Source organism: Pseudomonas sp. JDS08PS003 (assembly GCF_045013505.1).
GTDB lineage: Bacteria > Pseudomonadota > Gammaproteobacteria > Pseudomonadales > Pseudomonadaceae > Aquipseudomonas > Aquipseudomonas protegens_B.
The window spans coordinates 4,848,865-4,905,674 of record NZ_CP120724.1; the positions used below are offsets into that span (position 1 = coordinate 4,848,865).

General features: G+C 61.5%; 49 protein-coding genes, 3 tRNA genes and 2 pseudogenes (1 of these 54 running past the window's edge). 24 read left to right on the plus strand and 30 right to left on the minus strand.

From position 1 onward, the window contains the following. Positions 1-24: 24 nt before the first annotated feature. Positions 25-525: a spore coat U domain-containing protein gene (locus P7C00_RS21485; protein ID WP_346635128.1), complete on the minus strand. Its 501-nt coding sequence runs from the start codon at positions 523-525 to the stop codon at positions 25-27. Between the two features lie 240 nt (positions 526-765). On the opposite strand from P7C00_RS21485, the gene zapE reads away from it, so the two are divergent. The 4 genes from zapE to P7C00_RS21505 all read left to right on the plus strand — a co-directional run bounded on the left by zapE (position 766) and on the right by P7C00_RS21505 (position 4,265). Further along, the gene (gene zapE, locus P7C00_RS21490; RefSeq protein WP_404937322.1) at positions 766-1,896 is read left to right on the plus strand and encodes a cell division protein ZapE; all 1,131 of its coding nucleotides are present in this window, start codon (positions 766-768) and stop codon (positions 1,894-1,896) included. Beyond that, on the plus strand, positions 1,893-2,507 hold the full coding sequence (locus P7C00_RS21495; RefSeq protein ID WP_404937323.1) for a hypothetical protein: 615 nt from the start codon (positions 1,893-1,895) through the stop codon (positions 2,505-2,507). The genes zapE and P7C00_RS21495 overlap by 4 nt, the downstream gene beginning before the upstream one ends. Then, entirely contained in the window at positions 2,494-2,862 is a 369-nt protein-coding gene (locus tag P7C00_RS21500) for a hypothetical protein (protein ID WP_207166242.1), read from the plus strand. The genes P7C00_RS21495 and P7C00_RS21500 overlap by 14 nt, the downstream gene beginning before the upstream one ends. 89 nt (positions 2,863-2,951) lie before the next feature. Continuing rightward, positions 2,952-4,265, plus strand: coding sequence for a leucine-rich repeat-containing protein kinase family protein (locus P7C00_RS21505; protein WP_404937324.1), 1,314 nt, complete (start codon positions 2,952-2,954; stop codon positions 4,263-4,265). A 66-nt stretch (positions 4,266-4,331) separates the two neighbouring features. Here the strand turns inward: P7C00_RS21505 and P7C00_RS21510 are convergent, their stop codons facing one another. The 3 genes from P7C00_RS21510 to P7C00_RS21520 form a co-directional block, all read right to left on the minus strand. Further along, a complete protein-coding gene (locus P7C00_RS21510; RefSeq protein WP_011062247.1) occupies positions 4,332-5,036 on the minus strand; it encodes a YebC/PmpR family DNA-binding transcriptional regulator in 705 nt (234 codons plus the stop codon). A gap of 118 nt (positions 5,037-5,154) precedes the next feature. Next, positions 5,155-6,546 (minus strand): FAD-dependent oxidoreductase, encoded by a 1,392-nt coding sequence (locus P7C00_RS21515; protein ID WP_404937325.1) that lies wholly within the window; start codon positions 6,544-6,546, stop codon positions 5,155-5,157. Positions 6,547-6,645: 99 nt separating this feature from the next. Further along, entirely contained in the window at positions 6,646-7,971 is a 1,326-nt protein-coding gene (locus P7C00_RS21520) for an MFS transporter (protein WP_404937326.1), read from the minus strand. A 281-nt stretch (positions 7,972-8,252) separates the two neighbouring features. Between P7C00_RS21520 and P7C00_RS21525 the strand changes: the two genes are divergently transcribed. Next, on the plus strand, positions 8,253-9,140 hold the full coding sequence (locus P7C00_RS21525) for a LysR substrate-binding domain-containing protein (protein WP_404937327.1): 888 nt from the start codon (positions 8,253-8,255) through the stop codon (positions 9,138-9,140). A gap of 160 nt (positions 9,141-9,300) precedes the next feature. On the opposite strand, the gene P7C00_RS21530 is transcribed toward P7C00_RS21525, so the two are convergent. Further along, positions 9,301-10,158 (minus strand): LysR substrate-binding domain-containing protein, encoded by an 858-nt coding sequence (locus P7C00_RS21530; RefSeq protein WP_404937328.1) that lies wholly within the window; start codon positions 10,156-10,158, stop codon positions 9,301-9,303. Between the two features lie 110 nt (positions 10,159-10,268). On the opposite strand from P7C00_RS21530, the gene P7C00_RS21535 reads away from it, so the two are divergent. The 3 genes from P7C00_RS21535 to P7C00_RS21545 all read left to right on the plus strand — a co-directional run bounded on the left by P7C00_RS21535 (position 10,269) and on the right by P7C00_RS21545 (position 13,061). Next, a complete protein-coding gene (locus tag P7C00_RS21535; RefSeq protein WP_346635136.1) occupies positions 10,269-11,378 on the plus strand; it encodes a 2-aminoethylphosphonate--pyruvate transaminase in 1,110 nt (369 codons plus the stop codon). Between the two features lie 103 nt (positions 11,379-11,481). Then, positions 11,482-12,309: a phosphonoacetaldehyde hydrolase gene (phnX, locus tag P7C00_RS21540; protein ID WP_404937329.1), complete on the plus strand. Its 828-nt coding sequence runs from the start codon at positions 11,482-11,484 to the stop codon at positions 12,307-12,309. Between the two features lie 197 nt (positions 12,310-12,506). Next, positions 12,507-13,061 (plus strand): cytochrome b, encoded by a 555-nt coding sequence (locus tag P7C00_RS21545; RefSeq protein WP_346635138.1) that lies wholly within the window; start codon positions 12,507-12,509, stop codon positions 13,059-13,061. On the opposite strand, the gene P7C00_RS21550 is transcribed toward P7C00_RS21545, so the two are convergent. Together P7C00_RS21550 and P7C00_RS21555 are read right to left on the minus strand one after the other, a co-directional pair. Further along, the gene (locus P7C00_RS21550; protein WP_404937330.1) at positions 13,052-13,981 is read right to left on the minus strand and encodes a 1-aminocyclopropane-1-carboxylate deaminase/D-cysteine desulfhydrase; all 930 of its coding nucleotides are present in this window, start codon (positions 13,979-13,981) and stop codon (positions 13,052-13,054) included. The genes P7C00_RS21545 and P7C00_RS21550 overlap by 10 nt on opposite strands. Positions 13,982-14,056: 75 nt before the next feature. Next, entirely contained in the window at positions 14,057-16,096 is a 2,040-nt protein-coding gene (locus P7C00_RS21555) for an NADPH-dependent 2,4-dienoyl-CoA reductase (RefSeq protein WP_346635140.1), read from the minus strand. 209 nt (positions 16,097-16,305) lie between these two features. Between P7C00_RS21555 and P7C00_RS21560 the strand changes: the two genes are divergently transcribed. Beyond that, on the plus strand, positions 16,306-17,436 hold the full coding sequence (locus P7C00_RS21560; RefSeq protein ID WP_346635141.1) for a carbon-nitrogen hydrolase family protein: 1,131 nt from the start codon (positions 16,306-16,308) through the stop codon (positions 17,434-17,436). Between the two features lie 3 nt (positions 17,437-17,439). Next, positions 17,440-18,480 carry an AraC family transcriptional regulator gene (locus P7C00_RS21565; RefSeq protein ID WP_404937331.1) on the plus strand — a complete coding sequence of 347 codons (1,041 nt, stop codon included), beginning with the start codon at positions 17,440-17,442 and terminating at the stop codon, positions 18,478-18,480. A 351-nt stretch (positions 18,481-18,831) separates the two neighbouring features. On the opposite strand, the gene P7C00_RS21570 is transcribed toward P7C00_RS21565, so the two are convergent. Further along, positions 18,832-19,683 carry a DUF2242 domain-containing protein gene (locus tag P7C00_RS21570; protein ID WP_404937332.1) on the minus strand — a complete coding sequence of 284 codons (852 nt, stop codon included), beginning with the start codon at positions 19,681-19,683 and terminating at the stop codon, positions 18,832-18,834. Between the two features lie 92 nt (positions 19,684-19,775). Beyond that, positions 19,776-20,675 (minus strand): LysR family transcriptional regulator, encoded by a 900-nt coding sequence (locus tag P7C00_RS21575; RefSeq protein ID WP_346635144.1) that lies wholly within the window; start codon positions 20,673-20,675, stop codon positions 19,776-19,778. Positions 20,676-20,799: 124 nt separating this feature from the next. Between P7C00_RS21575 and P7C00_RS21580 the strand changes: the two genes are divergently transcribed. Further along, on the plus strand, positions 20,800-22,005 hold the full coding sequence (locus tag P7C00_RS21580) for an MFS transporter (protein WP_404937333.1): 1,206 nt from the start codon (positions 20,800-20,802) through the stop codon (positions 22,003-22,005). A gap of 113 nt (positions 22,006-22,118) precedes the next feature. Here the strand turns inward: P7C00_RS21580 and P7C00_RS21585 are convergent, their stop codons facing one another. The 9 genes from P7C00_RS21585 to P7C00_RS21625 form a co-directional block, all read right to left on the minus strand. Continuing rightward, positions 22,119-23,990 carry a SurA N-terminal domain-containing protein gene (locus P7C00_RS21585; protein ID WP_346635146.1) on the minus strand — a complete coding sequence of 624 codons (1,872 nt, stop codon included), beginning with the start codon at positions 23,988-23,990 and terminating at the stop codon, positions 22,119-22,121. Between the two features lie 226 nt (positions 23,991-24,216). Further along, complete coding sequence (locus tag P7C00_RS21590; RefSeq protein ID WP_011062271.1) at positions 24,217-24,489, minus strand: HU family DNA-binding protein; 273 nt, start codon at positions 24,487-24,489, stop codon at positions 24,217-24,219. Positions 24,490-24,637: 148 nt separating this feature from the next. Further along, complete coding sequence (gene lon, locus P7C00_RS21595) at positions 24,638-27,034, minus strand: endopeptidase La (protein ID WP_102864652.1); 2,397 nt, start codon at positions 27,032-27,034, stop codon at positions 24,638-24,640. A 162-nt stretch (positions 27,035-27,196) separates the two neighbouring features. Further along, positions 27,197-28,480, minus strand: a complete 1,284-nt coding sequence (gene clpX, locus P7C00_RS21600) for an ATP-dependent Clp protease ATP-binding subunit ClpX (protein ID WP_102864651.1) — start codon at positions 28,478-28,480, stop codon at positions 27,197-27,199. 112 nt (positions 28,481-28,592) lie between these two features. Continuing rightward, the gene (gene clpP, locus P7C00_RS21605) at positions 28,593-29,228 is read right to left on the minus strand and encodes an ATP-dependent Clp endopeptidase proteolytic subunit ClpP (RefSeq protein WP_011062274.1); all 636 of its coding nucleotides are present in this window, start codon (positions 29,226-29,228) and stop codon (positions 28,593-28,595) included. Positions 29,229-29,320: 92 nt separating this feature from the next. Then, a complete protein-coding gene (gene tig / locus P7C00_RS21610; RefSeq protein ID WP_346635147.1) occupies positions 29,321-30,631 on the minus strand; it encodes a trigger factor in 1,311 nt (436 codons plus the stop codon). Between the two features lie 412 nt (positions 30,632-31,043). Next, positions 31,044-31,128, minus strand: a tRNA-Leu gene (locus P7C00_RS21615). Positions 31,129-31,185: 57 nt separating this feature from the next. Next, positions 31,186-31,261, minus strand: a tRNA-His gene (locus P7C00_RS21620). 32 nt (positions 31,262-31,293) lie between these two features. Next, positions 31,294-31,370 (minus strand) — tRNA-Arg (locus P7C00_RS21625). Between the two features lie 280 nt (positions 31,371-31,650). Here P7C00_RS21625 and folD point away from each other — a divergent pair. Both folD and pbpG read left to right on the plus strand, forming a co-directional pair. Beyond that, positions 31,651-32,505 (plus strand): bifunctional methylenetetrahydrofolate dehydrogenase/methenyltetrahydrofolate cyclohydrolase FolD, encoded by an 855-nt coding sequence (folD, locus tag P7C00_RS21630; protein ID WP_102864649.1) that lies wholly within the window; start codon positions 31,651-31,653, stop codon positions 32,503-32,505. 293 nt (positions 32,506-32,798) lie between these two features. Next, the gene (gene pbpG / locus P7C00_RS21635) at positions 32,799-33,737 is read left to right on the plus strand and encodes a D-alanyl-D-alanine endopeptidase (protein ID WP_346635148.1); all 939 of its coding nucleotides are present in this window, start codon (positions 32,799-32,801) and stop codon (positions 33,735-33,737) included. Between the two features lie 50 nt (positions 33,738-33,787). Here pbpG and P7C00_RS21640 read toward each other — a convergent pair whose 3' ends face one another. Continuing rightward, positions 33,788-34,462, minus strand: coding sequence for a PA2778 family cysteine peptidase (locus P7C00_RS21640; RefSeq protein ID WP_404937334.1), 675 nt, complete (start codon positions 34,460-34,462; stop codon positions 33,788-33,790). A 224-nt stretch (positions 34,463-34,686) separates the two neighbouring features. Here P7C00_RS21640 and P7C00_RS21645 point away from each other — a divergent pair, with 224 nt between their 5' ends. Then, on the plus strand, positions 34,687-34,857 hold the full coding sequence (locus P7C00_RS21645) for a hypothetical protein (RefSeq protein WP_346635150.1): 171 nt from the start codon (positions 34,687-34,689) through the stop codon (positions 34,855-34,857). Between the two features lie 79 nt (positions 34,858-34,936). Here P7C00_RS21645 and P7C00_RS21650 read toward each other — a convergent pair whose 3' ends face one another. Both P7C00_RS21650 and P7C00_RS21655 read right to left on the minus strand, forming a co-directional pair. Then, on the minus strand, positions 34,937-35,692 hold the full coding sequence (locus P7C00_RS21650; RefSeq protein WP_404937335.1) for a TerC family protein: 756 nt from the start codon (positions 35,690-35,692) through the stop codon (positions 34,937-34,939). Positions 35,693-35,722: 30 nt separating this feature from the next. Next, positions 35,723-35,971 (minus strand): hypothetical protein, encoded by a 249-nt coding sequence (locus P7C00_RS21655; protein ID WP_123727868.1) that lies wholly within the window; start codon positions 35,969-35,971, stop codon positions 35,723-35,725. Positions 35,972-36,105: 134 nt separating this feature from the next. Between P7C00_RS21655 and nhaR the strand changes: the two genes are divergently transcribed. Beyond that, positions 36,106-37,011 carry a transcriptional activator NhaR gene (nhaR, locus tag P7C00_RS21660; RefSeq protein ID WP_346635152.1) on the plus strand — a complete coding sequence of 302 codons (906 nt, stop codon included), beginning with the start codon at positions 36,106-36,108 and terminating at the stop codon, positions 37,009-37,011. Here the strand turns inward: nhaR and P7C00_RS21665 are convergent, their stop codons facing one another. Beyond that, complete coding sequence (locus P7C00_RS21665; protein WP_346635153.1) at positions 37,012-38,169, minus strand: MFS transporter; 1,158 nt, start codon at positions 38,167-38,169, stop codon at positions 37,012-37,014. A 350-nt stretch (positions 38,170-38,519) separates the two neighbouring features. On the opposite strand from P7C00_RS21665, the gene sstT reads away from it, so the two are divergent. Then, positions 38,520-39,752: a serine/threonine transporter SstT gene (sstT, locus tag P7C00_RS21670; protein ID WP_346635154.1), complete on the plus strand. Its 1,233-nt coding sequence runs from the start codon at positions 38,520-38,522 to the stop codon at positions 39,750-39,752. Between the two features lie 91 nt (positions 39,753-39,843). Here sstT and P7C00_RS21675 read toward each other — a convergent pair whose 3' ends face one another. After that, positions 39,844-40,353 (minus strand): DUF1993 domain-containing protein, encoded by a 510-nt coding sequence (locus P7C00_RS21675; protein WP_346635155.1) that lies wholly within the window; start codon positions 40,351-40,353, stop codon positions 39,844-39,846. Between the two features lie 71 nt (positions 40,354-40,424). Next, the gene (locus P7C00_RS21680; protein WP_404937336.1) at positions 40,425-41,453 is read right to left on the minus strand and encodes an AraC family transcriptional regulator ligand-binding domain-containing protein; all 1,029 of its coding nucleotides are present in this window, start codon (positions 41,451-41,453) and stop codon (positions 40,425-40,427) included. Between the two features lie 177 nt (positions 41,454-41,630). Between P7C00_RS21680 and P7C00_RS21685 the strand changes: the two genes are divergently transcribed. Continuing rightward, positions 41,631-44,150, plus strand: coding sequence for a flavin-containing monooxygenase (locus P7C00_RS21685; RefSeq protein WP_404937337.1), 2,520 nt, complete (start codon positions 41,631-41,633; stop codon positions 44,148-44,150). 222 nt (positions 44,151-44,372) lie between these two features. Further along, the gene (locus tag P7C00_RS21690; RefSeq protein ID WP_346635158.1) at positions 44,373-45,023 is read left to right on the plus strand and encodes a DUF480 domain-containing protein; all 651 of its coding nucleotides are present in this window, start codon (positions 44,373-44,375) and stop codon (positions 45,021-45,023) included. 39 nt (positions 45,024-45,062) lie between these two features. Here the strand turns inward: P7C00_RS21690 and P7C00_RS21695 are convergent, their stop codons facing one another. Beyond that, positions 45,063-45,881 (minus strand): shikimate 5-dehydrogenase, encoded by an 819-nt coding sequence (locus P7C00_RS21695; RefSeq protein WP_346635159.1) that lies wholly within the window; start codon positions 45,879-45,881, stop codon positions 45,063-45,065. A gap of 255 nt (positions 45,882-46,136) precedes the next feature. On the opposite strand from P7C00_RS21695, the gene P7C00_RS21700 reads away from it, so the two are divergent. From P7C00_RS21700 to P7C00_RS21710, 3 genes are all read left to right on the plus strand, one after another. Further along, a complete protein-coding gene (locus P7C00_RS21700; protein WP_346635160.1) occupies positions 46,137-46,496 on the plus strand; it encodes a hypothetical protein in 360 nt (119 codons plus the stop codon). Between the two features lie 247 nt (positions 46,497-46,743). Continuing rightward, entirely contained in the window at positions 46,744-46,938 is a 195-nt protein-coding gene (locus P7C00_RS21705) for a hypothetical protein (RefSeq protein ID WP_123727999.1), read from the plus strand. Between the two features lie 108 nt (positions 46,939-47,046). Beyond that, positions 47,047-47,229, plus strand: a complete 183-nt coding sequence (locus P7C00_RS21710; protein ID WP_346635161.1) for a hypothetical protein — start codon at positions 47,047-47,049, stop codon at positions 47,227-47,229. Here the strand turns inward: P7C00_RS21710 and P7C00_RS21715 are convergent. Next, positions 47,226-48,287 carry an AI-2E family transporter gene (locus P7C00_RS21715; RefSeq protein ID WP_346635162.1) on the minus strand — a complete coding sequence of 354 codons (1,062 nt, stop codon included), beginning with the start codon at positions 48,285-48,287 and terminating at the stop codon, positions 47,226-47,228. The genes P7C00_RS21710 and P7C00_RS21715 overlap by 4 nt on opposite strands. A gap of 159 nt (positions 48,288-48,446) precedes the next feature. Between P7C00_RS21715 and yegQ the strand changes: the two genes are divergently transcribed. Continuing rightward, positions 48,447-49,772, plus strand: a complete 1,326-nt coding sequence (gene yegQ, locus P7C00_RS21720; RefSeq protein WP_346635163.1) for a tRNA 5-hydroxyuridine modification protein YegQ — start codon at positions 48,447-48,449, stop codon at positions 49,770-49,772. A 48-nt stretch (positions 49,773-49,820) separates the two neighbouring features. On the opposite strand, the gene P7C00_RS21725 is transcribed toward yegQ, so the two are convergent. The 3 genes and pseudogenes from P7C00_RS21725 to P7C00_RS21735 form a co-directional block, all read right to left on the minus strand. Further along, positions 49,821-50,642 carry a methyl-accepting chemotaxis protein gene (locus tag P7C00_RS21725; RefSeq protein WP_372242094.1) on the minus strand — a complete coding sequence of 274 codons (822 nt, stop codon included), beginning with the start codon at positions 50,640-50,642 and terminating at the stop codon, positions 49,821-49,823. 84 nt (positions 50,643-50,726) lie between these two features. After that, positions 50,727-51,500, minus strand: a pseudogene (locus P7C00_RS21730) (cache domain-containing protein); the annotation flags it as partial. 191 nt (positions 51,501-51,691) lie between these two features. Further along, positions 51,692-53,008 carry a Na+/H+ antiporter family protein gene (locus tag P7C00_RS21735; protein WP_346635205.1) on the minus strand — a complete coding sequence of 439 codons (1,317 nt, stop codon included), beginning with the start codon at positions 53,006-53,008 and terminating at the stop codon, positions 51,692-51,694. Positions 53,009-54,411: 1,403 nt separating this feature from the next. Here P7C00_RS21735 and P7C00_RS21740 point away from each other — a divergent pair. Together P7C00_RS21740 and P7C00_RS21745 are read left to right on the plus strand one after the other, a co-directional pair. Then, a pseudogene (locus tag P7C00_RS21740) lies at positions 54,412-54,558 on the plus strand (HAMP domain-containing protein); the annotation flags it as partial. A 102-nt stretch (positions 54,559-54,660) separates the two neighbouring features. After that, positions 54,661-55,416 carry a methyl-accepting chemotaxis protein gene (locus P7C00_RS21745; RefSeq protein ID WP_404940064.1) on the plus strand — a complete coding sequence of 252 codons (756 nt, stop codon included), beginning with the start codon at positions 54,661-54,663 and terminating at the stop codon, positions 55,414-55,416. Positions 55,417-55,537: 121 nt separating this feature from the next. Here P7C00_RS21745 and P7C00_RS21750 read toward each other — a convergent pair whose 3' ends face one another. Next, positions 55,538-56,810, minus strand: partial view of a sensor histidine kinase gene (locus tag P7C00_RS21750; RefSeq protein ID WP_404937338.1) — the 3' portion only. 41 nt of this gene lie beyond the right edge of the window; the window shows 1,273 of its 1,314 coding nt (coding positions 42-1,314); its start codon lies off the right edge, out of view; its stop codon occupies positions 55,538-55,540.

The following is a 56,810-nucleotide window of genomic DNA, read 5'->3' on the forward strand; positions in this document are numbered from 1 at the left end:
GTGGCAGCTGTCATGGCCCCGACCTCACCAGGTCAGGGTCACCTTCAATACATCGGAATAGCCCCCGGCCCGGGGAATCTCGGCCAGGGGTTCAATACGTCCGTACAAGGGCAGATCCACGGTGCCGGAGTTCGGCACCCGGCCACTGACCGGAACATTCACTGGCAGCGCAATGCGCCGGGCCGGGTCCTGGTAGAGGCGATAGGGAATAGGCTTGCCCAACGAGTTGTTGCTGGCCAGATAGCGCACTTCGCCGACACCGCCGTGCAGGCCGCCATCGATGCGCATCTGATAAGGGGTATCGGGATTGCACTCCAGGCGTGGCTGACGACCACTGACCAGTGCCGCAGCCAAAGGCCCGGCCGGATCATTCAGGCGCGCGGTACTGCCGAAGTCCAAAGTACCGAGTTGCTCGATACCTGCCTCCCGCTGCTGACCCACCAACTGGCAGCCGCGCTGCACATCGACCCGGACCTGCACCTGCAAATCCGCAGCCCCTGCCGTCGCACTGAGCAACGCGCTCATGACTGCCAAACCCTTATATCCATTCAAGGCCTCAATCCTTATGAGGAGCATTCGCTGAAATCAGGTTAGCAACCGCGGGCGAAACCGCCAGTTAGCGTATTAATCGGCCTGCCCGTTGTGAATGACCGTCCATCGCCGCCGCCATGCTTTTTCGAGATCACTGGTCGTTGGGTTTTCTATTGGTTAAATTGTCGCGCCGCTTTTAAGGTAGGCGGCCTGGAATCATCGGGGTAACCACCATTGGCCGCTTTACCGCCAACACCTGCACAGACTCGATCATCCTGGCGACGCCTGTTCGCCCGAGCCTTGCGCCGCCCGAACAGCGGCGCCGGCGTGATCCATGACTACTTTCGCCACAAGGCCCTGGAGCTGGGATACACCCTCAGCCACAGCCAATTGCGGGTGATCGACTGCATGGCCCGGCAGGCCGATGACCTGACGCAATCCCCCGGCAAGGCCCAGAGCCTGTACCTGCACGGCGCCGTCGGCCGGGGCAAGAGCTGGTTGCTGGACGGTTTCTTCCGCGCCTTGCCCATCGCCGAAAAACAGCGCCTGCACTTCCACGACTTCTTCGCCCAGTTGCACCAGGGCATGTTCCGCCATCAGCAGCAAGCCGACGCCCTGGAAGCCACCCTGGATGAACTGCTCAACCAGTGCCGGGTGCTGTGCTTCGATGAGTTCCATGTCCATGACATTGGCGATGCGATGCTGATCACCCGACTGTTCAAGGCCCTGTTCAAACGCGGCATCACGCTGTTGTTGACCTCCAACTACGCCCCCGAGGGCCTGCTGCCCAACCCGCTGTACCACGCCCGCTTCAAGCCGGTGATCGAACTGATCAACGGGCGCATGCAGGTGATGGAGGTGGGAGGCCCCCACGACTACCGGAGCCAGGCCCGCACCCACGATCAGCAGCTCTTCACCCAGGGTCACTATGTGTGGCCCGGTACCCAGGCCCAGCGCCACGCCCTGGAACTGCCCGAGCGCCATGCCGCGGCGGCGCAACTGACAGTGGGCGCCCGACAGTTGACCGTGCGGCAGATTCAGCAGCGCAGCATTCGTTTCGAATTCAGCGATGTGTGCGAACAGCCCACGGCGGTCATGGACTACCTGGAACTGAGTCGCCGCTTCGACACCTGGATCATCGACGAACTGCCGGAGCTGGGAGAGTGCTCGATTGCCGCCCAACAACGCTTCATCAACCTGATCGACGTGCTCTACGATCAGGACAAGCGCCTGCTGCTGATCGGCCAGCGCCCGCTGCACGAGTGCCTCGGCGGCCACGCCATCGACCTGGCCCGCACCCGCAGCCGCCTCGGGCAGTTACAGGAAATCGGCCCCGAGCACCCGCTTGAGCGAGTAGCCACATGAGTTCGATCAGCTTTTGCGAGCTGGTGTGCCTGCACCTGCAAGATTCAACCCTCAAGCACTCCCGGCTATTTGGCCTGGAGAGTTTCTCGGCAGCCGAACTGGCGGCCAAAGGCTATGAGCGGGTCGGCGAGCCCCAGGACTTTCACCAGTATGAAAAAAGCTGCACGACGCACTACCACCAGCGAACCCTGGAGGTGCTGTTCAAGTGCTACTTCCTTGACCGGCAACGGGTCGGCAGTGGCTTCAGCCTGGCCCCTGGGGCCCGCCTGACGTCCGTGCTCAAGTACAGGAAACGCCTTGCGGCCCAGCAAAACCTGCCCCCTTCGCAGTTGGCTTTCCATTTCTCGGATGACAAGCAGGAAGGCGCGGTGATTCTGGATGACCGCCACGTCATGCGTTTCAACCAATGGAGCCGCCAGGGCGCCTACTTGCTTGCAACCCTGGAGAGCGACTTCGACCTGGAAAACCCGCTGGGCAGAGCCGCCACCGGATCGGTAAAATACACCCTGGAGCACCACAGCCTGGAGTCGATGCTGGCTGAAGCCAGGAACCCCAGGCACCCCGCGGCATTTCGCCGGTTAGCTGAAGCACTGCAAGATGCAAGAATTTGACCGCAAAGAGATTTATCGACTGGCAGCGGCGCTCTTGCGCGCTATTGAAAATGCCCAGCCAACGGTATTGGCGGCATTTGGCGTAAGCCCGGCCATTTATGCAGAAATCCTCGAAGAGCTGGACAGCTCGGGAGAACAGGCCGTGGACCTGGCCCTTGCGCCCTATGATCGGGCATTCCAGCCGGACCGCAGCGGCCGGGTCGCCCTGGACCTTTACCCGCTGGACACCGAGCCATCCGTCATGAGAGTGGCCTGCCAGCTGTGGTCCAAAGGCCGCAAGACCGACCTTACCCTGATTGCCGACTACGTACAGGGAGCGGGCGCGTTGACCTTCAGGTTGCTGGAAACCCAATAGCACTCATCCCATGGCCGCTCAGGCAGCCAAAACCACCGAACTGCTTTATTCTGCCCGCCTTTTTCTTCTTTCGAGTACTGACGCTGTTCATGGATACCCTTGCCCAACTGCGGGCCGGCCAATTGGCCGGCATCAAGCGCCTGGACCTGTCCTGCGGGCTGACCGAGTTCCCCCGGGAGATCTTCGATCTGGCCGACTCGCTGGAAATCCTCAACCTCAGCGGCAATGCACTGAGCAGCCTGCCCGACGACCTGCACCGGCTCACCCACCTGCGCATCCTGTTCTGCTCGGACAACCAGTTCAGTGAACTACCGGCCTGCCTCGGCCATTGCGCGCAACTGAGCATGATCGGCTTCAAGGCCAACCGCATCGAACGGGTCCCGGCCGCCGCCCTGCCGCCGCAGTTGCGCTGGCTGATCCTCACCGACAACCGCATCAGTGAACTGCCCGAAGAGCTGGGCAAGCGCCCGCTCCTGCAAAAGCTCATGCTGGCCGGCAACCGCCTGACCGCCCTGCCCCAGAGCCTGGGCCAGTGCCAGCGCCTGGAGCTGCTGCGGGTCGCCGCCAACCGGCTGCGCGAACTGCCGCCGTTTCTCCTGGCCCTGCCACGCCTGACCTGGCTGGCCTATGCCGGCAATCCACTGGAATCCGAGGCCGACGCCCAGGCCCTGGAGTCCACCCGCACCATCCCCTGGCACGAACTGCGCCTGGAGCAACGCCTGGGCGAAGGCGCCTCCGGGGTGATTCACCAAGCGTGGTGGCAGCCGACGGGAGAACCCGCCCGCGCGGTGGCGGTCAAGCTGTACAAGGGCGAGATGACCAGCGACGGCTCGCCGCTGCATGAAATGAACGCCTGTATCAGTGCTGGGCTGCACCCGAACCTGATCCGGGTCGAGGGTCGCATTGTCGATCACCCCCAGGGCCAGAACGGACTGGTGATGCAACTGATCGACCCCAGCTACCGCAACCTCGCGGCGCTGCCGAGCCTGGACTCCTGCTCCCGGGATATCTACCCGGACCATGCGCACTACAGCGCCAACGTGACGCTGCGGATCGCCCGCGGCATCGCTGCGGTAGGCGCCCACCTGCATGCCCAGGGCATTACCCACGGCGACCTCTACGGCCACAACACCCTGTGGAATGAACAAGGCGACTGCCTGTTGGGGGATTTTGGCGCGGCGTCCTTCCATGCCAAGGACGACACCCTACAGAGCCGGGCGCTGCAACGCCTGGAAGTACGTGCTTTCGGTGTCTTATTGGAAGAATTGCTGGAGCGTGGGAATGGCTCGCTGAGCCCGGGGCAGCGGCAAAAACTGGCGGCGCTGGTGCAGCGCTGCTGCCAGCCGGAGGTGCTGGCGCGACCGGATTTTGTTCAGGTCTGCGAGGAATTGGCGGGGCTTTAAAACAGCTTCGCCGGCGAGTCGGCTCCTACAGAGGTATGCAGGAGCCGGCTGGCCGGCGAATCGCGCTTAGCCCGCCAGGCCGACGAACATGTCCTGCACGTCGTCATGGTTGTCCAGGCCTTCGAGGAAGGCCTCGACTTCAGCCATCTGCTCATCGCTCAGGCCGCTCACCGGGTTCTTCGGCTGATAGCCCAGCTTGGCCGACAACACAGTGAAACCTTGCTCGGGCAATGCCTTTTGTACTGCATCCAGGTCCGCAGGCTCGGTCAGGAACAGGGTCGCGCCCTCTTCGCCCGGCTCGAAATCCTGGGCACCGGCCTCGATGGCCGCCAGTTCCGGGTCGGCGTCCGGGCTGTCCGGCGAAGCTTCGATCATGCCCACGTGGTTGAAATCCCAGGACACCGAACCCGAAGCGCCCAGTTGGCCCTTGCGGAACGCCACGCGGATTTCCGCCACGGTGCGGTTGATGTTGTCGGTCACGCATTCAACGATCAGCGGTACCTGGTGCGGGGCAAAACCTTCGTAGGTCACGCGGTGGTACTGCACGGTCTCGCCCAGCTGACCCGAGCCTTTCTTGATGGCACGCTCAAGGGTCTCGCGAGGCATCGAAGCCTTTTTCGCCTGCTCCACCACCAGCCGCAGGTGGGCGTTGGTGGCGGTGTCAGCGCCGTTACGTGCGGCAATGGTGATCTCTTTCACCAGCTTGCCGAAAATCTTGCCCTTGGCGTTGGCTGCCGCTTCTTTGTGTTTAACCTTCCACTGTGCGCCCATTACTCACTCTCTTGATCTATGGCGTCGAGTTGGATTTGGCCGACGCGATGGGCAAGTTTATACGTCCTCAGGGCCCTGATCGACCAAAAAGTCAGCGACAGTCCTACCCCGCCAGGCTTCAGCCCTTGTCGGCCTTGCCAGCGGCCGCGGCGAACCGCGCCAGACGCACATCCAGATGCCGCGGCCGACGCCCATGATCCTCGGCCCGCTCCTTGCGGCGAATGGCGTTGCGCACCATCAACGAACCCAGGTAGCGGATCGGTTCCGGGGGGAAGTAACCCAAGGGACCGTTGACCAGGGGCGAGCGGGTCCAGGGGTTGTCCAGGCCCTGGACCAGGGAGGCGAGGATCTGCCCTCCCATGTGACAGGGGCCCACACCGCTGCCGGAATAGCCGAACCCGTAGAAGAGGTTGCCGGCGCGGCTCATCTGGCCGAAGAACGGCAACCCGGTGACCGAGCGATCCGACGGACCGTTCCAGGTCGCGGCCACCGGCACCTCGGCAAAGGCCGGGAAGAACTGCCCCAGGCTCTTGTGCAGCAACCCGGCATAGGGCGACGGTTGGTCGAACACCGGCAACATGCGCCCGCCGTAGGCAAAGGTGTTGCCGCCCTTGCCGAGCATGATCCGGCCGTCCGGAGTGTTGTGGTAGTAGTGCACGAAGATCCGCGAATCCAGCACCGTCACCCCGCTGGTCAAGCCGATCTGCTGTAGCAACTGCGGACGCGGCTCGGTGATCAGCATGTCACTGGACACAATCGCCACACTGCGTTCGAACTGCGGGAAGGCCCGGGCCATCCAGGCGTTCATCGCCAACACCACGCGCTGGGCACGAATCTGTCCCAAAGGTGTGCGCAACAACGCCGGGCGCCCCTCTTCCAGTCCGGTCATGGCGCTGTGCTCATGGATTCTGACCCCCAATTGCAAGGCCACCCGGCGCAAACCTCGCACCAGCAACCCCGGCTGTACACTGGCAGCGGCTGGCGAATACCAGCCTTCCAGGTGCTGGCTGGAACCGGCCATGCGCTGCACATCGGCCAAGGGGCGCTTCTCGAAGGAATTGATGCCCCGGCGTTCCAGGGCCGCGATCACTCCATCGGTGGAACCGACCTGGGCCTGGTTGGTGGCGGTGTACAAAGTGCCGTCGAGGCGGTACTGGGCATCCACGCCATAGCGCTCGCAGAAGGCGCCGATGGCATGGATGCTGCGCTCCGACTCCTTGACCAGGCGCACCGCCTCCTCGATGCCGAACAGACGCTCCAGGGTGAAGTACTTGGCCGACCAGGACAGCGCACAGCCGCCATTGCGCCCACTGGCACCGGCGCCGCAGATATCCGCCTCGATCAGCAGCACATCCAGCCCGGGGTTCTGTTCCTTGAGCATGATGGCCGTCCACAAACCGGTGTAGCCGCCGCCGACAATGGCCACCTCGCAGGTGGTATCGCCTTGCAGTGGCGGACAAGGATCCGGGGTTTCCTGTTGCAGGGCCTGTTCCAGCCAGAAAGGTCGCATGGGTGAGTCTCCAGGGAAAAAACGGCGAGTGGGTTTGCCGGCCAACCAGCGCCTACAACACTGCGTAGGAGCCGGCTGGCCGGCGAAGAGGCCGGACAGTCAGGAACGCAATGGCTTTATCAACAAAGGTCCATTGGGAACGAGCCCGCGCACCGGCTCGACCCCATGGGGCCGGCTGTTCCAGAACGGCATCAGCAACAGCGCCGAGACCAGAGCGCAGCCGGCAAACACGATGAACACCGTCACCGTGTCGAAATAGCCCGGCAACAAGCCCCCCAGTACCGCTCCCACCGAGCCGCAGCCATTGACGAATCCTGCCGCCGTGGCCCCGGCCTTGGCCGAACCGAAATCAATGGCCGCCGCGCCGCTGATCATCGAGTCAGGTCCGTACAAGGTCAGGCCCATGAAAAACAGCAGCAGCATCACCAGCAGCACGCTGCCGGTGTGCAGCGCCCCCATGAACAGCGCCAGGGACACTGTCAGCGCCAAGAGGCTGAGGACACAGGCCGGCATGCGCCGGGCACCGAACAGTTTGTCCGAGGCCAGGCCGATCATGATCGGCCCCAGCAGCCCGGCCAGCTCGAAGGTGGTGGGCACGATCGCCGCCCCCACCTTGCCCACCGACGGCATCTGTTCGTAGACGATCACCGGCCCCCACAGCAGGATCGCGTAGCGCGCCGGCTTGAGCAGGAAGTACGACAGCCCAAGGATCAGCACCGTGCGGTTGCGCAGGATCTCGCGCAGCGGCTCCCAGACGCTCATGCCCCGCTCGGCGGCGTCTTCTTCGGCGCTCTGCCGGGGCAACGGCTCCACAGCCGGCAGCCCCACGTCCTGCGGTGTGTTGCGCTGGAAGATGAAGAACAGCACCGCGGTCAAGCCCACCACCACCGCGCTGGAAATGAACGCCGCGTGCCAGGTGCCGATCAGCGTATAGGCCCACCAGCCGGCAAAGGGCGAAGCCACCAGGCCGCCGAAGGCGTAGCAGGAACTCCACAGCCCCAGCACCCTGCCGCGCTGCTCGGCGGGAAAGAAACTGCCGATGTTCTTGCACAACCCCGACCAACCCGTGGACTGCGCCAGCCCCTGGACCAGCATGCAGGTGGCGAACACCGGCAAGGTGGCGAAGCTGCCCATGACCAGCGCCGCGGCCGCGGAGATCAGCAGGCCGCCCAGCACGACCACCCGCGGGCCGAAACGGTCGGCGAAGATCCCCCAAGTGAACTGGCCCACGGCATAGGCCGCCAGATAGATGGCGTCGAGGTTGGCCATGGCCATCTTGTCGAGGGTGAAATCGGGATCGTCGGCGATCCCCAGTTTGGCCACGGAAAAGGCTTTGCGGGTGAAGTAGAACGCCGCGTAGGCGATCCAGGTGATGGCGAAAATCTGCACGCGCCAACGTTTGATGGTGCCGTTGTGCTTGTTCATTGTGGTTCTGACCTCAGGGTGAGTGTGCCGGCAGAATGAGGAGCAAACGCCTGTGTTTTTTATTGTTGAGCACTGCAGCAGAGCCCTTGAGGCAGGCACTGCTGGTCAGATGAGTCCTGTTGCTTTCCCTGTTTCGGGATTTGCAGGTGCACGCACAGGCATCAGGGCCAGGTCGACTGACGGGTCACCCGGCCTTGAAAGATGGAAGCAATTACCAACTAATAAATGAAATCGATTTATCGTATTTCAAATATAAGTTCAGCTTGTAAGAGGATCTGCCCATGTCGGTTTCCCACGCACAGTTGAAGGCCTTTCATGCGGTGGCCGTGCACGGCAACTTCACCAAGGCCGCCGAACGCCTGTTCCTCACCCAGCCGGCGATCTCCGATCAGGTGCGCAAGCTCGAAGAGCGCTTCGGCGTCATCCTGTTCCACCGCAACAAGCGCTCGGTACGCCTCACGGATCTGGGAGAGCGCCTGCTGGCCATCACCCAGCGCCTGTTCGTGGTGGAGGCCGAAGCCAAGGAACTGCTGCAGGATTCCCAGGCCTTGCAGACCGGCAGCCTGGTCCTGGCGGTGGATGCCCCGGTGCATGTGCTGCCGCAGATCGCCCGGTTCTGCGAGCTGTACCCCGGGATCAACGTGAAGATCGAGACCGGCAACACCGATGAATCCCTGCTACGTCTGTTCAACTACCAGGCCGACCTGGCCCTGCTGGGACGCGAGGTCGACGACGAGCGCCTGCTGTCCTTGACCCTGCGCAACGACCCGATGGTGGCCTTTGTCTCGCGCAATCATCCCTGGGCCGATCGCCAGTCCATCCGCCTGGCCGAACTGGATGACACGCCTCTGGTGCTGCGGGAAGTCGGCTCGGTGACCCGCCAGACCCTGGAAGAGGAAATGAATCGGGCAGGCCTGCGGATTCGCCCGACCATTCAGGTGGAGGGCCGGGAAGCGGCGCGCGAGGCGGTAGTGGTGGGGATTGGTGTGGGGGTGGTCTCGGCGGCGGAGTTCGGCGCCGACTCCCGGGTCTGCGCCCTGCCGATCATCGACTGTCAGCGGCGCATGACCGAAACCCTGGTGTGCCTGCGCGAACAGAGTTCACGACGTATCGTCGCCACCTTCCTCGAGCTGGTACGCGAAAGCCTGGCCTCCCCCACCGCCCCGTAGGAGCCGGCTTGCCGGCGAAAGCAACCTCCAGACACCACTACCGTAGGAGCCGGCTTGCCGGCGAAGGCAATCTCCCAGGCACCACTACCGTAGGAGCCGACTTACCGGCGAAGGCAATCTCTCGGGCCTCTTCGCTGGCAAGCCAGCTCCTACGGGGTGGTCAAGGAGCCAGGGCGAAAAACGCCTGGATCAGGCGCAGGTCACGACGCCGCTCCATGCACCCGATCATGTGCCGGTTGATCAGGCCAGCGCCACGAATCGGCACCGTGCACACCCGCGGGTCGTGCCCCACCTCCACCGAACTGACGATCCCGACGCCCAACTGCGCCGCCACCGCTTCGGTCACCGCCTCGCGACTGTCCAGTTCCAGCAGCACCCGGGGCTGGACCCTGGCCAGCACGCAAGCCTCATCGAAGGTGCTCCGAGTGATGGAACTGGGCTCGCGCAGCACCATGATCACCTGATCCAGTTGTTCGATGGCAATGCCTTCAGGCAGCTCCAGCCAGGGATGCCCCTGGGGCACCAGGGCACACATCCGCGACTCCCCCAGGCTTTGCAGGTGCAGACCCTTGCGCGGCTCGACTTCGGTCAGCACCGCCACGTCGGCGTGTTCCGACAGCAGCGCCGCCAGGGTTTCCTGGGCATTGCCCAGGCGCAGATTGACCGTCACCCCCGGATACTTCGCCCGCAGGCGGGCCAGCATCGGCATCACCATGTGCGGGCCGTCCGCCGCCACTTCCAGACGCCCGGTCAGCAATTGCCGGTTGGCCTCGAGCATGGCCTGGGCCTCTTCCGCCAGGCCGAACATGGCCCGGGTGATGGCCGCCAGCTTGATGCCTTCCTCGGTCAGCTCCACCCGGCGTGCGGTGCGCCGCAGCAGGGTGATCTGGTAATGCTCTTCCAGGGCCTTGATATGCCCGGTCACCGCCGGCTGGCTGATAAACAGCCGCCCGGCGGCCCGGGTGAAGCTGCCTTCACGGGCCACGGCGTCGAATGCGCGGAGTTGGAACAGGTTCATAGCTATCGGCCTCACTGATGGCTGGCATAACAACAAACAATTTGATTGATGACAAGGCAAACTGCAATTTAGTCCCCGTAGCTTCATCCCATCATTTTCGAGGACACAGCATGAGCATCGCCGAGCCAATCCTGCTTACCCCCGGGCCCCTGACCACGTCCGCCCGCACCCGCCAGGCGATGCTGGTGGACTGGGGTTCATGGGATGAGCGCTTCAACCAACTGACGGCCAGCCTGTGCCGGCAACTGCTGGCCATCGTCAACGGCGCCGACAGCCACCACTGCGTCCCCCTGCAAGGCAGCGGCACCTTCGCCGTGGAAGCCGCCATCGGCACCCTGGTGCCCCGCAACGGCAAGGTCCTGGTACTGATCAACGGTGCCTACGGCAAGCGCCTGGCGAAAATCTGCGAAGTGCTCGGCCGCGACTTCAGCACCTTTGAAACCGCCGAGGACCAACCCACCACCGCTGCCGATGTCGAGCGCCTGCTCCAGGCCGACCACCGCATCAGTCACGTGGCCCTGATTCACTGCGAGACCAGCACCGGCATCCTCAACCCGCTGCCGGACATCGCCCAGGTCATCGCCCGTCACGGCAAGCGCCTGATCATCGACGCCATGAGCTCCTTCGGCGCCCTGCCCATCGATGCCCGGGAAATCCCCTTCGAGGCGCTGATCGCCGCCTCCGGCAAATGCCTGGAAGGCGTGCCCGGCATGGGTTTTGTCTTCGCCCGCAAGCAATCCCTGGCCCAGGCTGCGGGCAACGCCCATTCCCTGGCCATGGACTTGCACGATCAGCACAGCTACATGGCCAAGACCGGCCAGTGGCGCTTCACCCCACCGACCCACGTGGTCGCCGCGCTGCATGAAGCCCTGCTGCAATACAACGAAGAAGGCGGCCTGCCGGCACGCCATGCGCGCTACGCCGACAACTGCCGGACACTGCTGGAAGGCATGGGGGAATTGGGCCTGCGCAGCTTCCTGCCGGAAGCGATCCAGGCGCCGATTATCGTCACCTTTCATGCCCCGCAGGACCCGCGTTACCAGTTCAAGGACTTCTACGAGCGGGTCAAGGCCAGGGGCTTCATCCTCTACCCCGGCAAGCTGACCCAAGTCGAAACCTTCCGCGTGGGCTGCATCGGCCACGTCGACCGCCGCGGCATGCAGGCCGCTGTCGCCGCCATCGCCGAAGTGCTGCAGGAAATGGAAGTCCTGAACCTCTGACGCCCCACCCTGCCTGTAGGAGCGAGCTTGCTCGCGAAACAGGCGACGCGACCCCCGAACCCTTTTTTGCGAGCAAGCTCGCTCTTACACAGGCATTGAAACCATGAACTACAACAACCCTACGCAGCTGCAAGCGGCGATCCTCGACTGGGCCGGCACCGTGGTGGACTTCGGCTCCTTCGCTCCGACGCAGATCTTTGTCGAAGCCTTTGCCGAGTTCGATGTCCAGGTGTCCATCGAAGAAGCCCGCGGCCCAATGGGCATGGGCAAGTGGGACCACATCCGCACCCTGTGCAACCTGCCGGAGGTGGCCGAGCGCTACCGCAAAGTCTTCGGCCGTACGCCCACCGACGCCGACGTCACAGCCATCTACGAGCGCTTCATGCCGTTGCAGATCGAGAAAATCGCCGAACACTCGGCACTGATTCCCGGTGCCCTGGAAGTGATTGCCAAGCTGCGCGGGCAGGGCATCAAGATCGGCTCCTGCTCCGGTTACCCCAAGCAAGTGATGGACAAGGTCGTGGCCTTGGCCGCCACCAACGGCTACGTCGCCGATCATGTGGTGGCCACCGACGAGGTGCCCAACGGTCGCCCCTGGCCGGCCCAGGCCCTGGCCAATGTGATCGCCCTGGGCATCGACGATGTCGCCGCCTGCGTGAAGATCGACGACACCGTGCCGGGGATTCTCGAAGGCCGGCGCGCCGGCATGTGGACCGTGGCCCTGATCTGCTCGGGCAACGCCCTGGGCCTGACCTATGACGGTTTCCGTGCTCTGGCCAGCGACACCCTGGCCAGCGAGCGCAAGCGCATCCACACACTGTTCGAGGCTTCGCGCCCGCACTACATGATCGACACCATTGCCGATCTGCCCCAGGTGATCGCCGACATCAACCAGCGCCTGGCCCGGGGAGACATGCCCCAGAGCCATTGATCAGGCCCCTGGCCGAAGAAAAACGGCGGTGCCACTGGCTCCGCCGTTTTTTTATCGAGCATTGGCCCACCAGGGCCCTGGCACGGGCGATAAAAGCCCCTGGCGGCTCAGGCAAACCCGAGGAAAGCGGATTACAGTTACAGCACTCCGTCATTCAAGAACGGAGGCTTCAGACCTGATGACCGAGGATGGCCCGTATGCCCTGGAAAAACACTGAGTCTCGCTACAGCACCATGACAATCACCCTGCACTGGTTAACGCTGGTGCTGCTGGCGGTGGTTTACGCCTGTATCGAATTTCGCGGCATCTTTCCCAAGGGCAGCGGCGGTCGCACCCTGATTGTCGAAGCCCACTTCATGCTCGGCCTGACAGTGTTCGTGCTGGTCTGGCTGCGCCTGTTCGCGCGCACCCAGGGCGTAGCACCGAAGATCGTGCCCAACCCGCCTCAGTGGCAAAGGCTGCTGGCGACGCTCATGCACTGGGCGCTCTACCTGTTCATGATCGCCATGCCGCTCCTCGGTTGGCTGACCACCAGCGCCAAGGGCCATCAAGTGATGTTCTACGGTTTCGACCTGCCGCTGTTGGTGGCAGAGGACAAAAGCCTGGCCAAGCAACTCCAGGGCTGGCACGAACTGCTGGGTACCTTCGGCTACTGGCTGATCGGTCTGCATGCCCTGGCCGGGCTCTATCACCACTACGTGATGCGCGATAACACCCTGCAACGCATGTGGCGCAAACCGGGTCAGGCCTGATCGGCGAATCCACGGCGGCCCTGCAAGCCGCCGGTATGCACGAAGATCAACCGTGTACCCGCGGCAAAACGCCCGGCCAGGACCTGCGCCTGCAACGCCAGCAGGGCCTTGCCGGTGTACAGGGGCTCCAATGGCAAGCCGCTGTGTCGCTCGCTCAGTTGGATGAACTCCCGCAGTCCTGCATCGACCTTGGCAAAACCGCCACGACTGCTGTCCAGCAGCTCATAACGGCCACTGTTCAGCCCGGCTTCCTGCAAAATATCCGCGACCTGCTGCGCCACCCCGTGATCCGTGGGCACCGCCAGTGCGCCATACACCGGGTGCGCGCCAGCCTCCGCCAGCACCAGTCCGGCCAAGGTGGTGCCGGTACCGGCGGCCAGCCACCAAGCGTGATAGTCGCTCCAGCCCAAGGCCGGCAATTGTTGCTGCACCTGCTGTAGCAACGGCCGGCAGCCTGACGCCCCCGCCAGGCCACCGCCCCCCTCGGGCACCGGATACAGCTCGGGGTACTGTGCTTGCCAAGGCGCCCAGAAGCCGGGGGCATGGCGCTCCCGGTAACCGGCGTAACCCAGCCAGTGCACCTGCATACCGAAACGCTGCAGGTCGAGCACGGTCGGGGTGTCTTGTGGATGGCCGCGCAACAGCCCGACCGTGGGGAAGGCAAAACGCCGACCGGCAGCGGCCAGGGCATGCAGATGATTGGAATGGGCACCGCCAAGGCTGATGATGCCCGCGGCGCCGCGCTGGCGTGCGGTTGCCAGGTGTTCGGTCAGCTTGAACCACTTGTTGCCGCTGATCAGCGGATCGATCAGGTCCAGGCGCAGCACCGCCACCTCGACCCCGGCTCGGGACAGCCAGTCCAGGTCCAGCCGTTGCAGCGGGGCCTGGGGCAGCCAATCAAAGGAATCGGGAAAGGACATCGGCGTCAGGTTCACAATGCAAAGAGGCGCAGTCTACCAGTGCGCCTCTTTGCTCGCCGTGTGCCGCTGACGCCGTTACAGCTGTGCCGCCAGGCGCGAGCCCTGGTTGATGGCACGCTTGGCGTCGAGCTCTGCGGCGACGTCGGCACCGCCGATCAAGTGCACATTCTGTCCCGCCGCCAGCAGGCCGTCCTGCAGCTCACGCAGCGGGTCCTGACCGGCGCAGATGACGATATTGTCCACCGGCAGCACCTGAGGTTCCCCTGCCTCGCCGATGCGGATGTGCAGGCCGGCGTCGTCGATCTTCAGGTATTCGACGCTGTTGAGCATCTGAACCTGCTTGTTCTTCAACCCAGTGCGGTGAATCCAGCCGGTGGTCTTGCCCAGACCGTCGCCGACCTTGGTTTTCTTGCGTTGCAAGAGGAACACCTGACGGGCCGGTGCATGGGGTTCAGCCTTGATTCCCGCCACGCCGCCACGGGCTTCGAGCTGGGTGTCGATGCCCCACTCCTTCCAGAACGCTTCACGGTCCTGGCTGGTAGCCACGCCCTGGTGCACCAGGAACTCGGAGACGTCGAAGCCAATGCCGCCAGCGCCGATCACCGCCACGCTCTTGCCCACCGGCTTGCGCTCCAGCAGCACGTCCAGGTAACTCAGGACCTTGGGATTCTCCACCCCGGGAATCGCCGGCAAGCGCGGGGCGATACCGGTGGCCAGGATGATTTCGTCAAAACCGCCGGCCACCAGTTGCTGCACATCCACCCGAGTGTTCAGGCACAGCTCGACATGGCTGGTCTGCAGCTTGCGCTTGAAGTAACGCAGGGTCTCGAAGAACTCTTCCTTGCCCGGCACCCGCTTGGCGATGTTGAACTGGCCGCCGATCTCGCTGGCGGAGTCGAACAGGGTCACCTGATGGCCACGTTCGGCGGCCACGGTGGCAGCGGACAGGCCCGCCGGGCCGGCTCCCACTACGGCAATCTTCTTGATCTGCGTGACCGGCAGGTAGTTGAGCTCGGTCTCGTGGCAGGCACGGGGGTTGACCAGGCAGCTGGTGAGTTTGCCGCCAAAGGTGTGGTCCAGGCACGCCTGGTTACAGCCGATGCAGGTGTTGATCTCGTCGGCGCGGCCGGCAGCGGCTTTATTGACGAAGTCCGGATCGGCGAGGAACGGCCGAGCCATGGAAACCATGTCGGCATCACCCTCGGCAAGAATCTGCTCGGCGATTTCCGGGGTATTGATGCGGTTGGTCGTGATCAGCGGAATGCTCACCGAACCCCGCAGCTTGGCCGTGACTTTGCTGAATGCGGCGCGAGGCACCTTGGTGGCGATGGTAGGAATCCGCGCTTCGTGCCAGCCGATGCCGGTATTGATGATAGTGGCGCCGGCCTGTTCGATGGCCTGGGCCAGTTGCACGATTTCTTCCCAGGTGCTGCCGCCTTCCACCAGGTCAAGCATCGACAGGCGGAAGATGATGATGAAGTTCGGACCTACCGCCTCACGCACCCGGCGAACGATTTCCACTGGCAGGCGCATGCGGTTTTCGTAGCTGCCGCCCCAGCGGTCGGTGCGGTGGTTGGTGTGGGCCGCCAGGAACTGGTTAATGAAATAACCTTCCGAGCCCATGATTTCGACGCCGTCGTACTCGGCTTTCTGAGCCAGGGTCGAGCAGGTGACAAAGTCGCGGATCTGCTTCTCGATGCCCTCCTCGTCCAACTCCTTGGGCTTGAACGGGTTGATCGGTGCCTGGATAGCGCTGGGGGCGACCTGCTTGGGGCTATAGGCATAACGCCCGGCGTGGAGAATCTGCATGCAGATCTTGCCGCCCGCCTCGTGCACCGCACGGGTGACGATCTGGTGCTTGAGGGCCTCATCCTCGGTGGTCAGCTTGGCGGCGCCGGAATACACCCCGCCCTCATCGTTGGGGCCAATGCCGCCGGTGACCATCAAGCCCACACCGCCACGGGCACGCTCGGCAAAATACGCCGCCATGCGCTCGAAACCGCCGGGCTTCTCTTCCAGACCGGTGTGCATGGACCCCATCAGGGTGCGGTTGCGCAGGGTGGTGAACCCCAGGTCGAGGGGGGCCAGCAAGTGCGGGTAAGGTGCGGCAGCCATGGTGTCACTCCAGATCGGGCAATCACGGAAAATGTGGAAGCTCTGCGTCTTCCATCGGTAGTGCTCCACAGACTAAGAGCACAGTACCCGGCGCTCAATGACCGTAACTGACAACTTATTGATCCAAACGCACAGCGCCCCTTGGCAAGCGTCGGCCCGGGCCCTACCCTAGTCGACGAATCCTGCACACGGCCCCTGACTGTTTTCCCATGCGCAAACTTCTCTACATCACCCTCGCCCTGGCCCTGCTTGCAGCCACCACCCGCTACGCAATCTGGACCCGCGACCGTCCAGGGGCGCACTACCTGTCGGACCTGCGCATCCAGCTTGCGGTGGATCAAGGCGTCCCAGCCGATCATGGCAACCTGTTGGCGATCCAGCCCGAACTGTTTCCTACCGACTACCAGAACATCGAACGCCTGCATCGCAAACTGGCGGCCTACTTGCAGCAAGCCACTGACAAAGGCCTGGTCAACGCCAAGACCATCGTCGTGTTGCCGGAACATATCGGCACCTGGCTGATGGTCAGTGGTGAAAAGAACGAGCTGTACCAGGCCACTTCCTTGAAAGAAGCGATGAACTGGCTGGCCGTGAGCAACCCCCTGCCGTTTCTCAAGGCGTTGATCAGCGCCAGGGGCGAAAGCCGCCTGGACGATGCCTACTTGCGCATGAAGGCGAAGAAAATGGCCAGGGACTATCAGTGGCTGTTCGGCGGCCTGGCCAAGGAGTTCCAGGTGACCCTGGTGGCCGGCACCATCATTCTGCCGGAGCCCAGTGTCAGCCAGGGCAACCTGCAGATCGGTAGCGGCGCCCTGTACAACAGCAGCCTGGTGTTCGGCAGCGATGGCCTGCCCATGGGCCAGCCCCAGCGGCAGATCTACCCGACCTATGCCGAAAGCGGCTACCTAAAGGGCGATACCGATAAAGCGCTACAGGTGATCGATACCCCCGCCGGACGGCTCGGCGTACTGATTGGCAGCGACAGCTGGTACCCGGAGAACTATCGCAAGCTCAATGAGCAGAGCACTCAATTGGTGGCCGTTCCGGCCTTTGTCATGGGCCGCGACGGCTGGGACAAACCCTGGCGCGGCTACAAGAGCATCGCCACACCCAGTGAAGTCAGCCTCAAGCCCGAGGAAGCCAGCGAAGGCGAGGCCTGGCATCGCCTGACCCTCACGGCCCGCCCCCCCAGCAGCCAGGCCAGTGCCGGGGTCAGCGTGTTCCTGCGGGGTCAGTTCTGGGATCAACGCAGCAGCGGCCAGAGCTTCATCAACAGCAATGGCCAGACCTTTGCCGACGAGGGCACCCGGGGTGCTCGCTTGCTGAACATCTGGTTGTAGTCGATGAAGACGCCGACGATGCGCCTGGGAGACCTGTCGGTGGGGTTCGTCCACAGCCTGGCGGACGCAGTGCGCAGCTATGGGCTGGATCCGGCACCGTTGCTGGAACAATACGCACTGGATGCCGCCCGACTGGGGGAAGCCGGGGCACGATTGTCGATCCCCCGCTACATGCGCCTGGGCCACGGGGCGATCCAGCTGACCGGTGATCCGGCACTGGGCCTGCGCATGGGCCGTCTGAGTCGCCTGAGCCAGGCGGGCCTCGCCGGGGTGACTGCCGCGCAAGCCCCCACCGTGCGCGAAGCAGCTCGCTGCCTGACCCGTTTCGAGGCCTTGTACGGCTCCAACTATCGCGGCCAGTCGAGCTTTCACGAGGACGCCAACGGTGCCTGGTTGCGCTTTTATTCCATCAGTCCCTACAACGCCTACAACCGCTTCGTAGTGGACTCGATCATGTCTGGCTGGCTTCAACAGCTGTCGAGCCTTTGCGGCCAGGCCATTCATGCCGAGCAGATCGACATCGAGTTCGAGCGCCCGGACTATCACGACGCCTATGCCCTGCTCGGCCCAACGCCCATACAGTTCGGCGCTGAACAGAACCAGCTGCGCTTGAGCCAGGCCAACCTGGCCCTACGCAACCCGGAGCATTGCCCAAGCACCTGGCGGCATCTGCTGCAGTTATGTGAAAGAGAACTGGAACAACTGACCCGGACCCGCAGCCTGCGCGAACGCATCATTCAGTTGCTGGGCCCCCTGCTCAACGGTGGCCGAGAGCCGGACCTGGAAGAAGTGGCGATGCGCCTGAAGCTGCCGACCTGGACCCTGCGGCGCAAGCTGGCGGAAGAAGGGACGCAGTTTCGGGCGATTCTCAACGACACTCGCCGCGACCTGGCCATGACCTATATCCGCGATACCGAACTGGCATTCGGCGAGATTGCCTATCTGTTGGGCTTTGCCTCAGCCGAGGCATTTCAGCGGGCTTTCAAGCGTTGGAACGGGCAGACCCCGGGGGAATTCCGGCGTAGCCACCGACAATTCGGCTAAAAAAAACGCCACCGGCGTTACAGCTCGGTGGCGTCTTCTGCTGGTTCCAGGGGATCGAGCTCAAAAGCTTGATACTCCAGCAGTTCCTCTTGGTATTCGTCCATGGCGGACTCCTTTTCCGTTGATTGAATAACCCTGTGCCTAATGACTATCGGGACCAGCATAAAGTGCCGGGATGACAGAAAAAATACTACCCCCCCGGTCAAGATTTATGTCGTTAAAACGTAACAGCCCGTGAGAAATTTAAACGGTGGATACCCATACAACGGCAACGATTGCAGTCGAGGCCAGCGCGACGTACGTAAATGTCGGGCCGACTTTAAAGAGTCGACCCGAGCGCCCTCGAACCGATCAGTGCCCGCTGCCCGGCAGAGCGGGAATCGGCTCGGTCGGCGGCGGCAGACTGCTGGCGGGGGGTGGAGTGACGGCTTGATTGGCAGGCGCCAGCTCACTGCTGGCAGCCGGCACAATCGGCACGGCCTCCGCCGGTGGAGCCAATGGCTGGGAGAGCGTCGGCTCAGGCTCGCTCGCGGGCACCAGCGGCGCGGCGACCGCACTCGGCTCGATCACAGCGCTCTGTGGCTTGGAATCGGGAGTGGGTTGCGCCTCGGGCTTGTTTTCGGGAACGCCCAGATCAGCCTTGGGCTTCTCTTCTATATGTGCGGCCTTCTTCACTTCCTGGGGCAAAAACAGCTCGACCAGGGCGAAGTAGCGCTCATAGAACTTGGCGGACGACACCGTCTCACTGGCCACCTTGACCATGGAATCGTCGGTGGAACCGATCGGCATCGACACCGAACCCAGCACACCCACGCCAAGGCTGGCCGAGTTGTTCACCTTCTTCAGTGCATAACGGTCCTGCAAGGCGTTGGCAAACACCGTCGAACGCTGGTCGCCGCTGCCGTCCTGGGCACAGACCACATTGAAGCTGATCTCCAGATGGGTCTCACCGGTCTGCTGGAAGCTCTTGTGGCCACTGACCAGCTTCGGGTCGTTGCTGGTGATGATGTAGCCCTGGCTCAGCAGAGCCCGCCGTGCGGCCTCACAGGAAGCGGCATCACTTACCGGGTAATTGCGCGAAAAAGTGCCGGAATCATCGAAGCTTTCATGCTCGTAGATGGCGGTCTTGTGCGACGAACAGCCGGCAACAGCAGACAACAGCAACGCCGCGGCTGCGGCACGCAGATGAAATGATCTAAACATCGAAAATCCTGAGGAAAACGCTCCGGCGCATATTGTGCAACAGATCAACGCCGCACCGCGCAGGTAATTGGTGTCTTAAATTTCACACAAGTTTACTGACCGCTGTTTGCCGGAAAAAGTCGCTCGCTCAAGTGCTCGATCAACACCCGCAGCTTCGCCGCCGCGTGCCGGCTCGATGGCCACAGCACCCAGAACGTGCCGTTGTGTTCCAGGTACTCGTCGAGCACGGTCTGCAACGCTCCCCGGCGGACCGCCGCCTGCACCATGAAATCCGGCAGACAGGCGATACCCAGGCCGCTGCGGGCGGCGTGTTCCACGGCCTCGATGGAGCTGCTGGTCAAACGGGTCGGCAGCAGCGGTTCAGGCACGTGGGCCTGGGGCCTGAACGGCCACGGCTCAAGTTTTCCGGTGTGGTGAAAGGTGTGCCGCAGGCAGGCGTGCTCGCGCAGTTCCTGGGGAGACTGCGGCAAGCCCCGCTGCTGGAAATATTCGGGACTGCCCACCAGCACCATGCGAAAGCGCCCCAATTGTCGGGCCAGAAGCCGGGAGTCCTTGGGATTGCCCGTGCGCACCACCAGATCAAACCCCTCCTCCACCACATCCACCATGCGATCGGAAAGGTCGACGTCCAGCTCGATCTGCGGATAACGCTGCATGAACTCCGCCAGCACCGGCATCAACAGTCCGTGAACTTGGGGAGCACTGATTCGCAACTTGCCTACGGGCGCACTGGAGGAATCGCACAGCTGAAACTCTGCGGCCTCCGCTTCGGTGGCTATCCGGCGGCAGCGTTCGAGGAGCCCGGCCCCCTCCGCGGTCAGGCTGATACTGCGGGTGGTGCGGTGGAACAGGCGTGTCTCCAGACGCTCCTCCAGCCGCGCGATGCTCTTGCCCACGGCTGAGGAAGACACTCCCAATAGACGCCCTGCTTCGGTAAAGCTACGCGTCTCGGCCACCTGCATGAACACCGGAATACTGCCCAGCCAGTCCATTCTGTCCTCCTGCAATTAAGGACTTCTATGTCCGATAAGTTCGGAACCTTAGCCTATTTTTCCGCCATGCGCAGAGCCCTACCCTGTGAGCTTCATTTCTGCCCCTGCGCAACGGTGCCCGACCATGAGCAACTCCGCCAATACCTGCGAACTGTTACAAGCGCCCGTCGAGACCCGCGAACGCCTGCCTGTCGGCGGCCTGCTGGCTCTCGCCAGTGCCGGTTTCATTACCCTGATGACCGAGACTCTGCCGGCCGGCCTACTCCCACAAATGAGTGCCAACCTTGGCGTCTCCCCCGCACTGATTGGCCAGCTAGTGACCTTCTATGCCCTGGGATCGCTACTGGCCGCCATTCCGCTGATCATCCTCACCCAGGGTTGGCGGCGGCGCCCCTTACTGTTGCTCGCCATTGCCGGCTTTGCCGTGGTCAATAGCGTTACTGCCCTCTCCAGTGACTACAACCTGATCCTGGTGGCACGCTTCTTCGCCGGGGTCTTTGCCGGCCTGCTCTGGGCCTTGCTGGCCGGATATGCCAGCCGCATGGTGGCGCCCCACTTGCAGGGCCGGGCAATCACGCTGGCCATGCTCGGCGCGCCGGTGGCTCTGTCAGTGGGAATGCCCGCCGGAACCTGGCTGGGCAATCTGGTGGGCTGGCGCATGAGCTTTGCAGTCATGACGCTGCTGACCCTGGGCCTGATAGGCTGGGTGCTTGCGCAGGTGCCCGACTTCCCCGGTCTGCGTGCGCAGAAACGCTTGTCGCCACGTCGAGTCCTGGCCCTGCCAGGGATCAAGCCAGTGCTGTTCGTGACCTTTGCCTATGTGCTGGGGCACAACATTCTCTACACCTACATCGCCCCCTTTCTCCAGCCCCTGGGACTTGCCGGACAGATCGAACAAATCTTGCTGGTGTTCGGCCTAGCGGCGCTGCTGAGTATCTGGATCGTCGGTCTGCTGATTGACCGCTGGTTGCGTCGACTGGTGCTGCTCAGCTGCCTGCTGTTCATGGCGGCAGCGCTGCTGTTGGGGTTCCTCAGCCAGTGGCCGATGGCAACCTATGCCGCGACAGCGATCTGGGGATTGTCTTTCGGTGGCATGGCCACCCTGCTACAGACCGCGCTGGCCAAGACTGCCGGCGATCATGCCGACACGGCGCAATCGATGCTGGTCACTCTGTGGAACCTGGCCATCGCCGGAGGTGGCCTGGCCGGCGCCCTGCTACTGCAGGGACCGGGCGTGGCCACCTTCCCCTGGGTCGTTGGGGTCTTGTTGCTGATGACCTTGCTGGTGGCGTCCTGTGCCAGGCGCCAGGGTTTCCCTTCCAGCTACTGAGGCCCTGCGCACCAGGCTGCCGACGCCCCCTGGCCAGGGGCCGATGCAACCAGCAATGCAAAAAAAGACCCCGGCGTTTCGGCCGGGGTCTTTTCAACACTGCGGTTCAGGCATTAGTAACGCTTGATGTCCGCCTGGTTCTCCAACTGCTTGCGGTAGGCGGCAAAGTCTTGCTGCCCTACACGCGAGGCCAGGAAGCGACGGTATTGAGCCTTCTCTTCCTCGGTCGGCGCAGCGGCTTCATTGACGCCATTGAGCTGCAGCACCAGCAGATTGCCGTTAGGCAGGGTCACGCTGGTGAAGGTCGGCTTGTCCTTGGACTCCGGCTTGTTCATGCGGAACAACGCCTGCAGAACAGCCGGGTCGATACCGTCCTGACCACGGGTCACAGCTTGTGCGACTTTCCAGTTCTGGCCATCAACCGGCTTGTTCAGCGCGGTCTTGCCATCACGCAGGCTGGCAATCAACTCTTCAGCCTTGGTCTTGGCTGCAGCACTGGCGTGCTCCTTGGCCAATTGCGTGCGAATGGCGCTGGCGACGCTTTCCAGCGGCAGCTGCTCAGGCTTGCGGTGCTCTTTGGCACGCAGCACCACGACAGTTTCCGGGTCCAGTTCAATGGCGGTGCTGTTGGCACCCTCGTCGAGGACTTCAGTGCTGAACGCGGCTTGCACCACTGCACGGTTGGCGGCGATGCCGTCGCCACCCTCACGACCAAATGGCGCGGAGGTGTGAACAGTCAGCTTCAGGTCCTGAGCCGGTTGTGCCAGATCGGAGGCCTCGAACGACGAGTCCTCCAACTGCTTGGTCGCCTCGACAAAACGCTGCTCGACCTGCTGAGTTTTCAGGTCGCGGGTCAGCTTGTCCTTGAGACTGGCAAAGCTCGGTACTTCCGGAGCTTCGATACCCAACAGTTTGATCAGGTGGTATCCGAAGTCAGTACGCACCGGTGCCGAGACCTGATCCTTGTTCAGCGCATACAGCGCCTTCTCGAAGGTTGGGTCATAAACACCTGGACCGGCATAGCCCAAGTCACCACCGTTATTGGCCGAGCCTGGATCCTGGGAGAACTCCTTGGCCAGTGCCTCGAAGCTTTCGCCCTTGGCCAGACGGGCCTGGATCTCTTCGATCTTGGCCTTGGCCTGAGCCTCGTTCACCTTATCGTTGACTTCGATCAGGATGTGCGCGGCACGACGCTGCTCGGACAGGTTGGCAATTTCTTTCTGATACAGCGCTTGCAGGTCCTCGTCCTTGACACTGACCTGATCAAAGAAGGCGGCCTTCTTCAGCTCGATGTAATCAATCACCACTTGGTCGGGAGTCATGAACTCCTTGGCGTGCTGATCGTAGTAGGCCTTGACCTCGTCATCGGTCAGTTTGACCGCTGCCGGATCGGCCTTGATGCTCAGCGAAGCGAAATCACGGGTCTGTTTTTCCAGACGAGCGAACGCCAGTACCTGAGCGTCGGTGACGAAACCACTGCCCGCCAGACCGGCACGCACTTGGCCGATCAGCATTTCCTGAGCCAGCATCTGACGGAATTGCAGACGGGTGTAGCCCAGCTGACGAATCACTTGATCGAAACGCTCAGGGCTGAATTTGCCTTCAACCTGGAACTCCGGCGTCTGCAGGATCACCTGGTCCAGCGCGCCTTCGGAGAAGGCAAACTTGGAATCCTGTGCACCTTGCAGCAACAGCTTGCGGTCGATCAGCCCTTTCAGAGCGGCTTCGCGCAGCATCTTCTCATCCAGCAGGGAGGCATCGAAGTCTTTGCCCAACTGTTGCATCAGTTGACGACGTTGCATGTCGACGGCCTGGCTCAACTCGTTCTGAGTGATTTCCTCGCCGTTGACCTTGGCCGCGTCCTGGTTATGGGTAGTGGCCTTGAAAATGGCATCGAAACCGGTCAACGCCAGCAGTGCGACGATGACCCCGATGATGGTTTTGGCAATCCAGCCTTGTGAATTGTCCCTGATATTCTGCAGCATGCGTCCCCCAGAAACGGCTGTACTTCAATTTAAGCAACCGTGGAGCGTGGGTAGAGTCCGGATAGAAGAAAGGCGCATCCGAGGATGCGCCTTCTCGTAACTGGCGGAGCGGACGAGAGCTGAACCTGCGACCCTCGGCGTTGGCCGGTGATGCACCGGCCTACTGGCGCCCCGCTGCCAGATCAGGCATGACCCCGACCCGGATGGGCAAAGACCCTGAAGAAACTTAGTTTACGGCTTCTTTCAGTGCTTTACCGGCTTTGAAACCTGGCTTTTTAGCGGCAGCGATTTCCAGAGTCTTACCGGTCTGTGGGTTACGACCGATACGAGCTGGACGATCAGTTACGGAGAAAGTACCGAAACCAACCAGAACAACAGAGTCACCGGCCTTCAGAGCGCCAGTAACGGATTCGATTACTGCGTCCAGCGCACGGCCAGCAGCAGCTTTCGGGAGATCAGCAGATGCAGCGATAGCATCAATCAGTTCCGACTTGTTCACTCTAAGTCCCCTTATATATCTATGAGTATGATTCTAAGTTTTTTGGTGAAAGCAAAAACGAGTGCTGAATGGCCTACAGACACTTAAGAGCCGCTTTATAACAAGGGCTCTAAAAAGCTGTCAAGGAAGCCCCCCAGGCTAATGCGTACTAATGCGTGCTAATTCTTTCCTTAGAGTCAGACTCGCGTTTTTCGTCCTTTGCAACTATCTCGGGAGCCACATCCGGCAAGGGCTCCGGCGCGTATTGCAGCGCAATTTGCAGGACTTCGTCAATCCATTTAACTGGTTTAATCTGCAGATCCTGCTTGATATTGTCAGGAATTTCTTTCAAATCGCGAACATTCTCTTCAGGAATGATCACCGTCTTGATTCCACCCCGATGAGCTGCGAGTAATTTCTCTTTCAGCCCGCCGATGGCCAATACCTGACCACGCAAGGTGATTTCCCCCGTCATCGCCACATCAGCCCGCACCGGAATGCCGGTCAGCGCTGAAACCAACGCCGTGCACATGCCTATGCCCGCGCTAGGACCGTCTTTAGGGGTGGCCCCTTCCGGCATGTGGATGTGGGTGTCGCGCTTCTCGTGGAAGTCCAGGGGGATGCCCAAGCTCTTGGCACGACTGCGGACCACGGTCAGCGCGGCAGTGATCGACTCGACCATGACATCCCCGAGGGAACCGGTCTTGATCAACTGGCCCTTGCCTGGAACCACAGCGGCTTCGATCGTCAGCAACTCACCACCCACCTGAGTCCAGGCCAGACCGGTCACCTGACCGATCTGATCCTGCTGCTCGGCCAGACCGTAGCGGAATTTACGCACACCCAGGAAGTGCTCCAGCAGGTCGGAAGTGACCTTCACCGAGAAGCGCTTTTCCATCGCATGCTCTTTCACCGCCTTGCGGCAAACCTTTGCAATCTGACGCTCCAGGCCCCGTACACCGGCTTCACGGGTGTAGTAGCGGATGATGTCGCGAATCGCATCAGGGTCGAATTCCAGCTCGCCTTTCTTCAGCCCGTTGGCCTGAATCTGCTTGGGCGACAGGTACTTGACCGCGATGTTGATCTTCTCGTCCTCGGTGTAGCCCGGCAGACGAATCACCTCCATCCGGTCCAGCAACGCTGGAGGAATATTCATCGAGTTGGAGGTGCAAAGGAACATCACATCAGAGAGGTCGTAATCGACTTCCAGATAGTGATCGTTGAAGTTGTGGTTCTGCTCAGGGTCCAGGACCTCCAGCAACGCCGACGCCGGATCACCGCGCATATCACTGCCCATCTTGTCGATTTCATCGAGCAGGAACAGTGGGTTGCGAACGCCAACCTTTGTCATCTTTTGAATCAATCTTCCTGGCATCGAACCGATGTAAGTCCGACGATGCCCACGGATTTCCGCTTCATCACGTACGCCACCCAGAGCCATACGCACAAACTTACGGTTGGTCGCGTTGGCGATCGACTCTGCAAGGGAGGTCTTACCCACCCCAGGAGGACCAACGAGGCACAACACCGGACCACGAATCTTCTTAACGCGCTTTTGTACGGCGAGGTATTCGAGAATCCGCTCTTTGACCTCTTCCAGACCATAGTGGTCGGCATCGAGAATATCTTCGGCGCGGGCCAGGTCGAGACGCACCTTGCTCTGGGCCTTCCAAGGCACCTGAACCAGCCAATCGATATAGGAGCGAACCACAGTCGCCTCGGCAGACATCGGCGACATCTGCTTGAGCTTGTTGAGCTCGGCCTGAGCCTTGGTCATGGCGTCTTTTGGCAAGCCGGCGGCATCGATGCGCTTCTTCAGCTCTTCGATTTCATTGTGACCTTCGTCACCATCGCCCAGCTCTTTCTGAATGGCCTTCATCTGCTCATTCAGGTAGTACTCGCGCTGGCTGCGTTCCATTTGCTTTTTGACGCGGCCACGAATGCGTTTTTCCACCTGCAGCAGATCGATCTCGGCATCCAGCAATGCCAGGACATGCTCGACCCGAGCAGACAAATCGATGATCTCGAGGATTTCCTGCTTCTGCTCGATCTTCAACGCCATATGCGCGGCCATGGTATCCACCAGGCGGCTTGGCTCGTCGATGCTGTTGAGGGAGGACAACACCTCGGCAGGAACTTTCTTGCCCAGTTGCACATATTGTTCGAACTGGGACAGCAAGCTACGAACGAACACTTCCGACTCACGATCAGGAGCATCCACTTCATCAATCAGGGAGACTTCTGCGCGGCAATGGCCATCAACTTCGCTGAAGCGCTCTACAGCACCGCGCTGTTCACCTTCAACCAACACCTTGACGGTGCCGTCAGGCAGCTTGAGCAACTGCAAGACAGTCGCAATGGTACCTACGCGATAGAGTGCATCTTCACCGGGATCGTCATCAGCAGGGTTTCTCTGTGCCAGCAAGAGAATCTGCTTGTCGCCCGTCATCGCTGCCTCAAGGGCTTCGATAGACTTCTCGCGCCCCACAAACAGCGGGATAACCATGTGCGGATAAACCACAACATCACGCAATGGCAGGAGAGGCAATTCGATGGTTGTCTTCATGATTTCGCCTCTACGGCGGCCGTACGGCCGTAAACAGATGGAAGTAAGCTTGAAACCAAGATGGGGGCTGCCTGTAAAAAAAACAAGCTTAAAGACAGCACTTTAAGACGCTAAAAGCAAAGGGGCCCGAAGGCCCCTTCTTTCAATCCAACAGCGCAACGCTTACGCGTCTGGCGCCGCCTTGGCCGTCGGCTCACTGTTTTCATAGATGTACAGTGGCTGGGACTTACCTTCAATAACGCTTTCGTCGATCACTACTTTACTCACCTCGGATTGCGAGGGGATCTCATACATAGTGTCGAGCAGAACACCTTCGAGAATCGAACGCAGGCCACGAGCGCCTGTCTTGCGTTCAAGTGCGCGTTTGGCGACCGACTTCAGGGCGTCGGTACGGAACTCCAGGTCGACACCTTCCATCTCGAACAACTTGGCGTACTGCTTGGTCAAGGCATTCTTCGGTTCAGTGAGGATCTGAATCAACGCTGCTTCGTCCAACTCATCAAGGGTTGCAAGAACCGGCAGACGGCCGACGAATTCCGGGATCAGACCAAACTTGACCAAGTCATCAGGTTCGACTTCACGCAGGGACTCACCAACTTTCTTGCCCTCTTCCTTGCTGCGCACCTCGGCATTGAAACCAATGCCGCCACGGGTGGAGCGGTTTTGAATAACCTTTTCCAGCCCGGAGAACGCGCCACCACAGATGAACAGGATGTTGCGAGTATCGACTTGCAGAAATTCCTGCTGCGGGTGCTTGCGACCACCTTGCGGCGGAACGGAGGCAACCGTGCCTTCAATTAGCTTCAACAGGGCTTGCTGAACACCTTCCCCGGAAACGTCCCGGGTGATCGAAGGGTTGTCAGACTTGCGGGAGATCTTGTCAATCTCATCGATATAGACAATGCCCATCTGGGCTTTCTCTACGTCGTAGTCGCACTTCTGCAGCAACTTCTGAATGATGTTCTCGACGTCCTCCCCCACATAACCGGCTTCGGTCAGGGTGGTTGCGTCGGCGATAGTGAACGGTACATTCAACAGACGAGCCAGGGTTTCCGCCAACAGCGTCTTACCCGAACCTGTAGGGCCGATCAGCAAGATGTTGCTCTTGCCAAGTTCGACGTCGTCACTCTTCTTGTCACGCTGGTTCAGACGCTTGTAGTGGTTGTACACCGCTACCGCCAGAACCTTTTTTGCACGCTCCTGACCAATCACGTATTGATCAAGGATGCCGCTGATTTCTTTAGGCGAAGGCAATTTATGCGCGCTGCTCTCGGCCTGTGCTTCCTGCACCTCCTCACGGATGATGTCATTGCACAAGTCGACGCACTCGTCGCAGATAAAGACCGAGGGGCCGGCAATCAATTTGCGCACTTCATGCTGGCTTTTGCCACAGAAGGAGCAATAAAGCAGTTTGCCGTTGTCCTCGCCGTTGCGGGTGTCAGTCATTCGTTCGATCCAAATCCGATAGGCTTGCAACACAAGATGAAGGCTATTGCGGGCTTTTTCAAGCCCGCCACTGATCAGAACAACTGACCAAGCCTATTTTGAGCTGCTTATTTTAAGCGGGGCGCTGGTTGATTACTTCATCGATCAACCCGTACTCACGCGCTGCTTCGGCGCTCATGAAGTTATCGCGATTGGTATCGCGCTCAATTTCTTCCAGAGTACGCCCGCTATGCTTGGCCATCAGCGTGTTAAGACGCTCACGGATGAAGAGGATTTCCTTGGCATGGATTTCGATATCCGACGCCTGGCCTTGGAAACCGCCCAGTGGCTGGTGAATCATCACTCGGGAGTTTGGCAGGCAGAAACGCTTGCCAGGGGCACCGGCCGTCAGCAAGAACGCACCCATGCTGCATGCCTGACCAATACAGGTGGTTGAAACGTTAGGCTTGATAAACTGCATGGTGTCGTAGATCGACATGCCAGCCGTCACCGAGCCGCCCGGGGAGTTGATATAGAGATGGATGTCCTTGTCCGGGTTTTCCGCTTCAAGGAATAGCAGTTGCGCACAGATCAGGTTGGCCATGTAGTCTTCTACGGGACCTACCAGGAAGATCACTCGCTCCTTGAGGAGGCGCGAGTAGATGTCGTAGGCGCGCTCGCCACGAGCAGACTGCTCGACAACCATCGGGACCAGACCGCCTGCGGCCTGGATATCAGAGTTCTGCTGAATATACGAATTACGGAACATGCTCTGCAGTCACTCCCAAATAGTCACGTCTTGAATACGCATAAGCCAGCGCGAAGGCTGGCTTATGGTGTGTGCTTCGAACGAGAAGAAAATCAGTCGGCTTGAGGTGCTTCTACCGGCTTGACCGCTTCTTCGTAAGAGACCGATTTGTCGGTCACGCTAGCTTTCTGCAGAACAGTATCCACAACTTGTTCTTCCAGCACAACCGAACGGACTTCGTTCAATTGCTGCTCGTTCTTGTAGTACCAGGACACGACCTGCTCAGGCTCTTGGTAAGCCGAAGCCATTTCCTGGATCAGCTCGCGAACACGGTCTTCATCAGGCTTCAGATCGAATTGCTTAACAACTTCAGCAACGATCAGGCCCAGCACTACACGGCGCTTGGCTTGCTCTTCGAACAGCTCGGCAGGCAGTTGGTCCGGCTTGATGTTGCCACCGAATTGCTGGACAGCCTGAACGCGCAGACGGTTAACTTCGTTTTCCAGCAGTGCCTTCGGCACTTCGATCGGGTTGGAGGCCAGCAGACCGTCCATAACCTGATTCTTCACCTTGGACTTGATGGCCTGGCGCAGTTCGCGCTCCATGTTCTTGCGAACTTCGGCACGGAAACCTTCCAAACCGGCTTCCTTGATACCGAATTGAGCGAAGAACTCTTCAGTCAGCTCTGGCAGCTTAGGCTCGGAAACGCTGTTAACAGTCACTGTGAACTCGGCAGCCTTGTTGGCCAGATCCAGGTTCTGATAGTTCTCAGGGAAGGTCAGGCTCAGAACACGCTCTTCACCGGCCTTGGCACCGACCAGACCGTCTTCGAAGCCAGGGATCATGCGACCGGAACCCAGTACCAACTGGGTACCTTTAGCCGAACCGCCTGCGAAAGCTTCACCGTCAACCTTACCTACAAAGTCGATGTTCAGTTGATCATCGTTCTGCGCAGCGCGATCAGCAACTTCGAAGCGAACATTCTGCTTACGCAGGATTTCCAGCATGTTGTCCAGATCAGCATCAGCCACGTCAGCGCTCAGACGCTCAACAGCGATGTTTTCGAAACCGGCAACCGTGAACTCTGGGAAAACTTCGAAAGTGGCAACGTATTCCAGATCCTTGCCCTTCTCCAGCACCTTAGGCTCGACCGAAGGAGCGCCAGCCGGGTTCAGCTTCTGCTCAACAACGGCCTCATAGAAGGAAGCCTGGATCACATCACCTACTGCTTCTTGACGCGCATCAGCCTCATAACGCTGACGAATCACGCTCATTGGAACCTTGCCAGGACGGAAGCCCGCAATTTTGGCCTTTTGGGCAGTCTGCTGCAGACGCTTGTTGACCTGGCTCTCGATGCGCTCAGCCGGCACGGTGATGCTCATGCGGCGCTCAAGAGCAGAAGTATTTTCAACAGAAACTTGCATGGATATTCCTCGTTGCACAGACGTTAGCCGGCCGTTTTCCGACCCCAGAATCAAGGGCATGCATTCTAGTGGGTCAAACTCAAGAAGTCACCCTACTGAAAACGGGTAAAAAACAGCCGACAATGTGAAGGCGAGGACAAAGGGTTGAGCCTCGCCATGAGAGCAAATACTACGAATCCAACCAGAGCCTCTACACCAACCCTTCTATATATAGAAGGAGTCGCTCAGAGCACCCCTGACAAACACCAACCAATAGCCAAGATCCGAGCACCCGGCGACCAAAGGCCAACCATTGCCCAGCCCAGCCACCCCATTATTTGCGGAACCACTGGACATACCGGACCCAGAAACGAAAACGGCGCAGCCCTTTTCAGGTGCTGCGCCGTAATCTGCTATTAACTAGCTACTTTATTGGTGCGGACGAAGAGACTCGAACTCTTACACCTTGCGGCGCTGGAACCTAAATCCAGTGTGTCTACCAATTCCACCACGTCCGCTTAACAAGCTTTTAAAGCAAAGGCGCCAGACTATTAATCTGGCGCCTTCTTCGAATATGGGGTGGACGATGGGGATCGAACCCACGACAACAGGAGTCACAATCCTGTGCTCTACCAACTGAGCTACGCCCACCATATTGCGTTACTTGTGCCAAAGCTGCCTAATGGCGCACCCGGCAGGACTCGAACCTGCGACCATCCGCTTAGAAGGCGGATGCTCTATCCAGCTGAGCTACGGGCGCCTTATTAATCTGTATTCTTTAACGATTACAAACTAATTGCTTTCAGTCGTTACGAGCTAAACATCAACTCTGCCCGACCTTCTTAACCAGTGCTAGGCTGTGCCCGACAAGTGCGACGAATGTTATAGACGAGCCTTTAGGTCGTCAACTCTTTTTTGAAAAAAATTCATTTAATTAAAGGAGTTAGGGGAATTTGCAGACCAAGCGCCTTTGCCCTCACGTTCCGACATGCGAGAATGCGTTCTCTTTTTCTCTCCCTCTCGATGGTTAATCACGCGTCATGACTGCACAACTAATCGACGGCAAAGCGATCGCCGCTAGCTTGCGCCAGCAGATCGCCAAACGTGTCGCCGAGCGTCGCCAGCAAGGCCTGCGTACTCCGGGCCTTGCGGTGATTCTGGTCGGCAGCGACCCGGCCTCTCAGGTTTATGTCTCGCACAAGCGTAAAGACTGCGAAGAGGTCGGCTTCCTTTCACAAGCCTATGACTTGCCCGCCGACACCACTCAAGAAGCCCTGGCTGGCTTGATCGATCGCCTCAACGATGACCCGAACATCGACGGTGTCCTGCTACAGCTGCCACTCCCTGAGCACCTGGATGCCTCTCTACTACTAGAACGCATTCGTCCGGACAAAGACGTGGATGGCTTCCATCCTTATAACGTCGGGCGTTTGGCCCAACGCATTCCCCTGCTGCGACCCTGCACTCCGAAAGGCATCATGACCCTGCTGGAAAGCACCGGTGCCGATCTGTATGGCATGGATGCAGTAGTAGTCGGCGCATCCAATATCGTCGGACGCCCGATGGCCATGGAGTTGCTGTTGGCTGGTTGCACCGTGACCGTCACCCACCGCTTCACCAAGGATTTGGCTGGCCACGTTGGCCGTGCCGACCTGGTAGTCGTTGCAGCAGGCAAGCCAGGCCTGGTCAAGGGCGAGTGGATCAAGGAAGGCGCTATCGTCATCGACGTCGGCATCAATCGCCAGGAAGACGGCAAGCTGGTGGGCGACGTGGTTTATGAAACCGCCCTGCCCCGCGCAGGCTGGATCACTCCAGTACCGGGTGGCGTAGGCCCCATGACCCGCGCCTGCCTGCTGGAAAACACCCTGTACGCCGCCGAATCGCTGCACAGCTAAGTTTTCGACAGCGTATAAAAAACCCGCCAATGGCGGGTTTTTTTATGCGCCAACGCTACACCGCCCCGGAGCTCTTTATCGCACCTGAATCTTAGCGCTCAGGATCGCACCCGGCCTATTCTGAAACCGCAGTACCGCTCAGGAAAAAACGGTGTTTTTTCTTGGTTTTTAAGGGTTTTCGACTGACCGCTGAAGAACAATCGACAGTACCTCAGCTATATTCATAAAATGTAACGTTTTCCCGAAAAAGCCCGTTGCCAAACGGCATATCCATCTTTATTGAGTCCGCCCGCGTGAAAATTCGTCTCTCCATCCTCAGCTTGTTGTTTGCTGTGTCCGGCACCTTGATCGCGCACAGCGTCGACGCCAGCGAAACCACCGCGGCGCCAAGAGACACTTCACAATTGCATATTGCATCCGGCAGCGCCCTGCTGCTGGACCTGCAAACCAACAAAGTCATCTATTCCAGCAATCCCGACGTCGTAGTGCCCATCGCTTCGGTGACCAAACTGATGACCGCTATGGTGGTTCTGGACGCCAAGCTGCCCCTGGACGAATACATCTCCATGAACATCAGCGACACCCCGGAAATGAAAGGCGTGTTCTCCCGGGTCAAGCTCAACAGTGAACTAAGCCGTCGGGATACCCTGCTGATCGCCCTGATGTCCTCGGAAAACCGTGCCGCCGCCAGCCTGGCCCATCACTACCCGGGAGGCTACCCGGCCTTTATCGCAGCCATGAACGCCAAGGCCAAGTCCCTGGGAATGACCCACACCCGCTATGTGGAACCCACCGGTCTGTCGATCCATAACGTGTCCACGGCTCGCGACCTGAGCAAATTGCTGGTGGCCGCCCGCAAATACCCGCTGCTGAGTGAACTGAGCACCACCAAGGAAAAGACCGTGGCATTCCGCAAGCCCAACTACACCCTGGGCTTTCGCAACACCGACCATTTGGTCAACAAGGAAAAATGGGACATCAAGATCACCAAGACCGGCTTTACCAATCAGGCAGGTCACTGCCTGGTGCTGGTCACCAGCATGAGCAATCGCCCGGTAGCCCTGGTGATTCTCGATGCCTTCGGCAAGTACACCCACTTCGCCGACGCCAGCCGCATCCGCAACTGGGTAGAAACCGGCAAGAGTGGCTCGGTACCGGACGTAGCCTTGCGCTACAAGGCCGACAAAAACCTCAAGAACCGTCAGACCGCGGCCCCTCAAGCCTCGCACTGATACTCAAGCACAACAACGGCGCCCCATGGCGCCGTTGTTGTCTGCAGGCTTCAGTGGCTGTCGAGCGCTTTGCTGGCCCTGGCCGCCGCCTGTTCCTGACCGGCCTGCCCCAGTTCATTGGCGGCTTTGAACCAGCGTTGGCGATCGACCTTGGCCGGCAGCTGATCGGGCGCCTGAATCAATACCGCAAAGCTCCCGGCGTTCTTCCAGGAAGACTCGAACTCACTGAAGCTCATCAGTTGCCGACGGCTTTTCGCTCCGCGCAGCAGCACTGTTTGCTTGTCCCGGTTATAGCCGGCCAATACCGCATAACGCGGTTCAGCCCAGAACGTCGAACCTTCGGTAAAGCGCACCAGTACCGGATAACCCGCCGCCACCTGGGTCAGCAGGGCTGCTAAATGCTCATCCAGGGGATAGACCACCATCCCGTACTCACGCGCCAGGCTCTGCATGTTCTGCTGCAATTGCGCCTCGGCGCCAGGCAGGTGCAAGGGTTTGTCCAACAGCCCCGGAGTAATCACGATGCCCTGTTGCGACAGCATGCCAGCCAAGGCTCCGGGGCCACTTTGATACATCTCTCCACGGAAAAACGGCACGCTGTTGAGCTCCACCCGCTCCGGCAGGCGCTGGATCTCGGGTTGCACGCTGCCAGCACAACCGGCCAGGCTCAAGACACAGGCGCTGACCAGCAACGCCGCTCGAAATCGAGGAAATACCCGCACCATCATCGCTCTCTATATTCAAACGCCGGACGACCCGGTCCCGGCTGGGGACTTGATCATAGGGTGCTCACGGGCAAGGGTATAGCGTTAGGCGGCAGTTAATTGCAAACCATAGAGCGAAGTGTTCGAAGACTCTCGACTATTGGTCAATAGCCTGAAACACAGAGGCTACTAGACTGTCCATTGGTAAGAGTGTGTGCCCTGGACAGGGCATCAAGGAGGCACTTATGAGCCTGACAACGACGATAGTGATGCTGATCCTGGGCTGGCTGGCCGTAGCCGCTGCAATGCTCTGGGGCGTGCTGCGCATCACCCGCCGCCACCATCATCAGCCCCAGCAGTCCACCCCCGACATCAAGACCGCAAAAGCCGCCCGACGCCCTGCCCCTGCTCACTGATCAGCATTTGCGCTCTCCCAAAAACAACACGGCCGCCTGACTCCAAGGAGTACAGACGGCCGTTTGCCATGATTGCGAATCAGCCCTCGGCCTGCGCCGCCTGACGCTTCTGCCGAGCCCGACGAGCCAGCATGTTCAGGCTTTCAATGGCCGCCGAGAACGCCATCGCCGCATACACATACCCTTTGGGCACATGAGCGCCGAAGCCTTCGGCGATCAGGGTCATGCCGATCATGATCAGGAAACCCAGGGCCAGCATCACCACGGTCGGGTTGTCATTGATGAACTTGGCGAGCGGCTCGGCAGCCAGCAGCATCACCAGTACCGACACCACCACGGCAATGATCATGATCGGCAAGTGCTCGGTCATGCCCACGGCAGTAATGATGCTGTCGATGGAAAACACCATGTCCAGCAACAGGATCTGACCGATCGCAGCGGCAAAGCCGATGGCCACGCCCGGTGTCTGGGGTTTGTCCCCCTCAGGCTCCGGAACCATGCTGTGGTGGATCTCGGTGGTGGCTTTCCACACCAGGAACAAGCCACCGGCAATCAGGATCATGTCTTTCCAGGAGAAGCTCTGCCCCATCACGTCGATCACCGGCTCGGTGAGCTGGACGATGAAGGCGATGGTGCTGAGCAGCGCCAGACGCAGGAACAACGCCATGCCAATACCGATGCGCCGCGCCTTGGCCCGATGCTTTTCCGGCAACTTGTTGGTGAGGATGGAAATAAAGATCAGGTTATCGATGCCGAGCACGATTTCCATCACCACCAGGGTGGCCAGGGCGACCCAAGCAGTGGGGCTGGCAGCGAGTTGTAAAAGGTAATCCATGGGTCAATCCTGAATCGGTTGTATGAAAGATCAGATTTCCTGGGAAGACTCCGGCTTCTTGGCCGCGTCTTCCTGTGGTTTTTCCTTACCGGTCACACTTTGCGTGGCGTCACTCAACGCTTGCTCTGCGGCCTTGTGGGTATCGTCGATGGCTTGCTTGGCAGTCTCGGCCGCCTTGTCCAGCACCTGTTGAGCGCTTTTTTCCGCCTGATCACAACCCGCCAGGGTCAGCATAGACAGGGCCAGCAGCGACGCTGCGCCCAGGGTTTTGAATGACATGCCGTATTCCTCGATAGAACGGACGGGGCCAAGTGGGGCCCCGTCGATAGCGAGGCATTCTAAGGAGAGTAATACTTCAGGAAAATTCGTATTTTTAGCAGTTATACTTCGGTTTTAACGAACTGACAGTCACCATGCTCAACTACCGCCAACTGCATTATTTCTGGGTTGTAGCCAAGACCGGCAGCATCGTCCGCGCCTGCGAGCAGCTCAATCTGACCCCACAAACCATCAGCGGCCAGATCAGCCTGCTGGAGCAGACCTATGGCATCGAACTGTTTCGCCGGGTCGGACGCCAGCTGGAGCTGAGCGAAGCCGGGCGCCAGGCCCTGCCCTACGCCGAACAGATGTTCCAGCTCGGCGGCGAACTGGAAGCCATGCTCCGGGCCCGACCCGACGAGCAACAGATCCAGTTCCGTGTCGGCGTGGCAGACGTGGTGCCCAAGTCCATTGTCTATCGCCTGATCGCGCCGACCATGGAGCTCAGCGACCCGATTCGCCTGACCTGTCGCGAAGACAAGCTGGAACGGCTGCTGGCGGACCTGGCCATTCAGCGCCTGGACCTGGTGATCTCCGATAGCCCCATGCCCTCGCACCTGGACATCAAGGGTTACAGCCAGAAACTCGGAGAATGCGGCGTCAGCTTCTTCGCCACCGAGGAGTTGGCGCGATTGCACGGTGCGGACTTTCCCCGAGGCCTGCACGGCGCCCCGCTGCTGATCCCGGGCCAGGAAACCGTGGTTCGCAGCCGCCTATTGCGCTGGTTCGCCGAACAGCAGCTGCAACCGCGGATCATCGGCGAATTCGATGACAGCGCTTTGATGCAGGCCTTCGGCCAGTCCGGCAGCGGGATCTTTATCGCTCCCAGCGTGATTGCCGATGAGGTCCGGCAACAGTACGGCGTGCAACTGATTGGCCAGACCGATGCCGTGACCGAATCGTTCTATGCCATCTCCGTGGAGCGCAAGGTCAAACACCCCGGCATTGTCGCCATCACCGAAGGGGCGCGCCGGGAACTGTTCACACCCCTGAACCACTGATCAGGAAGGACAGGCGTCCGGTGCCTTGAGGTTCATCAGCAGCAACGCCAGGACGATGGACAGCAAAATGAAGCCGGACGCCGCGAACCCCAGGCTGCCCAGCCCCAGGGTATCGATCACCCGGCCGCCGACCATGGCCCCCAGGCCGATTCCCAGGTTGGCCCCGGCGATGTTCAGCGACGCGGCGAACGCCGGTGCTTGCGGTGCCGCCTTGATCAGCCGCACATGGCTGACCAGGAACAACGCTGCCTGGGTCACACCCCAAACGCCCATGGCTGCCGCCAACCCCAGGGTCGAATGAATGCTCGGCACCAGGGCCACCATGCCGCCGATCATCAACCCACAGAACACCATGGACGCGATCAGCGGATGCCGGTCCACAGCTCGCCCCCCCAGAGAGTTGCCAATCAACCCCACCGCGCCGAAGCCCATCAGGCACCAACCCACCAACGTGCCATTAAAGCCCGCGAGGCGCTCGAGAATATCCGCCAGGTAGGTGTAGGCAGTGAACATGCCACTGAACACCAGGATCGACAGCAGCACATGCCCCAGCATCAGCGGGCTGCGCAGGATGCGGAACTGCGAACGCAGGCTCGCCTGTTCGTTATGTGGCTTGGTAGTCGGCAGATAGACCCACAGCAGCAGGGCCTTGCCGAAGGCCACCAGAGCCAGGAGGCCGAAAGCACTGCGCCAGCCAAAGGCGTCAGCAATCAGAGTGCCCACGGGAATCCCGAACACCGTGGCGCAGACAATGCCGAAGCCGATCTTGGCAATGGCGCGCCCGGCATAGTCCGGGCCGACGATGTCCACTGCCGTTTCGCTGGCCAGGGCCCAGAACACCGGCAACCCCAGGGCCGGCACCAGTCGCGCCAGGGACATCACCCAGATGTTCGGCGCCAGGGCGGCCAGGGTATTGGCCAGGCCAAACATCAGCAGCACGCTGATAAACAGCTGCTTGCGCGGAAAACGCGCGAAATAGGCGGTCAGGAAGGGCCCGAAAGCGGCGACGGTGAACGCGAACAGGGTCACCAGCAAGCCGGCCTGGGACACACTGACTTGCAAGTCCCGGGCAATCGACGGCAACAGGCCGACGATGATGAATTCCGTGGTCAGCACGGTAAAACCCGCGGCCGACAACAGCAGGATGGGCAACAACATCAAGAACTCCAGAAACGGCGACAGCAGCGACAGCCCGAAGGGCCCGCTGACTGGATAGGAAAAGGGGATGGCGAATATTAACAGAGTGTGTACGGGTCAGGGCAACCGCCACGTCGTCGCTTTTCTTGCAGCGGCAAGTGGCAGATCGTCACATCGACGCGGGAAGCCCTGATTGCTGTGATAAAGTCCGCCCCCTGCCAGAAACAGGCCTGATCGCGCGCTGCCACTCAAGCGGCCCGATCGCCGGTTGCCATTGACCACCGCAGCCATGGGTGCCGCTCCAGCCCGGACCACTTCCGGCCCAGGGTACCCGGCATGCACTGCACATTAAAAAAAATAGAGATACCGCTATGAGCGCTTCCCCTCCTTCCCTTCTGCACACCCTCAAACGCCTCAGCCTGGTGACACAGATCGTCATCGGCCTGCTTGCCGGGATCGCCCTGGCCCTGTTGGCACCTGAAGTGGCGAAGTCCACCACCTTCATCGGCAAGGTCTTCGTCTCGGCGCTCAAGGCCGTGGCACCGATCCTGGTGTTCGTGTTGGTGATGGCCTCCATCGCCAACCACAAGCACGGCCAGGAAACCCATATCCGGCCGATCCTCGTGCTCTACCTGCTGGGCACCTTCGCTGCCGCGGTGGTCGCCGTGATCGCCAGCAGCCTGTTCCCTTCCGCCCTGGTGCTGTCGACCCACGACGTCGCCATCACCGCTCCCGGCGGCATCACCGAAGTGCTGCAAAGCCTGCTGCTGAGCGTGGTGGACAACCCGGTCAGCGCCCTGATGAACGCCAACTTCATCGGCATCCTGGCCTGGGCCATCGGCATGGGCGTGGCCATCCGTCATGCCGGCGAGACCACCCGCACCGTGCTTGATGACCTGTCCAATGGCGTCACCCTGATCGTGCGCGTGGTGATCCGCTTCGCGCCCCTGGGGATCTTCGGCCTGGTGGCCTCGACCCTGGCCACTTCCGGCTTCGATGCGCTGCTGGGCTACCTGCACCTGCTGGCGGTACTGATCGGCTGCATGCTGTTCGTGGCCCTGGTGATGAACCCGCTGATCGTGTTCTGGAAGATCCGCCGCAATCCCTTCCCACTGGTACTGACCTGCCTGCGCGAGAGCGGCATCACCGCGTTCTTCACCCGCAGTTCGGCGGCCAACATTCCGGTGAACCTGGAACTGAGCAAGCGCCTGGGCCTGCATGAAGACACCTATTCGGTGTCCATCCCCCTGGGCGCCACCATCAACATGGCCGGCGCGGCGATCACCATCACCGTGCTGACCCTGGCCGCCGTGCACACCCTGGGCATCGCCGTCGACCTGCCGACCGCCGTGCTCCTCAGTGTGGTGGCAGCGATCTGCGCCTGCGGCGCTTCCGGTGTCGCCGGTGGCTCGCTGCTGCTGATTCCGCTGGCCTGCAGCCTGTTCGGCATCCCCAGCGAAATCGCCATGCAAGTAGTGGCAGTAGGCTTCATCATCGGCGTGCTGCAAGACTCGGCGGAAACCGCGCTGAACTCCTCCACCGACGTGCTCTTCACCGCCGCGGCGTGCATGGCCCAGGAAGACAAGGCGCAAGCCTCAGCCTGATTCACGGCCACTAAAAAGCCCGGCCAGGGTCAACCTGGCCGGGCTTTTTTATGTGCGCTGAAAGGGTCGTGCCGCTCTTCAGCGGGACAGCTTAGAACGCGCCCATGTAGTCGCGCTTGCCCACTTCCACACCGTTGTGACGCAGGATCGCGTAGGTGGTGGTGATGTGGAAGAAGAACTGCGGCAGGCCGTAGGTCAGCAGGTAGGACTGGCCACTGAAGCGCTTCTCTTTCGGAGTGCCCGGACGGGTGACGATCTCGATGCCTTCCTTGCCATCGATCTGCGAAGGCTGGATGCCCTCGATAAAGGCCAGGACCTTGGCGATCAGCGCCTGCAGGTCAGCGAAGGTGACTTCAGTGTCGTCGTACTTGGGCAGCTCGACCTCGGCCAGGCGGGCCGATACGCCCTTGGCGAAGTCCACGGCGATCTGCACCTGACGCACCAGCGGGAACATGTCCGGGTACAGGCGCGCCTGGAGCAAGGCATTGGGTTCGATATTCTTCGCCGTGGCGTGAGCTTCGGCCTTGTGCAGCACATCGCTCAAGGCGTTGAGCATTTGCTTGAAGACAGGAACGGAAGCGGCGTACAGGGAAATAGTCATGACAGTCTCGACATGGATGGCGGAAATACAACGAGCAGGGATTATAGCCACAGCGGCCGGCCCCGGGGCCTTTATCCCGGAGGCCCTTGGCGATAAGCGCTGGGCGCGACGCCAAACCAGCGCTTGAAGCTCTGGGAAAAACTCGACAGGTCGCTGAAGCCCAGCCGTTCGGCGATCTGCGTCAGGCTCAAGGCCGGGTTGCCCAACAGCTCCAGGGCCCGGGCGCTGCGCTGCTGGCTCAGCAATTGCCGGTACGACGTGCCCTCCTCCTGCAAACGACGCTTGAGGGTGCGCACGCTGGTCCGGCTCAACCGCGCCATGCTCGGCAGGTCCGGTACGCTGCCGACGGGGGCGGCCTCAAGATGCTGGCGCACCAGGGCCGCAGCCCCCTGAGGCGCCGAGCGACGCTCCAGCAACTGTGCACACATCTGCTCGCACATCGACACCGTCAGTGGATTGGCCTGGGGCAAGGACCGGGTCAGGAAGCGCCGGTCGAAGGCCAGGTCATGCTGCTGGGCCCGATAGGTGGGACTCAGGCCAAGGATCTGCTCCGCTTGCCCCGTACAGCGCGCCACAGGACGGCCATTGCCTCGGGTAAACCGCGCCAGGCGAAAGTCCGGGCCCACAATTTCCTTCATCAATACCGCCGCAGCGGCCATGTCCCGCTGCAGCAGAAACTCCCGTACCGCCGGGTCCGCCACCGCAGGCTCAGCAAACGTCAGCACTCCCAGCTCCTGCTCCAATCGATAGCCGATCGTGGCAAAGGCATAAGTCAGGGGTAAAAAGCGCAAGGCCAGGTTCAAGGCATCCGCCGCAGTCGCACTGCTGATCAGGCCATAGCCAAACAGGCCGTAGCTGGAAAAGTGATAGCGCGCGCCCACGGCGTAACCCAAGCCCCGGGGATTGCCCAGCAAACCCAGCAGATTGCTCACCAGCTGCAGTTCCTGAGCCGCCGTCAACAGGCTGTTGGGGTCCCGCAGCTGCTCCAGGGACAACCCCGAGCCGGCCAGCAAACTCACCGCTGGCAAGCCCTTTTCACGGCCGAAGTTCACCAGCAGCAAGGCGCTGGAAGGTCCTCGGGTATAGGTCTGGAAACTCATGGGCCGGGCTCATGAACCGCTGATTTGGCCCAAATACTAAAGCACTTGTCCCGTTACAGCATGGGGCCTGCGTTTTATTCCCTGCATGCTTCACTGATCGGGGCTGCACCACAGAAACAAGGAAGTGGCCTCGGGTGGATCAACCCAGTGCCGCACAACAATAACAACGAGGTCGTCATGCCCCAATCAGCACCTGCCTGCAACCCACCCTCCAGCCCAACCGCGCCCCTTGAGGCCCTGATCATCGGTAGCGGCTTCGGCGGCCTGGGCATGGCCATCGCCCTGCGCAAGGCCGGGGTCAGTCAGTTCATCCTTCTCGAGAAAGGCCAGGACGTCGGTGGCGTCTGGCGCGACAACTCCTACCCTGGCGCCGCCTGCGACGTGCCTTCGCACCTGTACTCGTTTTCCTTCGAGCCCAACCCGAACTGGTCCCGGGTGTTCGCCCCTCAGGCAGAGATCCACGGCTATCTGCAGCATTGCGCCCAACGCTACGACCTGCTGCGCCACATCCACTTTGGCAGCGAAGTGCGCCACGCCCGGTTCGATGAAGCCGGCAGTTACTGGCAGGTCATCTGCAGTGATGGCCAGGAACACTTCACCCGCCTGCTGATCAGCGCCACTGGCCAACTGAGCCGCCCCGCCCTGCCCAATCTGCCGGGTCTGGACAGTTTCCAGGGCCATGTATTCCATTCCGCAGCCTGGGACCATCACTATCCCATGGCCAACAAGCGGGTGGCGGTGATCGGCACCGGAGCCTCGGCCATCCAGTTCGTTCCGCAGATTGCCGATCAGGTGGCCGCGCTCAAGGTCTTCCAGCGCTCCCCGGCCTACATCATGCCCAAGGCCGACCGCGCCTACCGCCCGGAGGAAAAACAGCGATTCGCCCGCCATCCGCTATGGACCAAGCTGGTGCGCGCCGCTCACTACCTGCATTTCGAATCCCGGGCCCTGGGCTTTACCCGCCTCAAGGGCCTGACCAAATGGGCGGTCGGCATTCCTTTTCACAAGCTGCTGAACGCCTCGGTGCCCGATCCCGAACTGCGCCAGCGCATGACCCCGGACTACCCCATCGGCTGCAAGCGTATCCTGCTGTCCAACGACTACCTGAAAACCTTCGCCAGACCCCATGTCGAGCTGCTGACCCAGGGCATCGAACGCATTACCGAGCACGGCATCGAAACCCTCGACGGCCAGCAGCACCCGGTGGATGTGATCATCTATGGCACCGGTTTCGCCGCCACCGAATTCCTCTCGCCGATGCGCATCAGCGGCCGCGGCGGGGTCGACCTGAACCAGGCCTGGCAACATGGCGCGGCAGCCTACCTGGGGCTCAGCGTGCCCGGTTTTCCCAACTTCTTCATGCTCTACGGGCCCAACACCAACCTGGGCCACAACTCCATCATCCACATGCTGGAAAGCCAGATCTCCCATGTGATCAAGGCCCGCCGGGCGCTGCTCAAAAGCACGGCGAAAACCCTGGAGGTGGACGAGGCGCCCCACCAGCGTTTTCAGTTGCGCATCCAGCGCCGCCTGGCCACCTCGGTGTGGAGCGGCTGCCAGAGCTGGTATGTCGACGCACGGGGGCACAACAGCACCAACTGGCCCGGCTTCACCTGGAGCTACAGATGGCTGACCCGCTATGCCGGGCTGTCCGCCTACCGGTTTGCCAGCCCCTTGGACGCGCCGTTTTCGCCCAGCGATGGACAGCGAGTGGCCCCACCCGGGGATTGGCTGGAACGGGGTAATGCGGCTTTCTTGCGGCTTTTCCTGAGAGCCAGTTTCAGGACCCTGATCGGCCCGCCGCGGGAACTGGTGAGCCAGCGCCAGCTCGTCAACGCTCTCTCCTGGCTGATGCCCGGCGGCCTCGACGTAACCCGACAGCGCACGGACCTGGGTCAGTTGAGGGTGCAGACAGTCGAACCCAAGGCCCGGACCTCGAACGCGGTCATCCTCTACCTGCACGGCGGCGCCTTCTGCCTGGGCAACCCGGACACCCACTACAGCGTCACCAGCCGCCTGGCCAGGGAAAGTGGCTGCCGCGTCTGGGCACCCGACTACCGACTGGCACCAGAGCATCCCTACCCGGCCGCGCTGGACGACTGCCTGGCCTGTTATGACGCCATCCGTGCCCAGGGCTGCCCGGCGCAACAGCTGCTGATTGCCGGCGACTCTGCCGGTGGCGCCCTGGTGCTGGCACTGGCACTGGCCTTGAAGCAACGCGGCGAGCCGTTCGCGGCCGGGCTGATACTGCTCTCGCCGGTCACCGATCCCGACCTGGGCGCAGACAGCATTCAATCCCGAGCCGCCGTCGACCCGATGATCCGCCGCGACTGGCTGGAACAGGCCCTCAAGGCCTACGCCATCCCTGCGCAGACGCCTTCACATCGCCCTCTGGAAGCGGACCTGCACGGCCTGCCGCCGATGCTGATTCAGGTCGGCGACCAGGAGCTACTGCTGTCCGACTCCCTCCGCCTGGCGAAACGCGCACGGGCCTGCGGCGTGCCCTGCCAGCTGGAGATTCATGATGGCCGCTGGCATGTCTTCCAGCTGCAGGCCTTCTATCTGCGCTCTGCCAGGAACGCCCTGCGCAGCATCGCCCGATTTGCCCATCGCTGCCTGGAAACCGCTGCCATTCCCGCAGCGCCGTCCGCGCCGCTTGCCGCGGCCGAACCGGCACAAGCCCCGCAACCCAGCTGAAACACCCGCCGCCGCGCTGACTGCGCGGCGGCATTACCCCCTTGAAAGCCGCCGCCCGATCCCCGCTCCACCAAGTTCTGATGGCCAGAACCGGCTTCTGAAGGTAAAACAGAGCCCCTCGAAGAGGGCCGACTCGGCCACGGAAAACTCAAGACCGCCCTAGCGCGCCATGCACCGGGTTTTCCACGACCCCATCCATCAGTGACCAAGGGACCAGCACTTATGAGCAGCGAGCACGACACCCCCAACGAAGCACTGCGCCTGAGCAGTACCGACATCCGCGTTCTGGGTTCGTTGATCGAAAAGCAGGCCACCAGCCCGGAAACCTATCCCCTGACCCTCAACGCTCTGGTGATCGCCTGCAATCAGAAAACCAGCCGCGAGCCGGTGATGAACCTGACCCAGGGCCAGGTCGGCCAAAGCCTGCGCGCCCTCGAGGCCCAAGGCTTCACTCGGCTGGTCATGGGCAGCCGCGCCGACCGCTGGGAACAGCGCCTGGACAAAGCCCTGGAACTGGTGCCGGCGCAGTTGATCTTGTGCGGCCTGATGTTTCTGCGGGGCCCGCAGACGGTCAACGAACTGCTGACCCGCAGCGGGCGCATGCATGACTTCGAAGACAGCGAACAGGTCCTGCACCAGCTCGAGCGCCTGATTGCCCGGGGCCTGGCCCTGCATATCCCGCGTCAGGCCGGCCAGCGCGAAGACCGCTACACCCACGCCCTGGGTGACCCGGCGGATATCGAAGCCATCCTCGCCGCCCGGGGCAACCCGGTGGAGCGCAGTGCCGGCGGCGCGGTTTCGGTGGAGCGCATCGAAGAGCTGGAAGCGCGGATTGCCGCCCTGGAAGAACGCCTGGCCCTGCTTGAAGGCTGAGCTGACGCACGCCCATGGGCCGCTAACGAAATTGCCGGCTCAAGCCCGGGCGAAGGCCACCGCCTTGTGGAACTGCTCCTCGCTCGGGCGCACGCCGGTATACAGCACAAACTGCTCCAGGGCCTGAATCGCAATCACCTCCAGCCCGGTGATGACTTGCTTGCCCTCGGCCCTGGCCCGCAGGATCAACGGCGTCTCGGGCGGTACGGCCACCACATCGAACACCCGATCCGCTGCAGCAATCGCCTCGGCCTCGAAGGCCAGCTGCTGCGCTTGCGGGCCACCGCTCATGCCGATCGGGGTCACGTTGATCAGCATCTGCGGCCGCAGGCTGCCCAACTCCGCCTGCCACTCATATCCCAGCGCACCTGCCAGGGCGCGCCCGGTGACTTCATTACGCGCGACGATCACGCCCTGGGAATAACCGCCATCACGCAAGGCGCTGGCCACCGCCTTGGCCATGCCGCCGCTACCGCGCAGGGCGAAGGTCGATTCCCGTGGCACGTCGTGCTCGGCCAGCAACTGGGCCACGGCAATGTAATCGGTGTTGTAGGCCTTCAGGTGGCCGTCGGTGTTGACGATGGTGTTGATCGAAGCAATGGCCCTGGCCGAGGCATCCAGCTCATCCACCAGGGCGATGCAGTCCTCCTTGAACGGCATGGACACGCCGCAGCCGCGAATCCCCAACGCACGAATCCCCCGCACCGCACCAGGCAGATCCTGACTGCTGAAAGCCTTGTAGTAGAAATTGAGCCCCAACTGCTCGTATAGATGATTGTGAAAACGCAGGCCGAAGTTCCCGGGACGCCCGGAAAGCGACATGCACAACTGGGTGTCTTTGTTGGGGTTCATTTGCATATACATCTCCTCGCTGGGCACTTTCGGATAGACGGGATTGGTCAGCCAAGCCCCTTGTGCCTGATCATATCGGCGCTGGTTTGCAGACCTCTTCAGCGCCCAGGGATGACGGTAAAGAGGCCGATACAGACCTTACACAACATTTACTCAGCGGCTGTGCAGATTTTCCAGAAACCGCTGTCTTAGAAGTATCCCCGCGTCAGTTCTTGAGTCTGGTGCAGACCATAAACGCAGGGGTTGAACCGAGGAACAACCATGATTTCCAAAATCCCCAAGATTGCCCTGCTCATAGGTGCGCTGGCTGTCGCCGGCCAGGCATCGGCTCACGGTGGCGGCTGGGCCGGCCCCGCAGCGCTGGGCGCAGTTGTCGGTGCAGCCGTTGTGGGCTCGGTGATGGCCAACCAGGATCGCACGGTCTACGTGCAGCAGGCGCCGGTCTATGTGCAACCCCAGCCGGTGTATGCCGCACCACCGCCGCCGGTCTACTACCAGCCGGCACCGGTCTATGTACAACAACCGGTCTATTACCGCCCGGCGCCGGTGTATTACGGCCCACCACGGGGCTACTACGGCCACCCGCATTACTACTACGGCCCAGGTCCCGGCCGCTGGTAACAGTCCGCTGAAACAGCCACAGGCCCCGCCCCCGAAGCGGGGCCTGTTGCATTTTGCCATCACCCGAATGTCTGAATAATTCTGAACAATGTCGCGACTGGAACAGTATTTGCGTTCAAATCCGGGAATAGTGTACTGATCCCACGACGGCCCTGAGCAACATGGGACTGTCATGTTTGTGTCATTCAAGCACTGCAAGATCGACCCAGTCCGCTCGCCACAGGCCCATAACAACAAGGACGACCCCATGCCCACGCAAAACCCCCATCGCGTCGAAGGCCTCTGCACTTCCAGCCGGGTGTACGACGCCCTGACCGAACTCAAGCATCTGGAAGGCCATCGCAGCGCCAAGTTTCTCTCGCTGCTGGCCCAGAATCTGGTGCGCAAAGGCCTGCTCAATGAGCAGGAAGTGCTGCACATGCTCGATCAGGTCGTGGACTGAACGACCGTTGCCGCTAGCACCGGCATCAATGTCCACTATCAGACTGGGTGATTTTTCGTAGCACTTGGGGCTTTGTAAGGTAACTCCTCGCAAATCGAGGAGCTTGTCATGCCCAAGGTTCAGATCATGTCCGTCATCGGCAGTGCCGTCCCCGCGTCGCTCAGGGAACTGGGTTTGCTGGCCTGCTGGTACCTGGTACGCGACGGCGAAGCCGTCAGCGGCCCGCTGACCTCCCTACCCGCCGCCCAGGCCCTGTCCAGGCAACTCGATCTGCAGAGGGTCCACTTCTAAGGCAACTGCACCCGTGGCCGGGTTTCGACGAACAGCGCCCAGCTGGACATGAACAGCGCGGCGATCAAGGGCCCGATGACAAAGCCATTGAGGCCGAAGATCGCCAGCCCGCCCAGGGTCGAGATCAGGATCAGGTAATCCGGCATCTTGGTGTCCTTGCCCACCAGGATGGGCCGCAGCAGGTTGTCCACCAGACCGATCACCAATACCCCGAACAACCCCAGCACCACCCCTTGCCAGATCGCTCCGCTGATCAGGAAGTACGCTGCCACCGGCCCCCAGACAATCCCCGCCCCCACCGCCGGCAACAAAGACAGAAACGCCATCAACACCGCCCACAACAGGGCGCTGGGAATGTCCAAGAACCAGAAGATCATTCCACCCAGGGCCCCCTGGGTCACCGCCACCAGCACATTGCCCTTGACCGTGGCCCGCACCACCCGATTGAACTTCAGCTGCAGCCGGCGTTTCTGGTACTCGGCCAGGGGCACGGCAGTACGGATCTTGCGCGCCAGTTCGGCGCCATCGCGCAAAAAGAAGAACAGCAGATAGAGCATGATGAAGAAGCTCACCACGAACTCGAAGGTGCCCTGACCAAAGCTGAACGCCTGGGTCGCCAGGTACTGGCTGCCCTGCATCGCGCTCTTGACCACCTTCTCCTGCAAGCCCTTGAGTTCGCCAAGGCCGAAGCGATCCAGCAGGTGCTGAAAGTAGGGTGGCAAGCTGTGCTTGAACTGGGCCAGGTAGCCGGCGATGTCCAACTGACCGCTTTCGATTTTCTTGTACAACTCGGCTCCCTCCTGGACCAGCAACACACTGGTGATGATCACCGGCAGGATGGCGATCAACAGGCAAACCAACAGGGTGCACAGGGCCGTGAGATTGCGCGGCCAGCCGAACTTCAATTGCAGACGGCGCTGTAAGGGAGCAAAGACGATGCCCAGGATCACCGCCCAGAACAGCGCCCCGTAGAACGGCAGCAGAATCCAGATGAACGCCACCGTCACCAGGGCCAGTAACAGCAGCAGGCTTTTGTTTTGCAGGTTGTTTTGATTCATGTCCGATCCAGGTCAGTCAACGCCCAATCACGGCGTCCTGAGGGTTAGTCCACAGCCGCGATGCCGAGTGCGTTTTTTTCTGCGCCAGACATAGATCCAGATCAATGAATGCCCGCCAGCACTGGCTTACCCTCGCGACCTTTTGCGACCGACAGCCCCATGACGCTCCTCGCCAAGCCCGAACTCCTGGCCCCCGCCGGCACCCTGAAAAACATGCGCTACGCCTTCGCCTACGGCGCCGATGCGGTGTACGCCGGCCAACCGCGCTACAGCCTGCGGGTACGCAACAACGAATTCGACCACGCCAACCTGGCCCTCGGTATCCGCGAGGCCCAGGCCCAGGGCAAGCGTTTCTACGTGGTGGTCAACATCGCCCCGCACAACGCCAAGCTCAAGACCTTTCTCAAGGATCTGGAGCCTGTCATCGAGATGGCCCCGGACGCGCTGATCATGTCCGACCCAGGGCTGATCATGCTGGTGCGCCGGCACTTCCCGGCCATGCCGATCCACCTCTCGGTGCAGGCCAACACGGTGAACTGGGCCAGCGTCGAGTTCTGGCAACTGCAAGGGCTGACCCGGATCATCCTGTCCCGGGAGCTGTCCCTGGAAGAAATCGAGGAAATCCGTCAAAAAGTGCCGGCCATGGAGCTGGAGATCTTCGTCCACGGCGCCCTGTGCATGGCCTATTCCGGACGCTGCCTGCTCTCGGGCTACATGAACAAGCGCGACGCCAACCAGGGCACCTGTACCAATGCCTGCCGCTGGAAATACAAGGCCGAGGAAGCCACCGAGAACAACCTCGGGGAAATCGTCCAGACCTTCCAGCCGGAGCCGACCCTGGGCCTGGGAGCGCCCACCGACCAGGTGTTCCTGCTCCAGGAAGCCAATCGTCCGGACGAGCTGATGCCGGCCTTCGAGGACGAACACGGCACCTACATCATGAATGCCAAGGACCTGCGGGCGGTGCAGCACGTGGAACGCCTGACCCGCATGGGCGTGCACTCGCTGAAGATCGAGGGCCGGACCAAATCGCACTTCTACTGTGCCCGCACCACCCAGGTGTACCGCCGGGCCATCGACGACGCCGCCGCCGGACGCGAGTTCGACCGCAGCCTGATGAACGACCTGGAGTCCCTGGCCCAGCGCGGCTACACCGAAGGCTTCCTGCGGCGCCATGTACATGACGAGTACCAGAACTACCAGAACGGCAGCTCGGTGTCGGAACGCCAGCAGTTCGTCGGTGAACTCACCGGCGAACGCCGTGACCGGCTGGCAGAAGTGAAGGTAAAGAACCGCTTCGCCCTGGGCGATCACATGGAACTGATGACCCCCAAGGGCAACTTCCACTTCGACCTGCACGAATTGCAGAACGCCAAGGGCCAAGCCATCGAAGTCGCTCCGGGGGATGGCCACACCGTGTACCTGCCGATCCCCGATCAGGTGGACCTGCGCTTCGGCCTGTTGATGCGCGACATCAGCGCCTGAGGTACAGCGCTCTGGCCAGCCGCCCCGGGCGGCTGGCTGGGCACAGCATCAGATCCGGAACTGCCCCACCAACCGACCCAGACGCTGCCCCAGGTCCGCCAGGCTGCGGGAGGTCTGGGCGCCACGCTGGGTTTCATCGGCCACGCTGTCCACCGCTACGGCGATCTGGTGCACGCTGCGGTTGATCTCTTCAGCTACCGCGGTCTGCTCCTCTGCCGCACTGGCGATTTGTGCGTTCATCGAATTGATGGTGCCGATCAGCTGGGCCATGGTGTCCAGCGAGGCACCGGCCTCGTTGGCTTTCACCGAGGTGCCATCGCCGGCATCGCTGGAGCGGCGCATGGCATCCACCGCCACCCGGGTGCCCTGCTGCAGGCGATCGATCATGCCCTGGATTTCCTGGGTGCTTTGCTGGGTACGGCTGGCCAGGGCGCGCACTTCATCGGCGACCACCGCGAAACCACGCCCGGCCTCCCCGGCCCGGGCCGCTTCGATGGCGGCGTTCAAGGCCAGCAGGTTGGTCTGCTCGGCGATGGAGCGGATCACATCCAACACGCTGACAATCGACGACACGTCCTGCTGCAAGCTGTCCAGGGACGTGCCGCTGTTGCGAATATCGCTGACCAGGGCATGGATCTGCTGGATGCTGCCATCCACCACGCGCTTGGCCGCCTGGCCTTCCTCATCGGTCTGTTGCGCCGCCACCGCCGCACCTTGGGCACTGCGGGCCACTTCATGGGCCGCGGAGGACATTTCATTGATCGCCGTGGCCACCTGATCGGTCTCGTGACGCTGACGCTCCATGGCCTGTTCCGAACGCTGGGCCTGATCCGAAACCTGGGTCACCAGCTCGGTGAGCTGCCCGGTCATCTCGGTGATCTGGCGCACCAGACCGTGGATCTTGTCGACAAAACGGTTGAACGAACCGGCCAGATCCCCCAGCTCGTCCTGGCTGGTGATCGCCAGGCGCCGGGTCAGGTCGCCTTCACCGGCGGCGATGTCATCGAGGTTGGCTTTCATCAGGTTCAGCGGCCGCAGCATGGTGTTGGCCACCAGCATGCCCAGGGCCGCAATCACCAGCAGCACCACCGCAGCGATCCCGAGAATGCTCAGGACCATGCCTTCCATGCGCTGGTTGACGCTGTCCTGGACTGCAGCCACCTGGGCGTCGATGCCATCGAGATTGACCGAGGTGCCCAGCACCATGTCCCACTTGGGCAGGTACTCGGTGTAACCCAGCTTGGGCACCAGCACATCGCTGCCCGGCTGAGTGGAGCTGTATTGCACGTAATGGCTACCGTCCTTGCCCACGCGCACCAGTTCGCGGTTGACGTAAACGCCGTTGGGGTCGCGATTGTCCTTGAAGCTCTTGCCCACGCCGTCCGGGCTGTTGCCCTTGAACAGGCGCACGGTCTCGGAGTCGTAGCCGAAGAAGTAGCCGTCCTTGCCGTACGTGATGTTCGACAGCAGCTTGACCACCTCGGCCCGCGCCGCCTGATCCCCAGGCGCCGCCGCGTCGTACAGCGGCTTGACCGTGTTCAGGGCCACTTCGACATAGCTCTGCAGCGTGGCCTTGGCCTCGCCCAGCAGCCGATGACGGGTTTCCTCGACTTCTTTCTGGGCCTGCTGGCGCAGCATGAACACCGTGCTCAGGCTGATCACCAGCGCAAACAGCAGTACCGGGAGCACCGCCAGGGACAGGACTTTGGCCTTCAGGCTCAAGCGCATAAGGGACTCACTCTTGGTTTTTTATTGGCGTGATAACCGCGTTAACGGCACGCCAAAACAAAAGTTGAGCCTGAACCCGTAGGAGCCGGCTTGCCGGCGAAGAGGCCCTTGAGCCTTGCTCCGACCTTGCCGACGCCTTCGTTGGCAAGCGGGCTCCTACACCCCCCCCGACTTCTACGAGAGCGAGATAATCAGAGGACCATGGCCGCGACCCAGCCAAAGGCCAGCAGCGGCAGGTTGTAGTGCAGGAAGGTCGGGACCACGGTGTCCCAGATGTGATGGTGCTGGCCGTCGATATTCAGCCCCGAGGTCGGGCCCAGGGTCGAATCCGAGGCCGGCGAGCCCGCGTCACCCAGCGCCCCGGCGGTGCCCACGATGCAGACAATCGCCAACGGGCTGAAACCCAGCTGTACGCACAAGGGCACAAAGATCGCCGCCAGGATCGGCACCGTGGAAAACGACGAGCCGATGCCCATGGTCACCAACAGGCCCACCAGCAACATCAGCAAGGCGCCCACGCCCTTGCTGTGGCCGATCCACGCCGCCGAGGCTTCCACCAGGCTCTTCACCTCGCCGGTGGCCTTCATCACTTCGGCGAACCCCGAAGCGGCGATCATGATGAAGCCGATCATGGCCATCATCTTCATGCCTTCGGTGAACAGGTCGTCAGTCTCGCGCCAGCGCACGATGCCCGACACCGAGAAAATCAGGAAGCCGCACAAAGCCCCGATAATCATCGAGTCCAGCAACAACTGGATCACGAACGCAGCGATGATCGCCAGGCCCGCCACCAACAGGGTCCGCGGGTTGTACTGCACCGCCACCTGCTCGACTTTCTCGATCCGGTCCAGGTCATAGATGCGCTTCTTGCGGTAGCTGACAAAGGCCAGCAGCAAGCCGCAGAGCATGCCCAGGGCCGGAATACCCATGGCGTGAGTGACATTGACCTGGCTGATGTCCACGCCGCTGCGGGCCACGTTGGCCAGGAGGATTTCATTGAGGAAGATGTTGCCGAAACCCACCGGCAGGAACATGTAGGGGGTGATCAGGCCGAAGGTGATGACACAGGCGATCAACCGCCGATCCAGCTGCAACTTGGTCAGTACATAGAGCAGCGGCGGCACCAGCAGTGGAATGAAGGCAATGTGGATCGGCAGGATGTTCTGCGAGGCAATCGCCACCACCCACAACAGGCCGATCAGCAGCCATTTGACCTGGCCGCCGCCGTGGGCGTCCTGGCGATCCACCAGTATCAGGATCTTGTCCGCCAGGGCATGGGCCAGGCCGGACTTGGCGATGGCCACGGCGAAAGCGCCGAGCAAGGCGTAGGACAGGGCCACGGTGGCACCACCACCCAAACCGCTGTTGAACGCCTTGAGGGTGGCCTCGATCCCCAGGCCGCCCGTCAAACCGCCCACCAGGGCACCAATGATCAGGGCGATCACTACATGCACGCGGGACAGGCTGAGCACCAGCATCACGCCAACCGCGGCAATTACTGCGTTAATCATCGTTACCTCATTACTGCGCCGCTAAAAATGGCGCAAAAGCCTGTGACCGACCGGAAGGCAGCGGACTGCCGACATCGAAATGAAAGAGGTTCTTATTAGGGGCGCGCACTTTGCAGCAGCAGGCCCGGCTTGTCAAAACCCCAATCCCGGTGAAGCCCAAGACAGTGCGGCTTATTTCGAACAAGCGTTTAAAGAACACCGTTCGTCGGCCGTTACAGTGCAAAGTCTCAGATATTTATCGAATAAAGGACGCCTCCATGTCGCTCAGACAACTTTCCATCCAATGGAAGATCACCCTGCTGGCCGGACTCTGCCTGTTGGGCATCGTGTCGCTGTTGGTGGGACTTTCGCTGTATCGCATGGAGCACAGCTCCGAGCGGGTGAAAGCGTCGAGCATGGAGATGCTCAATGAAGCGGCCCAGGCCCGGATCGAAGCCCAGGGTGAAGTCCAGGCACTGGGCATTCGCCAACAGTTCATGGACGCCTATCAATACGGCCACGGCTTTTCCCGCCAGGTGCTGTTCCTGCGGGAACAGGCCGAGAAACGCTTCCTTGACGCCTTCGACCTGCGCGAAGACCTGACCCGCCAGGTCAAGTCGGCGTTGCAGGCCAATCCCGACCTGCTGGGCCTGTCCCTGGTGTTCGAAGCCAACGCCCTGGATGGCAAGGACGAGTTGTTCAGCGGCCAGAGCGAGCTGGGCAGCAACGAAAAAGGCCGCTTCGCCCTGTACTGGTCACAGCCCACCCCAGGCAAGCTGACCTCCATGTCGCTGCCGGAAAGCGACATGAGCGACACCCGCAGCGGGCCCAGCGGCCAGCCGGCCAATGCCTGGTTCACCTGCCCGCGCAGCACCCTCAAGCCCTGCGTGATCGAGCCCTACTTCTATGACATCGACGGCCAGAAGGTGCTGATGACCAGCATCGTCTTCCCGCTCCTGGTGAACGGCAAAGTCATCGCCTCGCTGTCGGTGGACATCAACCTCAACAGCCTGCAGGCCATCAGCCGCAATGCCAGCCAGAAGCTCTACGCCGGCCAGACCAGCGTCAGCATCCTCAGCCCGGTAGGCCTGCTGGCCGGCCATAGCCCGGATGCCGGCAAGCTCAGCCAGCGCCTGGACAGCGTCGACAGCGTCAACGGCGCGCAACTGATCCGCCAACTGGCCAGCAGCCCAGAGACCCACAGCCTGCACAGCAATCAGAAACTCAAGGTCCTCGCCCCCTTCACTCCGATCCCTGGCGGCCAGCCCTGGGGCGTGCTGCTGGATGTGCCGGAAAAGGTCCTGGTGGGTCCGGCCGAAGCCTTGAAAAGCGAACTGGACGCCAGCAACAGCAGCGGCACCCTGATGGAACTGGGCCTGGGCCTGCTGGCTGCCTTGGTGGGCCTGCTGCTGGTGTGGCTGATGGCGCGCAGCGTGACCCGGCCGATTCTCGGTGTGGCCCACATGCTCGAAGACATCGCCAGCGGCGAAGGCGACCTGACCCGGCGCCTGGCGTACAACAATAAGGACGAGCTGGGGCAACTGGCCGGCTGGTTCAACCGTTTCCTCGACAAGCTGCAGCCGATCATTGCCGAAGTAAAACGCTCGGTGCAGGACGCCCGCGGCACCGCCGACCAGTCATCGGCCATCGCCACCCAGACCAGCGCCGGGATGGAACAGCAGTATCGTCAGGTGGATCAGGTGGCCACTGCCTCCCATGAAATGAGCGCCACCGCCCAGGACGTGGCCCGCAGTGCGGCCCAGGCGGCTCAAGCGGCGCGGGATGCCGACCAGGCCACGCAACAGGGCCTGAGCGTGATCGACCGCACCACCCGCAGCATCGACCAACTGGCCGCCGACATGAGCGCCGCCATGACCCAGGTCGAAGGTCTGGCTGCCAACAGCGAACAGATCGGCACGGTACTGGAAGTGATCCGCTCGATTGCCGAGCAGACCAACCTGCTGGCCCTCAACGCCGCCATCGAAGCAGCCCGCGCCGGGGAAGCCGGGCGCGGTTTCGCGGTGGTCGCCGACGAGGTGCGCAACCTGGCCCGGCGCACCCAGGAATCGGTGGAGGAAACCCGCCAAGTGATCGAACAACTGCAAACCGGCACCCGGGACGTGGTGGGCTCCATGAACAGCAGCCATCGCCAGGCCCAGGGCAGCGTCGAACAAGTGGGGCAGGCCGTGACCGCCTTGCGCCAGATCGGCGACGCGGTGACGGTGATCAGCGACATGAACCTGCAGATTGCCAGCGCCGCCGAACAGCAGAGCGCAGTGGCCGAGGAGATCAACAGCAATGTGGCGACCATTCGTGACGTCACCGAATCCCTGTCGGAACAAGCCAATGAATCGGCGCGGGTCAGCCAGTCCCTCAACAGCCTGGCCAACCAGCAACAGAGCCTGATGGATCAGTTCCGCGTCTGAACAGAGGCAATGGGCTTAAGGTGACGGTGGCCGCAAAGCCCACTGTCACAGGAAGGCGCTGACGGTGGCGCGAGGACTTGCTCGCGCCGGACCGCACAGCGGCCCTCCCCGGCCCGTCGACCTAGCGCCTGGGCAGTGCGATTTCGACCCGCAAGCCACCCAGCGCGCTCTCCTCCAGGCTCAGGGTTGCGCCCCACGCTTCAACGATATCCCGCACGATGCCCAGGCCCAGGCCGTGGCCATCGGTCTGCTCATCCAGACGCGCTCCGCGACTGAACACTTCACTGCGCCGCTCCTGGGGAATCCCCGGGCCATCGTCGTCCACCGCCAGGAAGAACCCCGTGGCCCGCTCCTCGACACTCAGGCGTACCTGGGCATCGGCCCATTTGCAGGCGTTGTCCAGCAGGTTGCCCAGCAGCTCCAGCAGGTCCTCGCGATCCCAGGGCAGGCGCAACCCGGGCGCCGCCTGAAAACTCAGGTCCAGATGCTCGCCGTGGATCATGTTCAAGGTGGCCAGCAATCCCGGCAGTTCGGCATCACATTCAAACAAGGCGCCGGGCAAGGCATCGCCGGCCAAGCGCGCACGATTGAGTTCGCGATTGAGCCGTTGCTGCACCTGTTCCAGTTGCTCCTGAAGCATCCGCTGCACCTCAGGATGCCCTTGCAGTTTCGCCCCGCTGGCCAAGCTCAGCAGCACCGCCAACGGCGTCTTCAACGCGTGCCCGAGGTTACCCAGGGCATTGCGTGAACGCTTGAGGCTGTCCTCGGTGTGGGCCAGCAAATGGTTGATCTGCGCCACCAGCGGCTCCAGTTCAACCGGCACCTGGGCATCCAGCTGCGAGCGCTGGCCTTGCTGCAACTGGGCAATCTGCTCCCGTGCGGTCTCCAGGGGGCGCAAGGCGCGGCGCACGGTAATCCGCTGCAGCAACAGGATCAGCAGCAACCCCGCCAGCCCCAGGCCAAGGCCGACCTGACGCATGCGCTGGAAGCTCTCGCGTACGGGGGTGTAGTCCTGGGCCACGCTGATGGAGATCGATTGCCCGAGGCGCTTGTAGTCACTGCGCAACACCAGCAGTTGCTGCCCTTCCGGCCCCAGTTGCAGGTTGCTTTGCAAGCCGGCGCGCTCCAGCTGCGGCAGTTCCTGATCCCACAGGGAACGGGAACGCCAATGCACATCGGCGAAATCGATACGGAAGTAATGCCCGGAAAAAGGCCGCTGATAGGCGGGCGACAGACGACGCTCGTCCAGTTGCAAACCTTGAGGACCTCTTACCAGCGCCAACAGCAGACTCTCGCTGTCTTCCCGAAGCCCCGCCTCCAGGTAGCGTTGCAGGCCCACTTCGAACAGCCAGAGGCTGGTCTGCGCCAGCACCAGGCCAACCACCACCATCACC

Bases quoted from the DNA above. Each gene is read 5' to 3' on its own strand.
- P7C00_RS21485 (WP_346635128.1), bottom strand. From the start codon at position 525: ATGAGCGCGTTGCTCAGTGCGACGGCAGGGGCTGCGGATTTGCAGGTG.
- P7C00_RS21495 (WP_404937323.1), top strand. From the start codon at position 1,893: ATGAGTTCGATCAGCTTTTGCGAGCTGGTGTGCCTGCACCTGCAAGAT.
- P7C00_RS21500 (WP_207166242.1), top strand. From the start codon at position 2,494: ATGCAAGAATTTGACCGCAAAGAGATTTATCGACTGGCAGCGGCGCTC.
- P7C00_RS21505 (WP_404937324.1), top strand. From the start codon at position 2,952: ATGGATACCCTTGCCCAACTGCGGGCCGGCCAATTGGCCGGCATCAAG.
- P7C00_RS21510 (WP_011062247.1), bottom strand. From the start codon at position 5,036: ATGGGCGCACAGTGGAAGGTTAAACACAAAGAAGCGGCAGCCAACGCC.
- P7C00_RS21515 (WP_404937325.1), bottom strand. From the start codon at position 6,546: ATGCGACCTTTCTGGCTGGAACAGGCCCTGCAACAGGAAACCCCGGAT.
- P7C00_RS21520 (WP_404937326.1), bottom strand. From the start codon at position 7,971: ATGAACAAGCACAACGGCACCATCAAACGTTGGCGCGTGCAGATTTTC.
- P7C00_RS21525 (WP_404937327.1), top strand. From the start codon at position 8,253: ATGTCGGTTTCCCACGCACAGTTGAAGGCCTTTCATGCGGTGGCCGTG.
- P7C00_RS21530 (WP_404937328.1), bottom strand. From the start codon at position 10,158: ATGAACCTGTTCCAACTCCGCGCATTCGACGCCGTGGCCCGTGAAGGC.
- P7C00_RS21535 (WP_346635136.1), top strand. From the start codon at position 10,269: ATGAGCATCGCCGAGCCAATCCTGCTTACCCCCGGGCCCCTGACCACG.
- phnX (WP_404937329.1), top strand. From the start codon at position 11,482: ATGAACTACAACAACCCTACGCAGCTGCAAGCGGCGATCCTCGACTGG.
- P7C00_RS21545 (WP_346635138.1), top strand. From the start codon at position 12,507: ATGCCCTGGAAAAACACTGAGTCTCGCTACAGCACCATGACAATCACC.
- P7C00_RS21550 (WP_404937330.1), bottom strand. From the start codon at position 13,981: ATGTCCTTTCCCGATTCCTTTGATTGGCTGCCCCAGGCCCCGCTGCAA.
- P7C00_RS21555 (WP_346635140.1), bottom strand. From the start codon at position 16,096: ATGGCTGCCGCACCTTACCCGCACTTGCTGGCCCCCCTCGACCTGGGG.
- P7C00_RS21560 (WP_346635141.1), top strand. From the start codon at position 16,306: ATGCGCAAACTTCTCTACATCACCCTCGCCCTGGCCCTGCTTGCAGCC.
- P7C00_RS21565 (WP_404937331.1), top strand. From the start codon at position 17,440: ATGAAGACGCCGACGATGCGCCTGGGAGACCTGTCGGTGGGGTTCGTC.
- P7C00_RS21570 (WP_404937332.1), bottom strand. From the start codon at position 19,683: ATGTTTAGATCATTTCATCTGCGTGCCGCAGCCGCGGCGTTGCTGTTG.
- P7C00_RS21575 (WP_346635144.1), bottom strand. From the start codon at position 20,675: ATGGACTGGCTGGGCAGTATTCCGGTGTTCATGCAGGTGGCCGAGACG.
- P7C00_RS21580 (WP_404937333.1), top strand. From the start codon at position 20,800: ATGAGCAACTCCGCCAATACCTGCGAACTGTTACAAGCGCCCGTCGAG.
- P7C00_RS21585 (WP_346635146.1), bottom strand. From the start codon at position 23,990: ATGCTGCAGAATATCAGGGACAATTCACAAGGCTGGATTGCCAAAACC.
- lon (WP_102864652.1), bottom strand. From the start codon at position 27,034: ATGAAGACAACCATCGAATTGCCTCTCCTGCCATTGCGTGATGTTGTG.
- clpX (WP_102864651.1), bottom strand. From the start codon at position 28,480: ATGACTGACACCCGCAACGGCGAGGACAACGGCAAACTGCTTTATTGC.
- clpP (WP_011062274.1), bottom strand. From the start codon at position 29,228: ATGTTCCGTAATTCGTATATTCAGCAGAACTCTGATATCCAGGCCGCA.
- tig (WP_346635147.1), bottom strand. From the start codon at position 30,631: ATGCAAGTTTCTGTTGAAAATACTTCTGCTCTTGAGCGCCGCATGAGC.
- folD (WP_102864649.1), top strand. From the start codon at position 31,651: ATGACTGCACAACTAATCGACGGCAAAGCGATCGCCGCTAGCTTGCGC.
- P7C00_RS21640 (WP_404937334.1), bottom strand. From the start codon at position 34,462: ATGGTGCGGGTATTTCCTCGATTTCGAGCGGCGTTGCTGGTCAGCGCC.
- P7C00_RS21645 (WP_346635150.1), top strand. From the start codon at position 34,687: ATGAGCCTGACAACGACGATAGTGATGCTGATCCTGGGCTGGCTGGCC.
- P7C00_RS21650 (WP_404937335.1), bottom strand. From the start codon at position 35,692: ATGGATTACCTTTTACAACTCGCTGCCAGCCCCACTGCTTGGGTCGCC.
- P7C00_RS21655 (WP_123727868.1), bottom strand. From the start codon at position 35,971: ATGTCATTCAAAACCCTGGGCGCAGCGTCGCTGCTGGCCCTGTCTATG.
- nhaR (WP_346635152.1), top strand. From the start codon at position 36,106: ATGCTCAACTACCGCCAACTGCATTATTTCTGGGTTGTAGCCAAGACC.
- P7C00_RS21665 (WP_346635153.1), bottom strand. From the start codon at position 38,169: ATGTTGTTGCCCATCCTGCTGTTGTCGGCCGCGGGTTTTACCGTGCTG.
- sstT (WP_346635154.1), top strand. From the start codon at position 38,520: ATGAGCGCTTCCCCTCCTTCCCTTCTGCACACCCTCAAACGCCTCAGC.
- P7C00_RS21675 (WP_346635155.1), bottom strand. From the start codon at position 40,353: ATGACTATTTCCCTGTACGCCGCTTCCGTTCCTGTCTTCAAGCAAATG.
- P7C00_RS21680 (WP_404937336.1), bottom strand. From the start codon at position 41,453: ATGAGTTTCCAGACCTATACCCGAGGACCTTCCAGCGCCTTGCTGCTG.
- P7C00_RS21685 (WP_404937337.1), top strand. From the start codon at position 41,631: ATGCCCCAATCAGCACCTGCCTGCAACCCACCCTCCAGCCCAACCGCG.
- P7C00_RS21690 (WP_346635158.1), top strand. From the start codon at position 44,373: ATGAGCAGCGAGCACGACACCCCCAACGAAGCACTGCGCCTGAGCAGT.
- P7C00_RS21695 (WP_346635159.1), bottom strand. From the start codon at position 45,881: ATGCAAATGAACCCCAACAAAGACACCCAGTTGTGCATGTCGCTTTCC.
- P7C00_RS21700 (WP_346635160.1), top strand. From the start codon at position 46,137: ATGATTTCCAAAATCCCCAAGATTGCCCTGCTCATAGGTGCGCTGGCT.
- P7C00_RS21705 (WP_123727999.1), top strand. From the start codon at position 46,744: ATGCCCACGCAAAACCCCCATCGCGTCGAAGGCCTCTGCACTTCCAGC.
- P7C00_RS21710 (WP_346635161.1), top strand. From the start codon at position 47,047: ATGCCCAAGGTTCAGATCATGTCCGTCATCGGCAGTGCCGTCCCCGCG.
- P7C00_RS21715 (WP_346635162.1), bottom strand. From the start codon at position 48,287: ATGAATCAAAACAACCTGCAAAACAAAAGCCTGCTGCTGTTACTGGCC.
- yegQ (WP_346635163.1), top strand. From the start codon at position 48,447: ATGACGCTCCTCGCCAAGCCCGAACTCCTGGCCCCCGCCGGCACCCTG.
- P7C00_RS21725 (WP_372242094.1), bottom strand. From the start codon at position 50,642: ATGACCGGGCAGCTCACCGAGCTGGTGACCCAGGTTTCGGATCAGGCC.
- P7C00_RS21745 (WP_404940064.1), top strand. From the start codon at position 54,661: ATGGAACAGCAGTATCGTCAGGTGGATCAGGTGGCCACTGCCTCCCAT.